This is a genomic window from Vibrio sp. 99-70-13A1, assembly GCF_013114625.1.
Classification (GTDB): domain Bacteria; phylum Pseudomonadota; class Gammaproteobacteria; order Enterobacterales; family Vibrionaceae; genus Vibrio.
Genome location: NZ_VTXD01000002.1, coordinates 1 through 57671, shown reverse-complemented (window position 1 = coordinate 57671; position 57671 = coordinate 1). Strand labels below are relative to the sequence as shown.

Below are 57671 nucleotides of genomic sequence, written 5' to 3'. Positions count from 1 at the left end.
TTAACGAACTAGCAAACTTTAAGAGCTGGGAGTCATAGAATGAGTGAGTATAATCAATTAAGTCATACACTTCTTCCTCCCGCGAATGCAGAAGTAATCACAACAGCTTGTGATTACTGCGTTGTAGCTTGTGGTTATAAAGTTTATCGCTGGCCGGTAAGTGTTCAATCAGGTGGGGCTCTCGCTCACCAAAACGCCTTTGGTGTGGATTTTCCAACAAGCACTTTGCAAGCATGGGTATCGCCTCAGCAGCACAATATTGTCACGCATAATGGCAAACCGCATCATGTGGTGATCATTGCAGATAGAGATGCAAAGGTCGTGAATAAAGGAGGCGACTCTTCAATTCGAGGTGGGCTATTAGCTCAAAAGGTATATAATCCTAAAACACCAACTAAAGATCGATTGAAGCAACCTCTGGTACGAATCAATGGTCAGCTACAGCCGGTAGAGTGGGATTTTGCATTAGATATTGCCGCGCAGGTGGGCCTCCATGTGATTGATACGCACGGCTCAAATAGCTATTGCGTGAAAACATACTCATACCAATATATTGAGAATACCTACGCGATCACTAAGTACGCATTAAGACACGTGAATACGGCTAATTTTTCATTTCATGATACGCCATCTGATGTGACTGCGACACCTGGTTTCCGAGACGCTGGCTTTGATAATTTTGCACCAAGTTATGAAGACTGGGGAGCTGCCGATACGTTAATGATCTGCGGAACTGATCCTTACGAAACGAAGACGATCATCTTTACCCAGTTCATCATGCCTGCGGTTCAGCGAGGAATGAAAACCGTTATATTGAACCCGCGAGAAACAGCGGGTATTGCTTGGATGAAAAAGCAAGGTGGGCTGCATCTTGATATCAACCCGGGATCCGACAACTTGGTGATTGGTGCCATCATTCGCGTGATCTTACAAAACCAGTGGGAAGACAGTGAATGGTTAAAGAACTGGGTAAACAACAAGTGGGAATCTGACTCTGGCTTTGGTCAAGGCACACGTAATACACCATGGCAATGGAGAACAACGTGGGGCAAGTTTCAAACTGATGGGATTGAAAGCTACAAATCATGGAACTTTGAACAAAAAGAATTTGAAGCTGAATACGCGGCAGGCATAGCTGGAATTGATGTAAATAAGATCTATCAAGCAGCAGAAATGTTATCTAAACCTGTGAATGGTCAACGAGTCAAAGCATCGATAGGTATCGAAAAAGGCTTCTATTGGTCAAATAATACGGGGAATACTAATGCGATTTCAGCATTAGCAACGGTGATTGGTACGGGCGGTCGAGAAGGTCGAGTGATCGGACGTTTTGGTGGTCACCAAAGAGGCGGTGTAGCTGGTGGTAAATTGCCTCGCAATAAATCACCAGAGAAAGTCGCAGGCCGTAGACGCCGTTCCATTGATACCGATCGCTATCTTTACTCTGGTCATACTCGAATGGCGCATGTTATTGGCACCACTTGGATTCAATCGATGTGTGGCAGCTATGGGTTGAAAGATAAATTTGTTGAGTTAACAAACGGTAATCCGCATCAAGTTACCTCTCGAGATAAACAGCACATTATTGATACGCTGAAACGCAGAGCTGATTCTGGTGGCATGGTTGTTGTGAATCAAGACATCTATTTGCGAGATCCGATTGGTAAACAGTTTGCCGATATTATTTTCCCCGCAGCCACTTGGGGTGAAGAAGACTTTATGCGCGCGAATGGTGAGCGCCGCTTACGTTTATATCAAAAATTTAATGATGCGCCTGGGCAGTCGAAGCCAGATTGGTGGATCATTGCTAATCTTGCACAAAAGATGGGTTACGATGGCTTTGATTGGCAGAACTCTAATGATGTGGCTGAAGAGTCTTCTCGATTCAGCCGCGGTAGCCGTAAAGATTACAATATGATCAAAGTGGCGGCTCATGCAGAAAACAAAACATTGCATCAAAAATTAGCTGAATTCGGTACAGAAGGCATCCAAGGTCCGGTTTTTTACAATTACGACACCAAAGAATTGATTGGTACTAAACGCCTGCATGACACAGAAATGAGTTGGGATGACTTAGTTAAAAAAGGGCTTCAAGATGGTCCTCAAGGGGCTAACATTATGCGTAAACAGCTTACGCAATTTAATAGCCAAACAGGCAAAGTCAATTTACAAAAACATCCTTGGGATTTATTCAGTGATTTCTATTCATGGTTAACACCAAAAGACGATGAACTTTGGTTCTCCAATGGACGTGTGAATGAAATTTGGCAGTCAGGCTTCGATGATGTGGAGCGCAGAAGTTACATTAAGAATCGATGGCCGGATAATTGGATTGAAATTCACCCTGAAGATGCGGCAAAACGTGGTATTGAAGCGGGTGATGAGGTATTGGTGTATTCAGACCGAGTCGCAAATTTTAAAGATACGATCTTAGGGGTTGAAGCTGATGATTTTCAATTCAGTTCCTTAATGAAAAATGGTCATATTCAATTAGATCGTGTTGAAATTAAAGCGGTAGCCATTGTTAGTAGTTCAACGAAAAAAGGCGTACTTTTCTGTAATATGATGGACATGAAAAACCCAGCAAACGCTTTAACCACAAGAGTTGTCGATCAAATCAGTGGCAATTACAACTTCAAGATGGGTGTTGCTCAACTCAAAAAAATCGGTGAGTCAAAATACAAACACCAATTTACAGGCTTCTCGTTTGCCCCTAGAAATATTGTTTAATGTTATAAAGCCCAGTGAATGTTTCAGATATAAAAACAGCGCTCAATGCGCTGTTTTTATATCTGGAAGAGGGAAGTATTCGTTTTCACTCAACTCCGTATCAATTCGTCTTTTTAAATTTATTGAATCGTCGCTTCTGCTTTATCAAGAAGATCTTGCATTTTCTGTTGTGAGCGACGGCTTACGCGTTTCTTTGCCGCAGCACGAGCTTCAACGATGTTCACGCTCGGATCTCCCACAACCACCAAGGCGACCATGCCATGTCTATGGTGCACTTTGCATTTTATGCCATAAACTCCGGGCTTATCAAAGCTGACTTCCTGAGCATTTGAACCCGAAATCATAATAGGTTTTGCTCCCTCTGGTAGCATTCCTTGAATGCTATGCGCAGTGTGAGAGCCCACAGTTCCTTTAAACAGTACTTTATCGCCTGGCTGTATTTCTACGTAATCTGGAATGAACTGATACATCTTATCGATGTTCTCTACGTTCATGTCCATCACTTGTTCAATGACTTTGGTTTCAGCAAATGTTGGAGCGGAAAGAATCATGGTTACTATCAGGAAAAAAAGTCTCATTGTTTGTATTCTTCTTAGTAATTAGAATTATTCGCAACAATGCTAAATCATTCACCAGCGTGGTAAAAGTGCAAACTTGTATTAGTTTCTATTTTGTTGATGTGGAATACCTATTTAGTCAATAAGGGTATTATTTTTATTTATGTGCGGGCTTTGTTTACTTGCTTGTTAGTTTAATTTTCTGGTTACTCGCTTACTTTGTTGACGGTTTTTCGCTACTTCGCTACTTCGCTTTTTCGTTATTTAGCTATGAGCGCTTTATTCATTAACGCTAGTGATACTTTTGAACTTGGTTGTTTGTTTAAAGCTCGGCAGATATCCCAGCCAGATTGCGCGACTTCCGCTAAGCTGACCCCGGTTTCAATCCCAAGCCCTTGGCATAAATAGAGTACATCTTCCGTCGCAACGTTACCGCTGGCACCTAAAGCGTAAGGGCACCCTCCAAGCCCTGCGACGCTGCTATCTACAACGCTTATACCCATAGTCAAAGCTTGATGTATATTGGTGAGCGCTTGCCCCCAAGTATCATGAAAGTGAACCGCAATTTGTTCTGTGCTGACTTTGTTTTGCACGGCTTCGAGCATGTGGGCGACTCTTATTGGTGTTCCAGTCCCAATTGTGTCGCCCAGAGAGACTTCATAGCACCCTAAATCAATCAGCACTTGTGCTAGGTGAGCGACTTGCTCGGCAGAAGTGCAGCCCTCATAGGGGCAATCAATCACACAAGATAAATAGCCCCTTACTGGAATTTTTTGCTTATGAGCGGCGGATAACACGGGTTCAAATCGTTTAATACTGTCGGCAATGGAGCAGTTGATATTTTTTTTGCTGAAGCTTTCAGATGCCGAAGTGAAAATAGCCACTTGTTTTACTCCAGACTGAAGTGCTTTTTCGAAACCTTGCAGGTTAGGGGTTAGAGCTGAATAGATGATGTTTGGCTGCTGCTTTATGCCTTTAAACACTAAATCTGAATCTGCCATTTGTGGTACCCATTTTGGGGAGACAAAGGAGCCGGATTCAATATGCGTAAGGCCGGTTTCTGAAAGCTGATTGATCAATTCTATTTTTGCATCGGTGCTGACCAAGGTTTCATTTTGCAGCCCATCACGAGCCCCCATTTCAACAATGGTGATCTTATTCGGCATTAATGAGTGAGATAATGAGCTGTGCCGTGGAGATGCTTTCATTGTTCACCTTGCTCACCTAGTTTAAAGTCGACCTTGGCTGTTTTATTATCGAATCTTGCATTATCGAATGTCGCATTAGAAGATTCGGCAGAAAGCTGCTCAGAAGAAAAAGACTCATCCGCCCAACTAGGCTTCCGTTTATCAAAAAAGGCATTAAGCCCTTCTTGACCTTGCTGAGAAACTCGAACCTCTGCGATAAGCTGGCTGGTGTGATCAATCAGTTCGGCTTCAATAGGCGAAGCATCACAGTGCAAACAAAGGGCTTTGGTTTTTGAAAGTGCGTCTGGGCTATTCAATAGAACACTGGCGATGAAGCGATTGGTTAAATCCTCTATTTCATTTTCATGCGCGACACTATGGATTAATCCAATATGCTGCGCTGTGTCGGCATTAAAACGTTCTGCGGTGAGCATGTAACGCCTTGCTTGGCGAGTCCCAATTGCACGACATACATACGGGGCGATAGTGGCAGGGACTAGCCCAATCTTGACTTCACTTAGTCCAAACTGGGCATCGTGAAGGGCAATCGCAAAGTCGCAGCAACAAATCAGCCCGAGCGCTCCTCCTAACGCGAACCCTTGGACTCGTACAAGAGTTGGGTGGGGAAAGGTATCTAACTGACTCATCAACTGCGCGAGCGAAGCTGCATCATCCTGGTTGTCGCTTCGGCTTTTGCTTGCCATGGATTTCATCCAATTTAAATCAGCTCCAGCAGAAAAATGTTTGCCCGTACCTTGTAAAATTAAACAGCGAACTTTCGGGTTCTTTTTGAGGTTGGCAAGGTGGCTGAGTAATTCCTGAATAACTTGAGCATTAAACGCATTATGCTTCTCAGGGCGATTAATAGAGAGCAGTGCCACACCTTGGTGGTTGATATCACAAATCACGTGTCCAGATGTGTTTGGTTTGCTGTCCATAGCCATTCCTCTGAGCTGAGCCATATACAAAATCTGAATTAGTAAAAGATGGATTAGAAAAACTACACTCAAAAAGCCACATTCAGAAAAGCTACATTCGGAAAATACCAAACTTACTGTCTGAAATTGGTGCTATTAACGCTGAATTTAGGGCTTTTCCTACAATGTCACGGGTCTCTTTCGGGTCAATAATGCCATCATCCCATAATCTTGCACTGGCATAATAAGGGCTACCTTGAGTGTCATACTGGTCAAGAATAGGTTGCTTGAAGTCTGCTTCTTGCTGCTCGGTCCATTCTTCATTTTTGCGGGCTTTTATATCTCGCTGTACTTGTGCCATCACTCCTGCAGCTTGAGGTCCGCCCATGACTGATATTCTCGCATTTGGCCACATCCACATCATTGTCGGTTCATAGGCTCTTCCGCACATTCCATAATTTCCTGCACCATACGAGCCCCCGACTACCACAGTGAATTTAGGTACGTCTGCACACGCTACTGCCATCACTAATTTTGCACCATGTTTGGCTATGCCTTCTTCTTCGTATTTTTTCCCAACCATAAAGCCTGTGACATTCTGCAAGAAGAGGAGGGGGATTTTTCTCATGGCGCAAAGCTCAATGAAATGTGCGCCTTTTTGAGAAGATTCGGAAAACAGAATGCCGTTGTTCGCCACAATACCTATTGGGTTTCCATGTAAGTGAGCAAAGCCACACACTAAGGTTTTTCCGTAGAGAGCTTTGAATTCATCAAATTCAGAGCCATCTACAATTCTTGCGATAAGTTCTCTGATGTCGAAAGACAACCTAAGATCGGAATTGACGATGCCATACATCTCCTCTGGGTTGTAGATGGGAGATTGTACTGTTGATGACTGAGCTGTTAATGGTTGAGCTATTGGTGACTGGGCTGCCGAATCTGTACTTTGGTTATTGAATTCATAGCGGTCACTAGGATGATTTATGTTAGCGCTTTTTATAGCTTGTCTCGCCAGTTCTAGAGCGTGTTTTTCATCTTCGGCATAGTAGTCAGCCACACCAGACTTTTTGCAATGAACATCAGCACCTCCCAGTTCTTCTCCTGTCACCACTTCACCGGTCGCAGCTTTGACCAAAGGCGGACCCGCAAGAAAAATAGTCCCTTGTTGTTTTACTATAATAGACACGTCAGCCATGGCTGGAATGTAAGCGCCACCCGCAGTACAGAGACCCAGAACAATGGCAATTTGTGGAATGCCTTGCGCTGACATACGAGCTTGGTTATAGAAAATTCGACCGAAATGATCTTTGTCAGGAAAGACCTCAGCTTGGTAGGGAAGGTTTGCACCACCGGAATCAACCAGATACAAACAGGGCAGATGACATTGCTTAGCAATGGTTTGTGCTCTTAAATGCTTTTTCACTGTAAGCGGGTAATACGTTCCCCCTTTGACCGACGGATCATTGGCGATGATCATGCAATCAATGCCGTGGATCTTACCGATTCCTGCTACGACACCGGCACAAGGAACCTCTTCTTCATAGACCTCCCAGGCTGCAAACTGCCCAATTTCAAGGAAGTCATTACCATCATCAATGAGACTCTCAATGCGCTGCCTGACGGGCAGTTTCCCTTTGCTTTTCTGGCGTGCGATAGCGGCTTCTCCACCGCCCTGTTTTATTTTGCTTATATTGGATTGCAGTTCATTGACCAGCATTTCCATTGCCTGCTGGTTCTTCAAAAACAGAGGTGAGGTTGGCTTAATTTTCGTTTGGATCACTGCCATCATCGCACTCCTTCATTGAATGTAATCATTACCATAGGTGTCCACAAAGTCGGCTTTTCAAGTTCCAGAACTTGTTAGAGTGAAGTTCAAGATCTTGTTCGAGTAAACTCTAGGCTTTGTTAAAGCATAGCTAACCTGCAGTGTTAACTGGATTCTTCGAAAAGCTCTCGACCTATCAACATCCGTCTAATTTCGGATGTACCTGCCCCAATTTCATACAACTTAGCATCTCTTAGCAGGCGACCTGCGGGGAACTCATTGATATAGCCATTGCCACCTAATAATTGGATCGCATCTAACGCGATCTGTGTGGCAAGTTCTGCTGCGTATAAAATAGCACCAGCGGCATCTTTTCTGGTGGTTTCGCCGCGGTCGCACGCAGCAGCAACAGTGTAAACATAGGCTTTAGCGGCATTGGTCCGTGTGTACATATCCGCAACTTTCGCCTGCACGAGTTGAAATTCACCAATTGAGCGACCAAACTGCTTACGGTCATGGATATAAGGGACAACTAAGTCGAGGCAAGCTTGCATAATGCCTAATGGACCGGCGGCTAATACCACACGTTCGTAATCCAGCCCACTCATCAGTACTTCAACGCCATGGTTTACCTTTCCCAGTACATTTTCTACTGGCACTCGACACTGGTTAAACACTAGTTCACAAGTATTCGACCCCCTCATACCTAACTTATCGAGCTTTTGGGCATGGCTAAAACCTTCAAACTCACTTTCAATAATAAACGCAGTAATCCCATGTGACTTCGCATCAGGATCTGTTTTCGCATAGACGACTAAGGTATGCGCATCCGGCCCGTTAGTGATCCACATTTTTGTGCCATTTAGAATGTAATGATCGCCGTGTAATTCCGCTTTCAATTGCATCGCCACCACATCAGAACCAGCATTAGGTTCACTCATTGCAAGCGCACCAATATGACTACCATCGATTAATTTTGGGAGGTATTTTTCGCGTTGCTGCTCTGTACCATTTCGGAAAATTTGATTCACGCATAGATTGGAGTGTGCACCATAACTGAGGGCAATCGATGCAGAAGCTCGGCTGATTTCTTCCATTGCTATTACATGAGCAAGGTAATTCATGCCTGCACCACCGTACTGTTCGTCAACAGTCACACCGAGTAAGCCCATTTCTCCAAATATCGACCACAAATGATTGGGAAATTGATTGTCGATATCGACTTGAGCCGCAATAGGGGCGATGTGCTCGTTAGCAAAAGCCTGAACATGTTCACGTAACATATCTGCAGTTTCGCCAAGGCCAAAATTGAGTGGTTTGAATGTGTCTTGCATAACTCCTCCCGAACATGGATGGAACGTTAAACGCAATTTATTACTGGTGGCGTTAAGTGGTGGTGCTAGTTGATGACGTCACTATTTATCTGACAGTGCTATGTATCTGATGATGCAACTGATTTAGCGCTGCTATTAAGTGACCGATGCCGCCGCTATTCATTAAATGATGCTATTGGTTTGAAATTTCACTTGTTCCTATGTTTATAAATGTTAGTGCTATGCTTGTGGAAACGTCAAGAAATCAGAATCGAATTACCGAAATCAGATATTGCATCTGGAGGGTTAAGTGATGAGCGATGAAATATGGATTGTTTCCGCTAAACGGACACCAATGGGCAGTTTTCAAGGAATGCTGAGTGACTTTAGTGCTCCACAACTAGGCAGTCTAGCCATTGAAGCGGCAATAAAATCGGCGGCTATTCCAATGGAAGATATTGATGAAACAATTATGGGCTGCGTACTGCCGGCTGGGTGTGGGCAAGCCCCGGCAAGGCAAGCTGCGTTAGGCGCTGGGCTTCCAAACTCCGTGGCTTGCACCACCATCAACAAAGTTTGTGGCTCTGGAATGAAATCGGTCATGTTGGCTCATGATTTGATTAAGGCTGGCAGCCTCAGGTGCGTCGTCGCTGGTGGTATGGAAAGCATGACCAATGCTCCTTACCTGCTTAAAGAGTCTCGTAAAGGGATGCGCCTTGGACATAAAACCACGCACGATCATATGTTTCTTGATGGCTTACAAGATGCTTATCAAGGAGAATTAATGGGGGTGTTTGCTCAGAAATCGGCAGATAGGTTTCAATTTAGCAGAACAGAAATGGATGAATGGGCGGAAAAATCGGTGAATTTGGCGGTAACTGCGCAAGAACAAAACCTATTTTCTGATGAAATGATCCATGATTTCTATCTAGGCGAAGATCTAGGCAGGCAACTCATTGATTTTGATGAACACCCACGAGATATCGATCCCACTAAAATTTCGACTTTGCGACCTGCCTTCACTAAAGATGGAACGATCACCGCGGCAAACTCCAGCTCAATAGCGGATGGGGCTGCAGCTGTGATTGTTATCAATGAAACACTAGCACGCCACCATGGGCTAGATCCCCTTGCCATCATTAAAGGTCATGCGACCCATGCCCGTGAACCTGCGGAATTTACTCTTGCTCCTGTCTTTGCAATTCAATCACTGCTTTCTCAATTAGATTGGGATATGGAAGATGTGGACCTTTGGGAAATCAATGAAGCGTTTGCCGTGGTGACTCAAATTGCGGTTAAACAACTTGGTTTAGAGCCTTCAAAAGTGAATGTAAAAGGTGGTGCTTGTGCTTTGGGGCACCCTATAGGAGCAAGTGGAACCAGAATATTAGTCACTCTTATTCACAGCCTCAGACAGCTTGCTTTAGCGTCACAAAAAAGCGCCCCTTCAAAGACTTCTCAGATACTTAGAGGTGTGGCTTCATTATGTATTGGAGGAGGCGAAGCGACAGCCGTTGGAATTGAAGTTTCAGTGGCTAATTCATAAAAGAAAATTGTAGCCGGAGGAATGTATGGACTTTGAATTAAGCGAAGATCAACGAGCATTTTCTGAAATGGCTCGCCAGTTTTCATTGGATCAGTTATCCCCGAATGCAGCTTTATGGGATCAAGATGAAATCTTTCCAAAAGACGTGTTGAAACTAACTGGAGAGCTTGGTTTTTTGAGTTTGTATACTCCTGAAGAGCAGGGTGGTTTAGGGTTAAGTCGGCTCGATTCATCGATTATATTTGAACAACTTTCAATGGGGTGTACGTCCACGACCGCCTATATGACGGTACATAATATGGTGAGTTGGATGATCTCAAGTTTCGCTACTAGCGAAGCGAAAACGGAGTTTTGTTCTAAGTTGATTGCTGGTGAATGGTTGGGTTCGTATTGCCTGACTGAACCGAATTCAGGGTCGGATGCTGCTTCACTGTCAACCTTCGCGAAAAAGCAGGGTGATAGTTATGTACTGACGGGTGAAAAGGCATTTATTTCTGGGGCGGGTGATACAGATATCTTAGTCGTTATGGCGAAAACATCGGAAGAGGAAAGTGGTGCTAAAGCTATTTCTGCCTTTGTTGTACCTGCAAATAGCGCCGGTATAAGTTATGGAAGAAAAGAGCGGAAAATGGGCTGGAAGAGCCAAGCGACTCGGTCGGTAATTTTTAAAGATGTTGAGATCCCCAAACATTATCTATTGGGCAAAGAGGGCGACGGCTTTACCTTCGCAATGAAAGGATTAGACGGAGGGCGAATAAATATTGCTAGTTGTTCTATTGGAACGGCTCAACAAGCGCTGAATGATGCGACCGAGTACATACAGCAGCGTAAGCAGTTTGGAAAGGAAATCGCTCAGTTCCAAGGCATCCAGTTTAAGTTAGCTGATATGGCAACCGAATTAATAGCCGCGAGGCAAATGGTTCGATATGCCGCTAGTAAATTAGATAGACAAGACCCTGAAGCAACCGCTTATTGTGCGATGGCGAAACGGTTCGCGACCGATGTAGGATTCAGAGTATGCGATCAAGCTCTGCAGCTTTATGGCGGCTATGGCTATATTAAAGAGTACCCGGTAGAAAGGTATTTTAGAGATGTGCGAGTACATCAAATACTGGAAGGAACGAATGAGATCATGCGCGTCATTATTGCCCGACATGTTTTAACTCAAGGTTCTAATTTACTGTGAGTTTTAATTCGCTTCAAAGCTATAACGGAAAGAAAAGCTATAAAGGAAAGTTTTCATCAAGAGCAATCACGGACTGCTTTCACTTAGAACAACAACTGAAAATAAGGAGTTAGAATGGAACTAAAAGGGAGCGTGCTCGCTATTACAGGCGCGGGGCAAGGGCTTGGGCAAATGATGGCGATAGTATTAGCTCAGTCTGGGGCTGAACTTGCCTTATTGGATATGAATGAACAAGCCTTGCTGGATACTCAAAAACAGTGCCATATGCTTGGAACCAAAACCTTTGTTTATAACGTCGATGTCACGAGTGAACTTCAAGTCGAGCAAACTTTTAACCGTATTGTGGATGATTTTGGTCAGCTAGATGGGCTAATCAATAATGCGGGTATTTTACGTGACGGTCTGCTGGTTAAATCCAAAAATGGAAAAGTGACGAAAATGCCATTAGAGCAGTTTAATTCTGTCATTGATGTCAATCTGACAGGCACATTTTTGTGTGGCAGAGAAGCCGCCGTAAAAATGATAGAGACGCAGAGAAAAGGCGTGATCATTAATATCTCAAGTGTTGCTCGTTCTGGAAATATCGGTCAGTCCAATTACTCTGCGTCAAAGGCGGCTGTTGCGGCACTGGCAACGTGTTGGGCTAAGGAGTTAGCGCGATATGGGATTCGAGCGGCGGCGATTGCCCCAGGTATTGTTCAAACATCGATGGCTGAAAGCTTAAAGGCGGAAGCGATAGAAAGGTTGAATAGCATGGTGCCTGTCGGGCGTATTGGAGAACCCGCTGAAATTGCGCACGCAGCGAAATATATTTTTGAAAATGATTACTTTACCGGCCGTATATTAGAAGTAGACGGCGGGTTAAGAATGTAATGCTTAGTTAGGAATATGAACAGAGAAAGACGGCATTAAGATCAAAGTGGAGGGGAGTTCAGAGGAGAAATTTTCGGGCTTCTTAAAATGAAAACGCCCTGGTATTTTTACCTAGAGCGTTTATTGAAACCAATGCAGAAAAAATGAACGCAATCTCTTCGCGTAACTGTTTATATGCTTAACGGCTTTTTATGCAATGATTATTTCTTCATCAATTTAGCAAGATCAGCAAATGGGTTGTGCGTCGCTTGTTGGTGATCATCTAAGCTTGCTTTTGCATCCACGCCGTAGCGATCATGATCCGTGTATTTTGAATGTTCATGATCGTGGCAATACAGGCACAACAGCTCCCAGTTGCTGCCGTCTTGAGGGTTGTTAGTGTGGTCGTGATCAACGTGGTGAACCGTTAGCTCACGTAGGTTTGAATACACAAATTCACGTGCACATTTACCACAAACCCAAGGGTAAAGTTTCAGTGCTTTTTCACGGTAGCCGCTTTCCTGGCGAGCATAGGCTGCACTAGAGCCTGTGTAATCTGATGACATTTGTTCGTCCTACTTCATGAATCTATATCAATACAAAGTACTTTATCATAACTCTAAAAGCAGGAGGATGGTTTAACGAAGGTAGATGCTTGTCATCAGATCTAGATCATTTAAACCTTACGCTTTGAGCTACTCTTTAGATTCACAAAAGAACACCCAGTAACAAAATGTAAGTGAAATAGAGTGATTGGGGTTTTAATTACTAGAAACGCCCCGATATCAGTTTATGAAACACCCACATTACTAAGGAATAATAATGACAAATGAATATACTCCACCGAAAGTTTGGGTAAATGACACCAATGGTGGCAATAAATGGGCAAACATAAATAGCCCAGAGTCTGGAGCAAGACACGAACAAGATTTACCGGTCGGTGAGCATTCTTTGCAACTTTATTCTCTTGGTACGCCAAACGGTCAAAAAGTAACGATTCTTCTAGAAGAGTTATTGGCTTTGGGCATTAAAGAAGCGGAATATGATGCTTTCCTTATTAAAATTGGTGAAGGTGATCAGTTTTCATCAGGCTTTGTAGGCGTAAACCCAAATTCGAAAATTCCGGCTTTAGTTGATAAATCGGGTACTGAAGACAGCCACGTATTTGAATCGGCTTCTATTTTGGTTCACTTGGCTGAAAAATTTGGTCAATTCTTACCAAAAGAAGGCAGTGCGAGAACTCAAACATTCAATTGGCTGTTCTGGGCTCAAGGTTCTGCACCATTTTTAGGTGGTGGTTTTGGGCATTTTTACGCATACGCTGATAACAAATATGAATACCCAATTAATCGCTTTGCAATGGAAGCAAAGCGCCAACTGTCTGTATTAGATAAGCAACTGGCTAACAATACATTCGTAGCGGGTGAAGAGTACAGCATTGCCGATATGGCTATTTGGCCGTGGTATGGCAATTTAGTTTTAGGCAACCTTTACGACGCGGCAGAGTTTCTGCAAGTTGAGTCTTACACGAATGTGGTTCGCTGGGCTAAATTGCTTGAAAGCCGTGAAGCGGTTCAACGTGGTCGTATTGTGAACCGTCCATTTGGCGAAGAATGGGAGCAAGTTCATGAGCGCCATAGTGCAGCTGACATTGATGCAGTTCTAGCGAAGAAGCCTCAATAGATAGCTTTATTTAACCTATAAAAATTTACTTAATCTTAAAGTGAGAGTGTTTTTGCACGCTCACTTTTTTGTCCTCTTTTTAGTCTCATCTGCACTTTCATATAGATTCGTCATATCCTAATAATTTCAGATTTCAGCTAATAGACTACATGTTTTGATAATTAGGACCGCCACCGCCTTCTGGTGGTTGCCATTTGATATTTTGAGAGGGGTCTTTAATGTCGCAGGTTTTACAGTGTAGGCAATTAGCCGCATTAATCTGAAAATTGGTGACTTGTCTGTCTTCTTCCCCTTTTATTTCTTCCCGAATAAATTCGTAGACACCAGCTGGGCAATACCTTTGGCTTGGTTCATCGTAAAGATCTAAATGCAGTTCGATTGGAATATTTTGATCGATTAATTGAAGATGACAAGGTTGGTTCTCTTCATGTTGAGTACCAGACAAAAACAGTGACGACGCTTTATCAAAACTTAATATGCCATCAGGCTTTGGGTAATCGATCTTATAAGATTGGTTAGTTTGGTGAAGTGTATCATGGTCATACTTTTGATCTTTTATTGTCCATGGCACTGGTTTTTTTGTCATAGAAGACCAGATGTTATGCTCGAAACTGGCAAGTAATCCCCCGAGAACATGGCCAAATTTATGAATTCCAGAACCGAAGTTACGAGTGTCTTTCAATTCATCATAAAGCCATGATTGCTTAAAATGTTTTTGATAGTTTGGCTCGCTTTGAGGTCCATTCGAATTAAGCTCATCAAAAACAGCTTGAGCAGCAAGCATGCCTGATTTCATTGCGGTGTGGCTGCCTTTAATTTTGGCTACGTTTAATGTTCCAGCATCGCACCCAATTAAAATACCACCAGGAAACTCTTGCTTAGGAAGTGATGATAATCCCCCTTTAGCAATGGCTCTTGCGCCATAAGCGATTCGTTGACCGCTTTTTAAGTAACGCGAGAAAGAAGGGTGATGTTTCAAGCGCTGGAACTCATCGTATGGGCTTAGATATGGGTTTTGGTAATTGAGATCGGTAATTAACCCTATCGCGATTTGGTTATCAGCTAAGTGATATAAAAAACTTCCCCCACAAGTATTGGTTTCACTCAAAGGCCAACCTGTGGCATGTATGACTTTTCCTTCTTCATGATATTCGCTGGGTATTTCCCATATCTCTTTTATGCCTAATGCGTAATGTTGCGGCTGAGTTTCATGGTCTAATTGGAAACGATTTATGAGCTCCTTGCCTAAATGACCGCGAGCACCTTCAGCAAAGAGCGTGTATTTAGCTTTTAGTTCTATACCAGCTTCGAAAGAAGGCTTTTGCTGATTGGCTTTATCTAATCCCATATCAGAGGTAATCACCCCACTAACCCGATCCTCTTGGTCATAGCTAATGGATGAAGCGGCAAAGCCTGGGAAAATTTCTACTCCAAGTTCTTCTGCTTGAATGGCAAGCCAGCGGCATAAATCGGCAAGACTGATGACATAGTTTTTATGATCGTTTTTATCGTTAAGCATTGGGTTTGGAGTGAGAACGTGCGGAATAACAACATGATTCTGATGTGTTGTTAAATACAGGAACTGATCTTTGGTTACTTGCGAACTTACAGGCGCAGACATCTGAGGCCATTCGGGGAAAAGCTCATCAAGCGCTGTGGTTTCGAAGACCGCGCCGGAGAGGATATGTGCACCTACCTCGGCTCCTTTGTCTATGACACAAATGGATAATGGCGCATTTTCGTGAGGGTTTTCGGTCGATTGATCTTCATCTTTAAGTGGAGGTGTTTGTTTATTTAATAATGCCAATTGGCATGCCGCTGCTAAGCCTGCGGGACCTGCACCTACAATAACCACATCAAATTCCATGCATTCTCTATCCATGATTCTTACCTGTTTTTTTGCTGAAGCCAGAGGTGTATAGAAAGCTATGACGTACCGAAAATATGAATAATTGAAGCCAAGGTGATGATGAATTGGAAGTTAAACCGCTGCGTTGTGTGCACCTTATCTTTTAGCCATTACCCACTTAGTGTCTTATAAATATAGGCCAGTTGACGGAAACGTAAACTTTACTAAGCTCAAGTGAAGAACTGTTTTATATGGTTTTTCTGTCAGGCGAACGATAAGTTTGAATCCTGCCTCTATGTGGATTACATACTTTGGATTTGCATATTGGTGGAAGAGGGAGGAGTTATGAAAATACTCGTTGCAATCAAAAGAGTCATTGACCCCTATGCCAAAATTAGAGTGAAACCTGATGGCTCAGGAGTCGAAGTTAATAACGTCAAAATGAGCATGAACCCATTCTGTGAAATTGCAGTTGAAGAGGCGATTAGATTAAAAGAGGCTGGTCATGCTTCTGAAGTGATTGCAGTGTCAATTGGTGAGCAATCTAGTCAAGAGCAACTAAGAAACGCCTTGGCGTTAGGGGCTGACAGAGCGATTCACATTGAAATCCGAAACCAAAACCAAGTAGAACCATTGAATGTTGCCAAGTTGCTTCGAGCAGTAATGACGCGAGATGAGGTTGATCTTGTGTTACTTGGAAAGCAGTCGATTGATACGGATAATAACCAGGTTGCTCAGATGCTTGCTGCCTTATCTAGCTGTGCTCAGGGGACTTTCATTTCTTCAATTGTTCCTCAGTCTCACCCTATGGGCGCAGATGTCCCTTCAACAGATACTTATGAATTGCCGATGGGTGACGTTGTCACTAGTGGTGGCTCGAAAATAGCGTCTCTTCAAGTTACCCGAGAAACTGATGCGGGTTTGGAAACTTTAAATCTGAACTTACCAGCGATTCTCAGTACCGACCTACGCTTAAATGAACCAAGATATGCGTCATTACCCAACATTATGAAAGCGAAGAAAAAGCCATTAGATGTGGTTACGCCAGAGCAGTTAGGTGTTGCTATAGAAAGCTCTCAACAAATATTAGAAATTTATGAACCTCAAGAAAGACAAGCTGGTGTAATAGTCAGTGGGATCAGTGAACTGGTTGATAAATTAAAAAACGAAGCGAAGGTTTTGCCTTCATGAATAAAAATTGTCAGTGAATTATGGTTTGACGGTACCGTAAGTGATTAAAACTAGAGCTCTGAAGCCAGTACTTTGAAGCCAGTAACCTGTAGCTAATAACCTAAAGCTAGTGATCTAAATTTATGGTTCTGCAGCTAGCCCTTAAAGGCAGAGACTAAAGGAAGAGATAGGTGTTCAACCGACTAAAAAGGAGCAAATTATGGATAATAATGTTTGTTCAATCCTGATCATAGCTGAGCACGACAATGTTAATTTAGCGCCAGAAACCCTAAAAACATTAAGCGCAGCCAATCACCTTGTACAACTGGCAAAACTGGACCCGTTGACTGATGAAGTTGAAGTTAGTGTGGCAGTGATAGGGCATAACTTGTCTAGTATTGTGGATGTTTTAAAGGGTATTGAGGGCATTGATAATCTGCTGGTGGCTGATAACGAAATGTATCAAACCCCTTTAGCTGAGAGAGTGGCAAGTTTGATTGTATCTTTGGAGCAAAAATTTACTCATATTCTGGCTCCGGCATCTACATTTGGTAAAAACCTATTGCCCCGAATAGCGGCATTACTCGATGTTGGTCAGCTATCTGATGTGATAGAAATTCAAGGTCTTGATACAGTAATAAGACCAATTTATGCAGGTAACGCCCTCGCTAAAGTAAAAAGCCTCGATTCAACGAAGGTCATGACAATCCGTAGCTCTGCATTTGATCCTGTGGCAATCACTGAAAATTTAGACGGGACTAATCTAAATCAAACCACCAGCGAATTATCCATCGTCCCAATAACGGATAGCACCGTTGATAATAACAACATCTATGCTGTTTCTGAGTTTGTCTCTCAGCATAAAGAAGAGAGCGTTCGCCCAGATTTACCCGCCGCTCGAATTGTTGTATCAGGAGGACGAGGGTTAGGCAGCAAAGAGAATTTCGCTATGGTTGAAAAGCTTGCAGATAAACTTGGTGGTGCAATAGGTGCATCAAGAGCGGCGGTAGACGCAGGGTATGTGGCTAATGACTTACAAGTAGGGCAAACCGGTAAAATTGTTGCCCCTGATCTTTATATTGCGATAGGTATTTCGGGTGCGATTCAGCATTTGGCAGGAATGAAAGATTCAAAAGTGATTGTCGCGATTAATAATGATTCAGAAGCGGCGATTTTTGATGTGGCAGACTATGGGGTGGTTGGGGATTTATTTGAGCTGTTACCTGAACTCATTGATTCGGTATGAGGTCCATGTTTCATAAAGAGCAAGTTTTAAAAAGAGTACGTTTCAAAAAAGGGTAAGTATCAAAATGAGCAAGCTTAAATAGGAGCAAGTATTTATAGGTTTGAGCTTTAGACCATCGTAGTACATCAATATTTTAGAAAGCACTCTAAACTGACTCTATTAATGTGCCGTAGGAGATTAAAATGGAAGTTGGTTTATTTTGGGCAGAAAAAGGGATGTTGCTTCTCGGTGTGCTTTTTGTTTTAACCGGTATTATGCAATATGGTAAACGGAGCCAAGACTGGAAAGGTGTCGTGACTATGTTTTATAAACGAATCCCTATGAGTATTGCTGAATATAAGTGGTACCGATTAGGCATCGCACTTCTTGTATTTGCCGTAATTATGCGTTTTGCGCTGCTAATTTTATGGCCAACGCATCAGCTTTAAGAGCCAATGATTTAAGTAATGCTATTAAACCAATACTTTATAAAGAGAACTTTAACAGTTAACGAACCTCGCGCTAGAATTTTAGCTAGCGCAATAGTTTAATTCTGAGTTCTAAATTTAACTTGTAAAACCCCCGCAACTCCGTACCTGATACTATAACAATCTGTTACACTGATGTTTATAAGTTAAAAATATCAATGGTGGATGAATGTCGTTTCCTATTCTCATTTGTGATGATTCTGCGCTCGCTAGAAAGCAGATGGCACGCTCTCTGCCTGCCTCTTTAAATGCAGATATAACATTTGCAGTGCACGGCGTGAATGCGCTGGAAGAGCTAGAAAAGAATAAATTTAAACTTATGTTCCTTGATCTAACCATGCCAGAGTTAGATGGTTACGGAACATTAGAAGAAATGCAGCGTCTGGGTGATGACACGCCAGTCGTGGTTGTATCTGGTGATATACAACCGAAAGCCAGAGAGAAAGTGTTGTCTCTTGGGGCAAAAGCCTTCCTTAAAAAGCCGATCGATAAAGAAGCGCTGAAAGAAATACTGCGCGAGTTAGTTGATCCACCCAAGCAGCCGCAAATCATTACGCCAACCATTCTCGACTTGCCTATATTGCGTCGTCGCGATATCTATATGGAAGTGGCGAACGTGGCGATTGGTCGCGCTGCAGATGCATTAGCAAGGCATTTTGATGTGTTTGTGCACTTGCCGTTACCAAACGTCAATATTTTTGAGGTAAGTGAACTGCACATGGCACTGCGTGACTTGGCAGATAATGACCAAGTTTCAGGTGTATGCCAAGGTTTTAGCGGTGAAGGTATCGCCGGTGAAGCGCTGGTTTTGTTAAGTGACTCAAGTGTGAGTGACTTGAAGAAGCTGATGAAAGTACCAACTGAAAGTGAAGAGTTAGAAGAACTCGAACTGCTAATGGATGTGTCTAATATACTTGTTGGATCGTTCTTAAATGGCTTAGGTGAACAGTCAGAAGTTCGTTTCTTCCAAAGTTCCCCTGTGCTATTAGGTCAGCATATTTCGATTGATTCTATTATCGAAAATACCAGCGGATCATTTCAGAAAACAATGACATTCGAAGTGAGCTACAACATAGACGGCACTTCAATTCGTTGTGATTTACTATTTATGTTTGTTGATGAATCTTTGCCTTTATTAGACAACAAGCTTGCGTACCTAATGGAGGAGTTTTAAGTATGCTCAATCTCCCTGCAGAATTTGAACAATTCCACTGGATGGTGGATATGGTACAAAACGTTGATATGGGTTTAGTGGTTATGGACCGAGATTATAACGTTCAAGTTTGGAATGGTTTTATGACTCACCATAGTGGCTTACAGTCACATGACGCGATCGGTAAATCTATTTTTGAATTGTTCCCTGAAATACCTGAAGATTGGTTTCGAATAAAAACCAAGCCAGTTTACGATCTAGGCTGTCGAAGCTTCATTACGTGGCAGCAACGTCCATACTTATTCAAGTGTCGTAATGTAAGGCCAATTACGCAGCAAGCAGACTTCATGTATCAAAATGTGACGTTAAATCCGATGAGAACACCTACGGGTAAGATCAACTCACTATTTTTGTCTATCCAAGATGCAACAGCAGAAGCTTTGGTTTCACTGAATAAAACGAGCTAGTGTTTTGATAACAGATAACAGATAACAGATAACTGAAAGTTTCTACTTCCAATGGCGCCACTGAAAAGTGTCGCCATTTTTAGTTTCTGTATACGATTTTGAACTGATATTCGTATGTGGCTAACTATTTAAAATAACTAGCCATTTTCATATATGGTTAGTTGCGTATTTGACCGCTTGAGCATGTCTAGCCATTTGAATAGCTAACACTTCGGATAAAGCGGTCTTTAAACTGCTCTAAAGGCAATGGGTGAGAAAGGAAGTTCCCTTGTACAAGTTGGCAGCCTTGGGTAACTAAATAGTTTAGTTGAATCTTATTTTCAATGCCTTCTGCCACCACTTCAAGATCATATAATTGAGCTAAAGTGATAATAATTTCGACCATCTTTTTGTGGTGGTCAATTTCAATTGAACAAACAAAGCTGCGGTCGATCTTAAGGCAATCGACAGGGTAGTGAACGAGTTGATTAAAAGCGGTATAGCCAGTACCAAAATCATCCAATACCAGCTTTACGCCGATATCACGGAGTCGGTTAAGAATATAAACAGAATCTGCGTCTGGGGCTGACAGTTTAGTTTCTGTGATTTCTAGGTGTATCAAACTTGGTTCGATACCCGACTGTTTCACCTTGAGTGCAACTTGTGGAGCAAAATCTTTGTTCTTAAGTTCGACTGATGAAATATTCAAAGATAGATACCCTGTAAATCCTTCGCTTCTTAATTGCTTAAATTCAAAAAGCGAACGGTCGAGAACCCAAAGGTCAATCTTTTTGATTAAACTGGATGATTCAGCAATTGGAATGAAAGTTTCAGGTCCAATATCTTCAGCCATTAATTTGGGACTTCTAAGTAGTGTCTCGTAGCCGACAAGCGCTAAAGAACAAGACTCAAAAATAGGCATGTAATAGAGCTCAAGCTGGTCCTCAAGTAGTTCATCGATGAGCGTGCTTTCAATAGTTTCGGTCAGCTTTAACTTATTGGCGAGTTCTTCAGTGAACACTTCATATCGGTTACGACCATTCGCTTTTGCTTGATACATGGCTGTATCGGCACACCTAAGAAGGTGGGATGCAGAACTAATGCTTTCTGTGTACATCGCAATGCCTATGCTGGCTTTTACATCGTGACTGATACCATCAACCTCGAACCCTCCATCAAACATGGCAATGATTTGTTGAGCATTAAATTCAGCTTCATCGAGCCCGCTAATTTTAGGGAGAGCGACAGCAAATTCATCTCCCGCTAATCGAGCAATGCTTGAAAATTCAATGCCTGAACCTCCTAGGGTTTCGGATGACATAGCAGCTTTGACTACATCAGTTAAACGCTTACTGAATATTTGTAATAGTTTATCGCCTGTTTCATGACCGTGATGATCATTCACCTGTTTAAACTTGTCTAAATCGATAAATAATAAGGCAAAGGCTTGCTGTTTCTTATTCTTACCTTCTTTTGTGTATACAAATTTTAGTCGGTCTTCTAGCCAAGTTTCAAATTGCCGCCTGTTTGCCAAATCAGTGAGCACATCGCGAGACGCAAGGTGCTCTAAATTACTTACTAGGTTGTAATAAGCGTTATTTAGCTTAGAAACTTCGTCATTTTTATCGAGTAAAATCAGTTTATTCTCGCCGCTGAATGTTGTTTCACGGACATTGGATTCTAAAGAAAGGATAGGGTTGATTATCTGATTTTTTATAACCCAAAGTAAAAACACATAGGTAATGCCAGACATGCAAATGGCACTTATTAGAGCGAAATAGAAAGAGGAAGTGGTTTCCCTTTCTACTAAATGTTTGGGAACTTTAAGAGAATAAAAAAACGCCCCGCCATCCATTGATCCTGTTAGAGAGTTATCTTCATTAAGAATGACATTGATATTGGTCTTGATTTCTTGTGAATGCCCTGGAAAAAATTCAGGCTGAAGGGAGAAAGTAACTTCAGAACCAAACTCTTGACGCATACGATTTTGAAAAGTGGCAAAACTATCTAGGCTCGCGACCTGAATTGCAATTAAGTATTCATTAGTTTTGTTTCGGGTGTCGCGTTGTAACAGCCTTGGAGAAAAAGATCGAGCGTATACTGTTTTTAGCCTTCCATCGGAACCTCTAAATAAGGTTCTGGCTGTCGTAAAGGATGAAGTGAGCAAGAAAATTTGGAGAGCATGTTTAACAAAGTCATCAGTATGTAAAGGCAACTGCACTTCACTGAAAGGATCATTATCATCAAAGGCGAGTAATATTTGCCCACGACTATCTGTGATATGTAGGCTCTGCGTTGAACTGTTTTCAACAGAGCGCGCAATCATTGAATAAATAGAAGGGTTTAAAGAGTAATCAAGATAGTCCCAATTTACTTCATGGGAAACTCGAATAAATTCAGGATTGTTTAGAATGGTTGATAGCTGAGAGTGGTTTGAACGGTCTTCCAGCCTTAAAGATTCGTACAAATTAGATAAGCTATAATTAATGAACTGTTTATGGTGTTCAATTTGATGCTGTTTGAATACCTTAAATGACAAATATCCCGCCGTTGTAAAGGTGAGAATGATGATGGGTAAAAGAAAAAATTTTACACGTTGGGTTAAATTCATAGCTCACTACCTTTTGACAGCTTGAATCATTTTCTCGCGAATTAATTGAGCGTCCCCATTAAGAGGTTGATATGGAATACTTCGTGACAGTACGTCTGCACTTGGAAATATACTTTGATCTTGCTGATACTCTTCTGTGGTAAGGGGTAAAGCAGCCTGATTTGGGGTCGCAAACCAGATAGATTCAGCATTACGAGCCGCTATTTCTGGTTTATTTAAATATCTAAGAAATTCAAGAGCTGCAGAATTGATTTTCTCAGATTTCGGAACAGCAAAACACTCAGTCCAAATCAAAGAACCTTCATCAGGCACCACATATTGCCAATCATCTTGTTCTGTATATTCGGCAATGTAGTAATGTTCGCCAGTGAAAGCCAAGGTCATGGACATTTGGCTGGCTGAACCATAAATCAGCCCGTAGCTCTCTCCAAACTCATATGACAAGACATGAGGTTTTTGTTGTTGCAGTAAGGTATAAGCTGTTTTTAAATCATTTTCATTTGAACTGAAAGGCGGCAAGTTGGAGGCGAGCAGGGCACTTGCCACGGCATCAACCAAATCTTCACTGAACACAACACGTTGATGATGCTCACTGGGTGGGTTAAATAGCTGCTTCCAGCTTGTAATAGGCGTTCTTGCAACAGATTTGCGATAGGCTATCCCCATCGTTCCCCATGTATAAGGTAGCCCAAACTGACCACAATCATTTTGGCGGGATACATCAATGACATTAGAAAGCTCATTTGTTAATGGTGAAAGGTCATACAACAGACCTTTAGCTCCCATCGATTTAAGTGACCAACTGTCGAGTAATATAAGATCGAAAACAAAAGCCCGACCGCTGTTGATCACTTCATCACGAATTGAATCGTTATCATAAGTATCAATCGTAATAGTGTGACCGGTTTGATTTTCAAAATCCTGTATGACTTTTTGATCGATATAGCCTTCCCAGTTGTAGATGTTTATTTCATTGGCAAGGGCTATGCCATTGACAGTAGATATACCACTAACATATATCGCCGTGAGTATAGTAACTTGGCATGACTTTTTGATTCGCATTTCGATTTTCTTCCTTGAAATCGGTCATGAGTTTTGTGTGTAGGTTATTGTAAAACTGAAGGTCTAATACTAATGTTAAATTTATAAAATACACTTGTTAATACTGTAGGTGTGTTTATGGTTATCGTCCAATTTGTTCGGGCTTTTATAGAATAAATACGCCAATAGCACTAGTTCAATAGATTGTTATGGGATTATTTAGATTGAATGTAACTCCTATCACAAAACTGTATTGAGTTAGAAAGATGAAGTTTGTTTGAATTTTGATCCTATTGACTAGGGTCACTGACTATTGATTAGGGGCACTGACGATTGGATAGCGCAAAGGTTTCAGTCGAAGGTGGGATTTTTGAAATGAAGCCAAGTATTCTGCTAATTTTAAGCGTGTTTCGTCAATAATACAGGCTAGCACTTATGGCTAGCCTTCATATGTTCTTAATGATTACTCGTAATCAGAAGCGTAAGTTTCTTCATAAGTGTGCGAGTAGAATTCAAATAAGTTACCAAACGGGTCTTCTAGATAAACCATTTTTGCAGGTTTGCTGTCGTCTTCTGGATGGTAGCGCATAATATCCATACGAACTTTACCGCCATATTGCTCAGTTCGAGCAATTGCCCCTTCAAAATCATCAGTTTGTAAACAAAAGTGGAAAATACCAAGGCGGTTAAAATCAACCTCGTGACGTTCTTGGCGATTTTTCATTTCAAAAAGCTCAACACCAATGCCATCAGTCGTTACTAGGTGTGCAATGTTGAAGCCTTCAAAACCTTCGCCAAACACAGCAATACACATTTTACCAATCGCAGTTTCTCGCTCTTCTTGTACTTTGGTATTGCCCATTACTACTCTAAGACCTAGTGCTTTCGTATAAAACTCAACAGCTTTATCCATGTCACCAACCATGATGCGTGGTAATCCCAATATAGAAAAGTTGTCAAAAGAAAAAATAAACTTAAATAACAGAAGCTTATAGCCTTCGCTTTCAATTTTTGTAGTTTGACAATTATCAAGTAAAAACTATTCTGACTGCAATATGTAACCCAAAAGGCTAGCCATGAGAACAGGTATATTAAAGGAACTTTCTTTATTAGATTATGCGTTATCGCCTGAATATTACGATTACTTCCTTAACGCAACTCCTGCCAATCTTTCAGACAAAAGAAAAAAGTTAATTGCGAATATCTATTCATCATTCTGCTTATTAATAAAAAAAAGCCAATATACTGCAATTGACATATTTAACAGTGATACCAATTTCAATAAGCACTTTGAGCTACTTGTTGGCTTTTTGTATCACGAAGCCCAAAGCTCGACAAAGACTAAGTATGGCTATCTATGCCTACTAAAAAAGGTTTTCAAAGCGATTGCAATTGATAAACAACGCTACTTCAATAACTTGAAGCTATCCACCTATGAGGTAAGTGATGACGCACAACGTTGCATCGAGAACTTCCAAGAGTTAAATATTGATACAGGTAAACTCAATTATCTTAACGGCTGGCAAGTGTTCTCAAAGGATGGAACAGAATTGGAACTGCACCTTGATTCTATCTATATCGCATACGGGGTGACATTTACACAACAGATTCACGAGGCGTTAATTAACTATACACACACTCAGAAGACAACCACATTACGCGGTCATATTTCTTACATAAAAGCATTCTTCGAAGTAATGACTCAAGTGTGCCCAAACCGCAACGAAATTCGTAAGCGTCTTAGTAGTCTTCACGTCCAAGCCTTCTTTCACGACATAATGAATGTGTGGTTCGCCTTGCACCTCGCTAGAGGTAACAAATCCAAAGCATTTTTTTCCTTATGGAGGAATACTATATGTATATATACCGATTGCTTTATTGACGCTCGTATCTTTGACGCTCCCGTAAAGCCTTTTATTGTTCCAAAGTGGAAATCCCCCCAGAGCACCATTCCAACATTCTCAGTGGGCGGTCAAGCGACAGAAAAGGAAAAGGAACGTTGGTTTGCAGATATACCTATTAAAATCAAAGATAAAGAAGCGATAACAATTATTCAATCAAAGATTGATAAAGATCTGGCGTATATTCGCCATGTGTGCATGACAAAGTTTAAAGAGTTCAAAGAAAGAGATGAACGAAACGCCGTCTTTATCCGAATAGGAGCTATCAAGCCCCTTTCTAACACTCAAAATCACCATAAATATAGAGGTTTTGTAGGCTATAAAAATCTTGCCAATACGGTTGCAACCTTTTATGCGTATGGCTTTTATTCGAAGAAATATGGTAATTACACCGACTTCTTAGGCTTCTATGGGAAAGCTAGCACTTTATCGAAAGAGTTAAACTTACCCACGACATCAACTCTAGCTGTCCTATCAACATTACTTGTAATTGAGCACCCCAGAATCACTCCTGCATGGCTATCTGGGTGGAAGTTGTTTGATAAAAATGGCAAGCAAACTGGCTTTAAGAAATCGAATAACCAATATGTAGCAGTAAGCTACAAAGAGCGAAAAGGAAAAACCATTGCGCAACAGACCGTTGTTTTAAATGAATTTTCAAAAACAGTGGTCGAATTCTTAATTAAACACACATCGTTTGCTCGTGAACACTTAAAGGCAAGTGGTAAACCGGCTTGGAGAAACATGCTTCTCACTGCAAAGGTTGCGAGTGCAAATTCAATCAACAATATTCGTAATCTTGATAGAGCACCACAATATTTAGATTGGCTAGGCAACCCATCACTACTGGAGTCTAACAGTTCGATGGAGCATGGCGATGCGATAAAACTTACTAATTTAATCTCTCTGCGCTCAGTTCGTAAGCATAGAGGCCTTCAAATCTACCTTGAAACCCGTTCAATAGCTGCTGTTGCTGAGGCTTTGGGACATAAGAAAGTAGACTTAGTACTATTAGCTTCGTATCTCCCTGAGCAGCTCATGGACTTTTTCAATGAGCGCTGGATACGTCAATTTCAGAACGCAATTCTTTTGGAAGCGATGAAAGACTCAAAATATCGATTGGATGCTGTCAATATGACGGCTGAAGATATTGAGGAGTTTCTTTCAAATCATGGTCTTGGCCATCTTCCCTCTCACTTTGACCACGGTTTTCAACAGCAAGCTGACGATAACAACCATCGAGTGTCCTCTTTCGACGAAATGACATTCTTGATTTCAACATCGTTATTGCAGTTACTAATAGCAATTAGAACGATTGTAGAAAGCGATAAAAATGAGCATAACTTCTTAGATATCGTAGGCGACTGGTATCAGTCAGCAGTGTTTGTTCTTAATTCTATGTCCTCCGAGCAATATCGTTCTGATGCAGAGCTTACATCAATGCTCAACGAAGCAAGTGAAAATGCACTAGACATTAATTTAATCCGGGGAGTATTAACATGCTAAGACTTGTCGAAAAAATTGTTGTTGGAAACAGAAATTTTGAAAACTTGGGCGTTCAAGGACTAGAACAACTGGTTCAGGAATCGATTGTCAGCGGTGATTATCGTGCGCTACAAAAAATAACCAATATATACACAGGGGTTTATGACTACAGTCACCGCAAACCTTGGTGGCTGCTTTCTGATTTTGATGCTGATGTGTGGTTGGTTGACTTTACAGATGATAAAAAAAAGACCCAGAAGAAATCAAACACTATAACAAAGATGTTAGATTGGAGCGCTGTCTATCTTGATGATGCTGAGCCACTAACAGCCATAAAGCACAGAAAGCTATTGAATAGTTTTAAATACTGGATAACCGCTGTAGATAATCCGTTGGAAAATGGCGGTAATCTGATAAAAGCAAAAACCGCGTACAAAAAATTTAATATTGTCGTTCACTTAATCAACGCAATATTGCTGCACTCAAAGTCACTAAAACTTGCGCAATTACAACTCCACAATGTGAACGATGATTTTTGGCTGAACATCCTTATACAAATTGCCATTCATGGAAGTGTCTCAGGGATTTATGAACCCGATTTTCGCATCAAGCAACTTTTGGACAAAGAAAGCTTGAGCATCACTGATGAACAAGCGGTGCAGTTCGAAAAAAATTATCCGTACCTATCTAAGAGCCTGGCTAGTGATGATATAAAGTTGTCATTGAGTAACAGAGCCAAGGCTTGTGCGTGGCTCTTTGAGCAAGGTTTCTATAGAGACAGCCTTGGATCTCTTCAACTTCAAGGTAATACCGCTGTTTTAAATTCATTGATGTTTGATGGCGAGGTGCTATCTACTGATTCTGCACTTCCTGCATACCTTGAGTTGAGCCTAAAAGCACCTTTACTAACAACTGAGTATCCTGCTGCTGCAAATCAAAACACAAGCGCAGAGACAACACGAAATGTCATCTCTGCCTACATAGCCGCAATACGCCTTATTTGCACCAACCTGGATCGACAGGATGCCGCCTCACCACAACAGGTCGGTCAGCACGTGACGGCAGTTAGCGTGAGTCAAAATGAACTTGTGAAGCTAAGAAAACCTGCACGGACACGCACCCTTCCTCCTGAATTTGTTTTTAATTTAATTCGTCAATGCTATGAGTTTGCGAAAGAGCATTTACCTACAGGGGGGTTAATCAACACTGCTGAGCCATCTCTACTTAGTGAAGTTTTGCATTGCATGACTGAAGGAATATCGAAATCTGTACAATCGGAAACAAACCCGCACAGACCTAGCCGGGACGCTAAAGCCTTTAATAAAGCTCTACATGGTCATGTACCCACAACGGAGCGTGGTCATTGGTTTCAAAATGAAGCAATTAACTGCCTGAGTCCTGATTATATCAACAAAGGCATCACGCAAATCAACACGTTTGCTATTAGCGTTCCAAACCGACACAAAAGAATCAGAGCTAACGAGAGCTTGTTCGATTTGTTTGATGTTCTCCAAGGCTCTATTCAAATTATTATTGGCGCAATCATGGCAAGGCGACAAGATGAACTAGTCAGCCTAAAATCTCATGGCAATTTATCACCCAATATCAACCCTTTCACAGAGAAAGGGGCTGCATCCAACTACAGCTTAAAGTTCGAGGTTAAAAAGACGGGCGTAGGTGGCAAAAAAGGCATGAATGAGAGAATAGAAAGGCCAATACCACTGTCTATCGCGAAATTTATTTGGCAGCTTGAGCAGTTCAATATTGAAGTAACTCAACGACACTTGAACAAAGGAACTCTTTCTTTGTTTAATTGCTTGGCTTCAAAAGCCTGCCGATTGAGTAGTTTGAATTATCATAGTTTCAATAAACACCTTGACGCGGTATGTGACTACTTTGAAACGGATTTAGTGCAATACGATACAGGTGAATATCGCCGTAACTATGTGCGTCAACACCAATTAAGACGATTTTTTGCGATGGCGTTCTTTTGGTCTAAGCGCTTTAAGGGAATGGAAGCATTACGCTGGATGTTAGCTCATTCAGATATAGAGCACTTATATCACTACATCTCAGAATCAGAGCAAGGTACTGTGCTTACAGGCGTAAAAGCCACGACCATTACTCGCAGCATCACTGACCCATCTTCTGAGCTTTACAACACCGAAGAAATTGAAGAATTACGTAAAGTCATTGCAAAGCGTGTGTTAGGTGATGAATCCAAAGCCGTAGAACTCAGCACACTGAGCGATGCCTATGAATACTATGAGGACGAATCCTACCGAACCGTCCCGCACATCAGCCAAATACAGAAAGAACAAGCCATCGAGAATGAAATTATAGATATGCTCGAAGTAGGTTCGATTACATTAGAGCCAGAGTTTTTTACCGTTACAGATGTTAATGGTGACGAAGTGCGAACGTTTAGCTTGATGCTAAGAATCAAAGACCTTGATTAAGGATTGCCTCAATGAAAGTTCTAGAAAAAAACCAAACCAAGGTACTTGAAACCGAAAAGCTGCTACTCGAAATTATTAAAGCGCCGCGCGATTTCAAAGACGATGCAGAACTATACTGGGCACTGAAATCTCAATCGGCTATAGCGAAATATGAAAATCCAAGGCGACAAATCGCTTCGTGTTCTGTAAACACCGTAAAAAGCATCTCAGAAGCCCTCTTGAACCGAGGCTTCTTAGGGCTCGATGAGTTAAGAGTTAACGCTAAAGCTGCTATAGAAGCTGCCCTTTACGCAGAAAAAACAGGAAAGCCAAACAAGCAAACCGCTACAGGTTTAAGACTCAAAGTTGAAGAGTTAGAGAACCAGCTTGATGCGATGCGTTTTGCTTGCTTTAACTTTACGACAGTAATAGATGAGCTTCGCTCTCATACTAAAAAACTAGCAGAGCACAACGGCACTCTTGAGCAACGTGTCGAACTCTATCAGGAAGAAAACGTAAGGCTCGAAGTGAAACTAAGCCATGCACAGCAATCTGATGATTTTGATAAGTTCATAGCTGAATTTAAAAGGTTTGTAGATGCCCGTACATAAGCTAAAAGACCATAAACAATGGACTCATATTGGGTTTGATGGAAAGCTTCAATTTCGTAAGCCCATCGACATTCCTTTTGTGACTTACAGCAACCATCTTCCGTGTGTTGAAGTCAATACGTATATGCGTACCTTGGTTATGACAAACAAGAAGCAAGGCACTCTTCGTAGCAAAGCGCACAACATTAATCACTTGGTTCGCTTCGTTGAGGCTCAACCTATCGTCAGTAAATTCAGTCAACTTAGTGACTCAACTTTTAGATTATTCGTTCAAAACCTACAGGTAGAACGTGAAGCTAATGGTGAGCTAAAAAGATCGAACAACACGGTAATTAGCATCGCTCGTAGTTGTATCGACTTTTTGTGTTTCGTGCAATCTTTCCACGACCTAAGTAACTTCATTGGTACAGATAAAAGTAACTCAATTCAGATAATTGAGAAGCCCTACAAGCACAAGCCAGAGGGATATAAGGGTTTTGTTGAGGGGGTAAGACAAACCCATTCTGCATTTCCAACTCCTGACGCCAAGAAGAAGCGCCACCCTGTATCAGAAGAAGATGCTTTAAAAGTCTGGAACCACATCAAAACTCAACCTTCAAAAGACAGGCGTAAGCGGGACATGGCGCTTTACACTGCTATGGAACAGCTTGGTGCTCGTGTGCAAGAGTTGAGTTTAATAAAGTGGAGTGATTATGAAGATGCTAGACGCACAGGTTCACTCAAGTTAACCACCCTCAAACGAAAAGATGACCAAACCACGCGTCATATCCCAGTGCCAAGCGTTCTGCTAACAAGCATCAGCGACTATGGGAAAGTTAGAAAGAAAGTGATGAAGAAAAAGAAAGTTAAGCATGACTTTCTTTATATCAGCTTAACAACTGGCAAACCACTTACCGCTGATTCGTGGACAACATACATAAATGGATGGCAGAAAGAGTTAGGGATAGAGGGGGCAATCAGTCCTCACCTATGGAGGCACGCTTTTGTAACAGACAAGCTCAAAGAACTGATACTCACTAATGCTGAGATCAACAGCAAAGATGATTTTAGAAAACACCTGTTACACACGGCAACCTTTAAACAGCAATTGCAGCAATGGACAGGCCACACAAACCTAAGCTCACTAGATACTTATATAGACCTGGTGTTTGCTGATTTAAATGGCTACACAACTGTTTACAATGCAGTGTCGCTCTCAAGCAGCGTGAAGTTAGTGGAACGTCAAATTGAAGCGCTAGAAGGACAGATAACCAACAAGGAAATAACAACTACTGCTGCCCTTATAGAGATAAAACATTTGTTAAATGCTTTTCAAGCCGATATTGATAAGTGCATTGAAGACTCTTCCATCAGTCAGCGATCTCGATAACAAAAAATTATTAAAATGAAAATTATTGATAATTTTTATAAATCAATTGCTCCCCCTATACTCATCCACATCGAAACGAAAGACGAAACAAATTACATAGGTATTTGGAGCAGATAATGAAAATGAATCATATTGGCCTAATGGTCGGAGACATGACAAAAGCGGTAGAATTCTACACTAAAGCGCTAGGTCTACGCATTGTAATGGACAACACAAAAGTTATCGAAGAGCGCGAAACTGCAATCGGGCGTATGTGTATCGCCGTATTTGGTGAAGACTTCAAAGGCTTCAACATCGCTCACCTAGTAACAACAGATGGTATCGGTGTAGAGCTGTTTGAAATGAAAGAACGTCAAGAGCGTCACGAAGTTGATTTCTCTCGTCTAGGTATCTTCCACTTCTGTCTACAAACAGATGATTTTGAATCAACCATTGCAAACGTTGAAAAATTTGATGGTAAGGCTCGTATGGACATCATGCGCTACCACCCAGAAGACGATAGCAAGCCGGCACAAATGATCTACATGGAAGACCCGTTTGGTAACCTATTTGAACTTTACTCACACACTTATGAAGAAACTTACGCGTCTGAGTACGAATAATTGAGCTAGAAAATTAATGAAGCAGGATTGGTATTGTTGCCAATCCTGTTTTTATATGGTTTGTCTATTGGAACACGTCTTTAGACAAAGCTAATCCGTATTTTACTAAATTAGTAAAATACGGATTGGCTTTTGTAGAGGTATGCCCCCCCCCTTAAGGAATTAACGTCTAACCTCGTTTCTGAGAAATTTACTTTCTCCTACAGGGTATTTTTCCACAAAGGATTAGTCGGGCTCAAACCCAAACTCGTGGGCTGGCCTATTTAAATCGGTCGTAAAGGCAAATACAGGCCAAGCTTTAGGGTTCTCCTCAACTGCAAGGTTGTATTCAACTTCACTAGCAGGAATCCGATTATCAACTAAGAAATAACCAATTAGCGGCTTGCGAAGTGCGATCCGCTTTAAGACTCCCCCTTGCTCCAACTCATAATCAGTTATGATTAATGTCTGCTGATCTTGGCTAAGATGTGGATTAGGTCTTAACTCAAGTTCGATCATCTGTTCCCAGTCAGTATCATGTTCTGGTGGGATACCTCTACAACGCTCAAAAGCAGGCGCATTATCGCCCCAACCAGTCTCATTCATAGAGGGTTTAACCACCTTTGGGGTACTTTTGAAACGCCCAATAAGGAAATCACGATACGCCATGTTATCCCAACAAAAAGCGCGTACATGGTAACGATTATTAACAAACGCGATCGAAGTCGGAGTTAATCTTCGACCACGCCCTTTGGGTGAGCTCATCGTTGCAACCACCGCTTCGATAGTACGCTGGTGTTCAATTGCCGAGAGTAATCGGGCGAGAACGCGTAGATTATGATGGCGTATCAGCATGGGTAATTCTGTGGTGTGTGAAGCTAAGGGCGGCGCATACTCTTCAATAGCCTGCCATTGCAAGTTCTCTTCGGACAACAGCACTGGCTCAAAACCTTCCGTGGGTTGATGGTAGGGAATACCCAACTGATAGGGCTTGATTGCCTTTGGTGCTAACTGCTGATAAAGCTTTACATCTTTCTGAGCCTGAGGACGTGAGATCCCAAAAGTCTCCATCAGCATGGTCGTTGTTAAGCGTCGCTCCCAGAGCAGTTGTCGCTCGATGTAACACAAGCGTAGCCATTGAGGATGTGAGTATGCCCCAACTTCAAGCCGCTTGCTGGCGAACTCCATTACTGGAATCGCCTGCGTGCCCGATGCGATCGCGGGTTTGATGTACTGTGAATACTGCATATAGCGGCCCTTCTACTCATGCTTAGTTGCTCATACGTTTAAAAGTGTAATCCAGTACTGTATAAATATCTACTATATATATTTAATAAAGGGGTGTATAAAGTATATATGCAAGAGAGTTTACATGGTGTTTTTTAGGTAGACTCAGGACGTACCAAAGGTTCACAGGATGATTCGATGAGCTTTGCCACAGTCAATACCAACCTCTTTAAACCAATCTCGGGCGAGAGTGGGCGATCGATGCTCGCGTTATTAGTTGAGCTCGATATCTTTTTGGACCCAGCACAATTGGTGGATGAACCCGCCCCTCAACAAGTACGAGTTTTTCTACGGGACTATATCGCGAATAAGAATCTGCGCCTTGAAATTGAGTCAGGTGAAGCGATAGCTGGAAACTCATCTCCTGAACAGTACGTATACAACCGCCTGCGTGATACGGGGTGGATCCGGGAAGAGCGAGAGAGTGGATATCGATACGTTGTCTGGATGTCACAAGATGCGCGAAGGCTTTTGCACTTTCTCGGCAGTATGAGTGCAGAGCACCCATCGTTAGGAGTGGTGTGTTTGGCTGTACGCTCAAACCTCGCAGAAGTAGTTAAAGACCCTATTAATGGGTCGTTGGTGCGCAAAGCCGCTGATGACATGGAAAGTTTCTTAAATCGACTCAGAGCACTCGTGGGCAACATCCGCGAAATCCACCATGTGCTTTGCGGAGGTACGACCCAGGGTAGTAACAATTTCACGTTTTACTTCGAAGAATACTTGGGCGAACTCTTTTTGCCCAATATTGAGAAGCTTGCTCTAAAAGGAAACCCTAACCTTCATGCCAGTAAGATCCGTAAACTGGTTAGTGATCTACGTTTCAGTCCAGATCGCCTTGAGGAGTGTGCGAGAGCCTATAAACGAGATGATATTTCGAATCCCTCAGTTCAGCTTGTGGAAGCAGACTTAGATCGCTTAAGCAAAGCATTTGACGGAATTGGTCCACTGTTTAATAAGACGCAGGAGTACGCACGCCGTATCACCAGGCGGGTACACGAAAAGATCAAGTATACCGTCCATACTCCCAGCAATATGGGGCAACAAATTCAAACTTTGCTTGATCGCATTGGGAGTCAAGCTTCCTTAGACGCCTTGCCTAGTCCTTCTATAGGAGAAGAACTTCTCGCTGATTGCCGATTGGCTCAACCGAAATCAAAGCCGGTACCACCTGTGCAGACGGCACGTAGGCAACAAAAACCACTGTGGGAAAAAAGGGCATACAACCAGCTGAAGCAAGAACACATCAGCTTCCAGAAATGTAACCCGGAGCGTGTTGAACACTTCATTGAAACGAATCTTGGAGGTCGAGTGGATATCACCACGAATGACCTTAAGATTAATACTGCCGATGACATGATGGCAGCACTTCATTTGCGCCTTTTGGCACAAGGCGTATCCAAAACACATCCACTTTATCCCCTGCTGTCAAAGTACAGCGTTGAGTTTGATGAAAGAGAGTGGACTGACCTAGAACAGATGGCGGGGCGTCGCTTGACAATCCGCCGAAACACCATCACGGAGAAAAACTCACATGGCCAGTGAAATTATGCTCAGAGAGCTCAAAGAGATCGAGTCGAAAACATCTGCCGATTATGCTGATAGCCTTCGCAATACGGCAGCGTATTTACTGCAGAAGCAGTGGGTATGGAAGGGTAAACGCGGCCAAAAAGAGCACTTCAAGTTGTGTGAGGATAATCAGACCTACTTTCACAAGCTTTTTGATGGATTGAATATGATGTGGTACTACGATCGCAACTTCGGCTATGCGGGGGTTTTACCTCGAGGTTCCGGTAAGCGGTTAGATATAACCTCTACACTATTTCTGCTTATTCTACGAAAAATGTATGATGCTGAAGCTTCAATGGGGCGCACAGAACTTGGACGAGTTAAACCGCCAACGGCAGAGCTTCTAAACCAGTACGAACAGGTAAAGAGGGAGAGGCTTCTCATAACAGAAACCAGTACAGCACTGGATAACTTAAGGAGAAAGGGAATTATTGAGCTCGGAAGCAGAGACCCTGATACCAAACTTCACGAGATAATTGTTCTCCCCAATATAACCCGTGTGGTTAACCCAGCCTACTTAGAGACTCTCAATCGCTTCATAGATAGCGACACACCCGAACCTGTGTCTGATGAGGCTGTATATGAAGAAACCGATAGTACAGAGAATGCAGAGGTGTCTGATGACAGAGCTAAATAACCTTAACTCGGCACATAGCCTTCATAATCTTGTCCTGGCTCAGTGGTACTTATTCGAGTTGGAGACCATTGATCTGAATGCGCCAGCTACACTGTTATCGGGAGAAAACGGGGCGGGGAAAACCACCATTTTTGATGCGATTCAGTTTGTATTAATGGGGGGTGACCAACGCAGAACCCGCTATAATTCAGCCTCTGATGGCAAAACCTCTGGACGATCTGCACGAAGTTATGCTCTGGGGGATTTTAAAGAAAATGATACAAATAGCTGCCAGCGCGAGAATGCTAACACCTACATATTTCTGAATTGGTACGACGATCATCAGCGGCCTTATTCATTTGGGCTGTCTGTTTATGCCAATAGCCAATCGCCAAACGTAGAAACCCGCGGCCATATCATCAAAGGCCGTCACATTATTGAAGCCGATCTTTTGTTAGGGGATGACACGTTTCTGCCGTGGCGTGAGTTTGTCGAGCGTATGAAACTGACCACCAAAGAGCATCACGGTGCAGTGAGCTACGAGATGATCGACAGTGCGAGGATGATACGAGAGAAAATCTCTGAGGTGATGTCGCTCAATCAGACGCGTAGTGCCAAGATCGAGCCTGACTTACTGGTTAAGACATTATCCAATGCGCTGCAATTAAAAATGGACAGCCCGATCGATCTTTTTATCAGAGATTTTATCCTTCCACCGGACCCGATTGAAACCGAGCAGCTGCGTCAAGACCTTATCGTCCACCAACATATTGAAGAAGAGATCGCTCGCGCCGAAAGTCACAAAGTTGAGCGAGAGGCATTGATCGCAGAAGCAAAGAAAGTAACAAAGCACCGTACCACTGCTCATCATGCGCTATGGGTTTCACAGGAGGCTGAGGCTGTTCGACTCGATGAAGAGCTTGGTCACAAACAAGATGCCCAAGATGCTGCACAAGAGCAACTAGGAAAAGCTCAACGCACTATTGGTCGAGAGACACCACGGCAACCGAAACTTAAGCAGTGTCGTGATGATGCACTGATCGCGTGGAAAAACTCTGATGCCGCGAGCCTAAGCAAAACGGTTGAAGCTGCAAAGCAGACTGTCTCACATTCCCGGACCAATCTCACCAAAGCAATACGTTCATTGCAGAAGGCGGTGGGTGAAGTCATCCGTCAACAATTTCCTGATACGCTGGGCATCCAGAGTTTTGAATTACTGGCTAAGCATTGGAACGCGTGTACGCACGCTCTCGGCCACGCTGGTGTCGACAGTTTATCCACATCGGAATCGGTGAACACGTTCAAGGTAACCGAGGAAGTTAAAGGCACAAAAATGCTTTTGACCGAGATGACCGAACGCGTAGAAGCCGCTGATAAGGATGTGAGCCGAGCGTTGGCAGATATCAAAACTCAGGGTGAGGCCTTACAAGGACGTATTGATCGACTAAAGCAAGGGCTGTCGGACATTAATCCGGCAACAAGCATGGCCATAGAACTTCTTAAACGTGAAGGTATCCAGTCCATACCTGTCTGTGATCTTTGTGAAATAACCGATAGAGATTGGCAAGAAGCAGTGGAGTCATATCTAGGATCTAACCGAGAAGCGTTGGTCGTGAGTGTGCATGACTTTGACCACGCGCTTGAGGTGTATGAGACAGCCCAGATGCGAGAGCCTCGAATCAAACGCGCACGTATGATTAACCCTGATCATGCTCTACGTGCCAACAAAGAGCCAACAAAGAGAATGGTTTCAACGCTGATTGATACCAGAGACTCGATCGCACGTGGCTTTATGAACATCGTTCTGGATAGAACTAAGATGGCAACAACGCGCGATGAACTTAGAAAAGAACGTAAAGCTCTAATGGCCTCAGGCCTAACGACCGGCGGTGGTACTGTGGGGGGAACCGCTCGAATCGAAGGCCTGCTGATTGGTAAGCATGCGAAAGCGCAGCAACGTGAGCGCTTGGAAGCCGAACTGGATGTGCTCGCGCAACGTTTGGCTAGTTTTAGTTCACCGGCAACAATGCTCAGTCAGCTCAATCGTCAATGGGCAGGATTATCGGCATCTATCGTGGAAGGTTCGGTGTCCGTTCAGGAACAAAACGTAGGCTTGGTGGCCGACGAAAAAGCACTGTCTATCGCACAAGAGCAGTTGAAACCGCTGACATCCGAGGACGAACGACTCAAGGATGCAAAAGATCAAGCAGAGAAGGATTATGCAGAGTGTAGTAAGGCGATCACTCAAGCCGAAAGCGATCAAACACATGCTTCCGAAATTCTGAAGACATTGAGCGTTGAGATCGAACGTCTCTCAACAATGAGGGACGAGGCCGAGCAGATCCGCAGTGAAACAGAGAAGTTACCCCAGCATGATGCGGCTAAATCAGATGAGTTTTGGCAGACCTATGAGCAGAAGTTTGAGGGCAAAGAAGGGATCTACTCCCTAATTCGAAACGAAGCTCAAGGTAACGCTCAGTCTACACGAGAGAAAGAGCTCAGAGCACGCGGAGAACTGCGAGAGAAAGTCGTTAGATTCACGACACACTTTGCGGAGGATATTGCGAACCGTCAAGAGTTACTAGAGGCAGCAAGGCTCGAAAATGGGAATACAGAAGCGTATCACTTCATTGAGACCGACTGTACGGACTGGGTTGAACGTATCCTCGCAGTACAACTTTTAGAGCATCGTCAAGCGGCCCAAGAAGCGGCTGAACAGATGGAGAAAAACTTCCGAGGCATCATTGTAGGTGAACTACAAAGTCGCTTTGAGCAGATGAAATATACCTTTAATCAGCTTAATAACTTACTTAAGAAGACCCCCTTCCACGATAATATCTACAGCTTCCACTATAAAGCGCTTGAAACAGAGAGCCTGAATACCATCTACGAATACATTACGACCGCAAGCAAGGAAGAGACGGAGTTAATTGGTACAATGTTTGAGACCGCCTCTGATCACCCCGCTATAGATTTGTTGAAAGAGGCACTGATCAGTGGGGATGACCTTATCAATGAGATTAGGGACTATCGCAGTTTCTTCACCTACGATATGAAGATGCGCAACCCAGATATGGGTGGAGAGCGTCGGGTGACAGATATGCAGCACACAGGTTCGGGTGGTGAGCAACAGACACCAGCATATATTGCTCTAGCAGCAAGCTTTATGAATGTTTACAAGATCCGTGACCACTCCTCTAGGGGCGCGTGCTTGGTGCTTCTTGATGAAGCATTCAACAACATGGATGGTGGGAATGCGAGTGCTGCGGTTTCCTTCCTAAAAAAAACCGGACTACAGCTGTTGATTGCAGCCCCGCCTGAAGTAACCTTGAAAATTGGTAAGGAGATGGATCAGATATATACCATCTGTCGTGAAGACCGAGATGTGGTGATTGATCACACAAAGATATTCGAGGGGGGACAGGCGTTAATTGATCAGCGCAACCCAATTTACCATCCAGAGCTTGTCGCTGAACGTGCGGCAGAGTTAAAAGCGAAAGCCGAGGTGGTTGAATAATATGAGCCTTTACGTCGAGAAATTCATCAATCAACTAATTAAGAAGATAGATAAGCCTGAAGGTGTGAAGCACGAGTGTAAGATGCATGTCACCGAACATGCTTATCGCTGGTACTTTGCACTCAACAATAGTACCAAAACGGCGCTGCATCAGACGCTAGGGTCTGTGACACATCTGAAGATCTATTACCAACGTAAAGTGGCTTTGGGGGCATTCAAGCATATTGAGTATGTCCAAATCACCAATGGGCAAGGGTTCATGGAGAGTCAGAAAATCACGCCGCTTTCTGATGAAATCCAAGTTTCATTTCAGCATTTAAGAAACGCCCAATTCAATGTGCCTTGGTGGAGTGATACAAAGTCAGATATTGCCCAAGCATGGTCGAATAATAAAGCGTTTTATGGTGTGAAGCGTAACCAAGCCGACCGACTCTTTGATGCAATGAAGCTTGTGGAGCGTATCGTACAGTCGCCTGATATAGAGCCGATGCCGGACATACGTACCCTCAGTGCGCGACTGTATGGTGATTCCAAGAAGCTTGAGAATAAATCTTTTGCCAACCTCATTCGAAAGCTGATGCTACCACATCTAGACGATGATGTGGTGGCTCTGGTTGAGGATGGAACGAAGCTACTAGAGTACTTAGGGATCAGCAAATACCCAATACCAATGCGTTTCAAAGCCACCGGACGGTTACATTGCCGGGGTGTCATCGAGTTATCAGCACTCCACTATGGGATCGGAGTCTCCCCAGATGAAGTCAAAGACATTGAATGGAACCAAAGGCCAGCGTATGTGCTTTTCATTGAAAACCGAGCCAGCTTTGAACGATATGTACGCGAGATAGATGATTCGGGCGTGATTATTTACACCGCAGGCTTTCCGCCGCGCTCTTGGATGCGTGCAATGGAGATCATCATCACTGAACTTCGCGGTGCGGTACCGATCTATCACTGGGGCGATCGGGATGCGGGTGGCTATAGAATCCTTGCGTTCTTGGTAAAGCAACTTAATACTGATATCCAACCGTACCTTATGGGTGTAGACGCGCTAGTACAGACTCTGGCTGATGACGAAATTAAAGAGAAACCCGTGGTCGAGTTAATGCAGGCGCTTGAATCAGCAAGAGACTATCCCTCTATTTCAGCACTTTACGACGATCTGGCTAAATTCCCACTGGAGAATCTACCATGGATAGAGCAGGAACAGATCACTCCGCTCTGTCCATTGAAACTTTGAATCCTCAGCACAACGCAAAAGCCTTTTTGATGCAAGGATCTTGCACGGCGGTGACTATGAGCCCCGTTACGACAGCTAGAAACTAGCAGATCAAGGTCTATTGCTATTCGCATATGGAGTCCAATTGTTTGGTTGGTATCTGTGTGATGCATGCTGACCTTAAACACATCAGAGACACTGAACGCGAACCTTTCACATATTCAAGGTGAAACAATCTAACTGTCGGAGTAAAATATAGTTTGATCACTTTTAAACTAACTTTTGGACAGAAACCAATTTAAAACCTTAACCTTAAATGCTTTTATTTATTTCCTTCGATAATACTCACACATTTCCGGCGTGTTCCTTAACCCCGGTATTTTGTGATAGTTTTCAACTGCTCGGTCTAAGAGCTGTCTAGCTTGTTTCTTTAAATCTAACTCAACTGTAAGATCATCTTTACCATTGATATGTTTAACAGTATTTTTTGCATTCAACACCGTTTTATCTAACACCGAATTCTTAGGTGTATCTGTATTCAGCACTTGCTGCCACCATGTGTGCATCTGACGAAACAAAGCGTCTTTAGCATTTTCTTTATTAGTAAAACGAACGATCTTACCTAACATCTCTTCAGCAGCCCCAGCTAAGTGAATTACTGAAGCCATGTTTTCATTTTTTACGTATAACGATAGTGCAAGGTTAAGATGATCTATAGCTAAATCTTGCTTGTTGTAAATTTTTAAATTACCACGTATATCTTCCAATTTCCCTCCGTGTAAACATAATGTTTTTTAATTGGAATTTTCCCACATTTGCTTTCCGTCTGTGTTGCAGCCAATCACTATGAAACTCAATAATGGTGCTGTTTAATGGTTGTGAGATATTTTGGGGAGAGTCAGTGAGGAAACCACTGACTCGGTAATGCACATATCCGGTGCTGCCAACGATCTTTAAAAATAGAAAGTCTCATATATCCTTCAAACTCAACCGCTACCTATCAGGCAATTCTTCCTTGAGTTTTTGCAACTTTCTGCATAAATCATCAATATGACAACTAAGGAACTTTGACACTGGTTGCGCTTCACCTGCTTCGAACGACAATTCATTATCAGAACGAAAATTTATTTCTTCATCAGCCCAGGAGACTAAAAAATCATAAATTTCTTGCTCTTCCACAGTTAGTACAGAAGGAGGTACTTGGCTACTTCTAAGAGACTTTAATGAGCTAAATTCAACAAAGTTTAGTGTTCTATACAAGTCAACGATCATCGAAAACGTGTCCGCCGCTAAGGATTCATAATTTCCTAACTTGTTTCTTTCCCATACGTTAGCTTCAGGAGACAGTATACTCAGCGAATCAATAATGCTCCTAAATCGAGCTAATGGATAAGCATTTCCACCAATATTACGTCGATGCCCCCATAACTTTAGGATTAAATCAACAACTTGTTGCTGGTACTTTTCTTTTTCCTCGGGGTTCTCTTCATGCTCAGCCCGCTCCATCATTTCAGCTAGGTAATGCGACATCCATTTACCTAGAGTGTCGCAACTATCTGAAAACCCAAGTTCAGTCGCCAGATGATGTCCAAGTACCAACACGTCCTTCAGCGGTAAAGATTTCTCCAGTTCTTCTGAGAAGGTAGAGTCTTGCGTACCGCGCTTCTTTTTCGGACTTTTCGTTATACTCTGTAATTCCATCTTTAGTCACTCTTCGTGTTATTTCGGCCTCTAGGATTAGATCAAAGCCAACTTTATCTAGATATTGCTTTAGGTGAAGTAGTGATATTTTCAGGCGATGGCCATTGGAGATAACATCTTCACCATATATGTATTCTCTGTGTCGGGAGTCATCTCTTACATCACCCCATGCTTCATAATGAAATGCTCTGTCTCCATTAGAGGGATCAAACCAGCTAACTGGATAGCTATCTGACCGGCATAACCCAAGCATTTCAACAACACTTTCAGACGGCGTCGACTCAATTAAACGGACACTATTATTAAACATGTCCTTTTCATCTAAACGTGCATCACCAGAGTGTTCTCTGAGCCAACCACGTAGTAAAAATGGACCATCATCTATCTCAAATTCATGACCAGCAGGTGGCAACCGGTAGTCATGGGAGTCGTCGGATGTTTGAAGCGCTCTAATCAATGACAACCCGGTATCAGGGCTAACAAGGGAAGAGGATATTCTTACACTGGAGCGATGATTACTGGTGCGAATATCATGATAAGAATCCACAACTAGATTTCCATCTTCAGAGGTTAAACCAAGCTCCAACTCAAAATCATCATTTCTTATTGTTGCCATCCAATCTTCTGCCTTGACAGTAGGTGGTTTGTGAAAACGTAATTCTAGTGGTGTCGGACAGCGAAGATCGCTTGACCAGTGTGGCGGTTGAGTTAACCCCTCCTGAATCAAAAATCCGTTAAGTGTTCCATAGTCGTCATCATCGTATTCAGGTTCAGCTAACGCTTTTTCTCCCAGTAGAGAACCTAGACTACACCACATAGCGTGCCACTCTAAGTAATAGCTATTACGCTCTATGGTCGGCATTGAACCGTGACTGTGGCTGTATAGGGAGTAGTTTGCTCTTTCAAACTTATGTTTTCTTGGTTCATTTCCCCATCTTGATAAATCGGAACCGCTCTTCCAACGATCCATAATCCAGGCTTCTGCCTCATCAAGAAACATTTCTTGGTCTACATCAGAGAAGCACTTTATTGCTCCCGGATACACATAACGTAGAGTATCTAGCGAATCAAAATCAAACCTTCTCTCTTTATTTCCTTCGTGAAATCCTCCACGGGAAACTCTACGCTTCGATTTCTCAGCAGCTAAATTAGAGGTATTAATGCTACGTATCGCTGAGGTTTCCTGCTCATCAAAATCAATAGAACCGTTTGAAAGAAGCTTCATTAAACAGGATTTAGCAAAATGGCGTATCAACACATGTGGGAAGTCTTGGTCAGTAGCTTTACTAAATAACCAGTGTGCGACAGGTGCGATGGCTTCTGGCACCTCAGATGCAATTCGATCAAATGTAACAAAGAGCCACAGACGCGCTGACAACCAATAGAAAGGCAAATTATCTTCGCGATAGCCGGGCATCGATTTTCGATCATATAGAGTGGTTAACGCCACAATTGTCTCAAAATCTCCCATTCTGGCAGAAGCTCTAATACTATGTGCCGCTCGCCACCTCACCCTGGTATCTGCATCACCTAAGAACGAGTATAGTTGGCATGCTAATGCTAAATCGGCTGAACACTTAGACTCTATTTTATTCGCTGGAAGCTTTAATCGTTTAGTTAGTCGGTGAACATAACGAGTTGTGACATCTGCAATTTGCTCCTCAGTGCAATAATCCGTCACCAGTTTGATCACCAAATATAGCTTGGATAAAGGTAGAGATTCGACATTCTTTTCCAAGCCATCCAGCAGCAAGCTAACCTTTTCTTCTTTATTTAAATTAAGGCTATGAATAACATCTTTCAGCGTTCGTTTGTCGTTGCCATAATTTTCATCATAAGCAAATTCGCCCAAATGATTAGCAATTAAGATTGGTATATTTTCCGCTTTCCAAGCTGATATGGCATGCGAGGACTCTATCCAAAAATCAATGCAGTTAACTAACGTTTTAGCCCATGTATAGCCAAGTTCATCAATTACATGCTCATCGGTCAATAAATCCAGAAAGATAATACGAGCTTTCGATTCTAAATGACTGACTACAGATTTCAGTATGTCATCGCTGGTAATATATAAATCTTCGCCCCTTGCATCTCTCCGCTTTACGTGAATTGAATTCAGAAAATCAGAAGGTGATTCAAAGGAAATTTCCACTAGTTTTATGCCTTTAAGGAACTCGCGTTCCTTTAACTTCCTAGTTGTCGAGTCAAGTTTATCAATGCTAGTTTTGACTTTGGGACTTGCTTCGGTTTGTGATTTAAATTCAACCAATTGATTAAGTTTTACATGCCAATATTCACTACTATCACTATATGGAACTAACTCATTTAGGATCTTGCATACTTTGGTTCTACCGCTTCTGTTGAATCTCAATAACTCAGCTTTTGCAATTTCCTCTACCAGTTGACTGGCATCTTGAACGTTTGTAACTGACGCGAGTTTAGCCACAAACTCCTCATTCAAATCATCACAGAAATTGAGCAAAGATGCAGCCTGCGCAGAGCTTATAGTTCCTTCTGAAATACCTGTAAGCATCAACGTATGAAGAGTTTCGCTGGCTTGAACTAAATCACAATCTTCCCAATACCCGATAAGACTAATTGCTTTCTCCATGTCTAATATAGCAACAGCAGAAATTCCATCATTCCAAGGAAAATGATCATAGCCATCAAGAAGAGTGCCGTACTCCGTTATTATTGCAGCCATTTGACTTGCTATTTTCTGTAAGTCTGTAGCCGAAAAGTAGTTTTTAGCGTTTTTGGATAACGATGAAAAAAGAGCCACGTCATGCATAGCATCGACATCAACGTCATTAGCGATATCAACCGCCATTTTAAATACTTCTCTGGCTTCGTCATTATCCACAAACAACAGTATTCTAGATAAATCCAAAAGAATGCTAATTTTTTCGTTTGCTGCTGTTTTTAGATCTTTTACTTCAACTGAGCGATCGTAAATATCCTTGACAACCAGTGGCCTCAGCTCTGGTATTTTTATTAGATGTGCAATAACTTTACGCTGACCAGAAGAAAAAACAGATGGCCATTGTTCAAACGCTCCCTTAGCTAGGGCTAGCACTGTGTTCATATTGACATTGGGCACAATAGACAGTTTGGCTAACGACAAAGAAAGGTGACTGCATATGGATTCAAAATAGTGCTCCCTAGACATCCTCCAGGAATTTGCAAACAAAGACCCCAATGCAGACTTAACTTTCTCTTCAGCATTTTCTGGCAAGATATTGGACAGTAAAACATCTGCTCTAACGGCATAAACAGCCATTAAGCCAGACAGGTTTTCTTTTATCTCTTTATGCTTTTCAGATAATTTTTGCTTCTTCCTATTTGTTTCAGCCTCGCTAAGATCTTCAGATATAGGCGAATCAATCCAATAGGACTCTATGGTGACGTTGAGACCCCGATGACGCATCAACAAAGAGTAAGCTCTAAAAGCGACATCGTTTTTAACAATATCGTGTATGTAAATGTTATTGACCAACCGCCAATTATCAGGGCATAGATATTCAAGGGTTGGCTCAACTGAGGATAGATTCACTCCATTTGCAGCCAAAATTTCACATCCATTGAGTAACATTTCTGCGAAGCTAAAACTGTCTACGTCTTCAGAGGTGTGCCTTTCCAGCCCTTTTAGGTCGCAATATTTTAATACATCCTTGTTGCACAGAGACTTTTCAAGAGAAGCACAATCGATACCATGGCCGACAAGCGCCAAAGGTATTTTGAACAATGATGACCAAGGCTCTGGAATATAACCACTATCCAGAAACTCTTGAATTGTGACTACCTTGCCCGATAACAACAGGCGATCCAATAATCTGATCGCGATTTTGTAATGGATACTTTTCGGCTTCCAACCACAAATGAACTCATATGCAGCCTGATAACCCTCCATATCCAACACTGAATGAGCAACAGCAGTAATATCATCAAGCTCTAATGACCACGCATCGACATGTCGGTACCGATGCTCGCTTTGTTCGGATTTTTGTCGCTCAATATCTTCACTTCTCCGATTCATCCATTCATGAAGAATACGTTTCTTTTCACGGGCAGCGATAAAGTCCCTGTCGGCTGCATCACGGGCAATAATATGCGACAAGAACCTACCATGGCTCTTATATGTTTTTGACGAGTAAAGTATATTTCGGCCTACAGTATCAGACGCAAAATGGACGGATAAATCTGGGTTTTCAGCTATAATTTTGTCTACGGCATCATCTGTTTTTATCGCCTCAGCACCAACCAATAAGGTAAATATCGCATCTGCTGGCTCGCCTGCTGAACGACATACTTTCATTGCGAGTTGTAACCGCTGACGTTGCACTTCTCGGCGAATTATCTGATCTTTTATAGCTATTGGCGCTTCATTTTCCTCAATGATTTTTATGATTTCTTGGCCTTGCCCAGCTGAAAATAGTGCGGAAGCTAAGTGCATGGCCGAATACTCATCACTTTCATGATTAGCGCTGAAATGTGCTGTTGAACGCTTATAAGCTTCCAAAAGCTTTGGTTGCGCCTTTTCTCTGACAAAGAATTCAACATCTTCATCAAGAAACCCCACTTTACCTTCAAGCACTCGCATTCCGGGCAGGTCAGAGACAATATCGTTAACCCTCTCCATCGATATTCCTACAACACTAGCTAAATGTTGCTTTGGAACTGGTGCAGGTAATGCTATTAGCGATGAACAAACAAGAGACAAGACGTCAGAATTACCTTCTTTCAAAATTGCCTCCTCAAAGCGGGTCTCAAAGATTTGATCCAACCCTTTGCCATTTGGCCTTAAAAAGTCAATCGCCTTGCCCGGATCTGAGCCTGCATAATCGAATGCGTAACTTTGTACTCGTGGGTTCCGATTAGATAAATCATGAAAATCCTCTATCCATGCTTCGGTTGCGCCGGGATATTGGTTCAACACATTAAGCGCTGTTTCTTCCAATGAGAAGTTAGAAATTTCTACCGAGTTGTATTTAGATGGAATAGATAAGGAGTCTAAACGCCCAGTTCTTGCAGAGATAATTAACCTTACATTGCTTGGTAAACTACCTATTTTAATCAGCTCATGAACGAAACTGATTTCTTCCGGTTTACACTGCTTGGCACCCGTTACAGAATTATCCGCAGCATCAATAACTACAACCAACAATGCATTATCTTCCTGCGCTTCTAGAACTTTACCTGCACTTGCGATTCTTAATGAAAAAGCCTTAATAAAATCTACAGAACTATCCTGGCTAATCAACAAGGGTAACCGTAATCGGGCTGAGGTTTCATTGATTATTTGCAAGTAGGCATCTTTCGGTCTATGACGATAGGCTTCACTATCCATATAAGTTCCAGCGCCATAACAGTCATATGTAATCATGACTGAACCTTCTGGCAATAGACTTTCAACCTGTTTTAGTACGGTCGTTTTTCCACTACCGCCTTCGCCATGCAGACATATAAATTGCTCACTATTGACCATGGCTGTTTGTATCGCCGCAGCAGCATTTCTGCTAACTGGATTTTCTACTGCCTTGAGTCTTGAAGGGCATGGGAATAGAGCAAAAGGGTCAGATACATTCATCCATGTCAGTACGGTTTCTCTAGTGATATAACTTCCTGTAGCCTCAGGTAGCATCAACTTGTGAACACGATCTTTCAAATCCAACACAAAACCTCGATCGGCACTATGTGTTAGAGTTAAAATTTCATTAATCGCGTTTTCTTCCTGCTCAAAACGAGAACCTGTACCACACTCAGAAAAATCGAAGAGTTTAATAAATTTTTTGAAATTTGTTTTGTTAAGGCCACTGGCAGCTCTCAACGTTTCATGCTTCTTGTTACTGGCATCGGAAAGAGATTTCTGAAGGTCTGTACCAATAGGCCGATTACTGACTAACCTGATTGTTAGCGCACCAACACCAATCAGATCTGGCCTAGTCTTTAATATGGCATTAAATGAATCAGCAAGCCCCTTGATAATGCTGTTATTTGAAGACTTCGACTTGGAGCTTGTTAATTCCGAAACAGTCCAATTCTTTTCAGGCGTTGATGACGAATACTTCAACTGCTCAAAGACAACCCTTTCAGCTTGCTCTACTGTATGACCACCATAAAATAAGCCACAGTCAACAGAATCCCACTCCGTTAACTCCTGAGCATTTTCATCATCAAGATTTACGCCTTCAACTGTAACGGCAGCCAATGATGTGTCAGGTTCGAGCAATTGTAATGCAAGACGAAGTGCCCACCATTCATGAAAATCATCGCCAGTGTTGGAGGCTCTGGCACCTAAATATTCTGGTTTCATATATTAATAATTTCTACAAAATCTCATTTGATCGCTTTGGTTCTGCTGGTTTACTAGCTAATCAACAGGAAAAGTACAACCAAGCACCTAGTCAACCAAGCACATAATGATTCATTAAAAAATTTGAGCAAGCTGAGGCTTCTGAAGGTGTGATAGATGGTGGTTTTAAATGATTTTGTGGCACTTTTGAGATAGAAAGTGCCACAGGTCAAAAATTAGACTGCAACGATTTTGAACAGAAGTTTGTTAGTAACTTTACTAATTTAGCAAATTACGGATAACTACAGGTATGGAAAGTCGCTTAGCTTTATTTCCGGTCATTGTGGTGCAGATAATAAACCTTTTGACCACCTCGTTTTAACTACATCCCAAAACTTTTTATGAAACTCACAATAAACACGCGAATTGAGGCTCGCAAAAAATTTTAGATGGCAAACATCACTTTGATCTCAGGATTTCCGCTAGCAATAATAATTACTTTCTACTCAGCATCTTAAATACATCTAGGGCTTTGGAACAGGTATGATATAAATAAGGTTCTAGGATACAAAGCTTTTTGAGCATTACCTCCATTCTAAATATAGCGTCGTCACTAATTGACAGATACGCCAATTCTGTACACCATTGCCCTATAAATTCAGCCCAGTCATTTTTATCCTCAAAGGCAGCAGCTGAAACTAAACCTAGAGAAAGATAGTTTTCTGGCTCAGAATCTACATCAATATAATCACGATATAGTCGGCTTAAGATCATAACTGATGAAGCAATCTTTTCACTTCGAGTCATACAAGCAACTTGTGCCAAACCATTAAGTACCTGGTAAACTGAGTCCTTGTCGTTTGCTTCGGCTAATTTATGCTGTGCACTTTCTAATAGTGAAACTGTACGTTCTAAATGTTTTTCATCAATTTTCCAGAAAAGTGCAGAGTTCATTAAAACTCTGAACGATGCTAATGAAACCTCACAACTCACTTGCTCAGCCAGCAAATTAGATATTTCACTAGGAACCTCATCTGGAACAAAGTTACCTTCCAATGGTCCAGGTAAAAAACAATTCATATTGAATTTTGAACCACTCATAATCTCTTCTTGTAAAAACTTAATCGCGTCACTTTTAGCTGCATTTTGACATGCTATATTTATCCGACCATATAGCTCATTAATGAATTGTTCTGCTGTTAAATATGTTGGTAGCCATCTTGGTTCTTCCATTAGATCAATAAAACTTTGACAGAAAAAATAATGCCCCCTCTGCTGAGCTGCCCATTGTTCTACTTTGTCAAAGGCAACACTTTCTTCCAATGCAGCTTCAACAATTAAGGCTGACTGGGCAAGAGAAGCGAGGCGCCTGTAGAATGGTGGCTTATTTTTGAATATCTGTAGTCGCGCCAGTTCTCCATCAACAAAAACAGTCATAGAACAAAAAAGGCGTAGATTTTCCAGTGTTTTTACAGATGAAATACTCTCGAAAAGAGCCTTAATAGTATTATCCAATGAATTGGCAAATTTCAAAGCACCGATTTCAAGGCAAGAAACCAAAAGTATTGGATGACAGGTTTCAATGGCTCTCTTTGCGAGAGATTGATACAAAGCTTCGTCAACGATCCCTGTTGAAACAACTCTTGATATTGATTTATGCATACAAATCAATAGCTCATTATCAATCAGTCCATTTTCTATTCTACTGTCGAAATATTTCTTAAACTCATTATTACAAAACTCCTCAATATTTTTACTGCCACGATACTTCCCAACAAGTCGTTCATAATAACGAATATCATTCGGAACCAGTGTCGATGCGCTATTTGACGGTCTTTGAAACTCACTTTTTAGTAACTTCTTAATGCTGATTGGAGATAAATCCAAATCAAGTAACAAGTCAGATACATCATCATCACTAACAGCTTCCGCCGAAAGCTTAGCTTTCCAATATTCAATGTCCTCTTTCGAGAGCCTACGATTTTTCGCAACTGTTTCAAATATGCTTAACCGTCTGTCGATATCTCCCAAAAGTGGCCAAAAACTATCATTAACAATCTGCACATCCCCGTTGGTTAGAGAAAAGCCTGAACGTTCATCGGGAAGATTACGTAACAACCACATATTATGATTAGTATCTTCCAATGAAAATTCCTCCTCGATATTATCAAAAACACTACGAATAACCTTAAAAAGAGCGCTTCTAGCAAAGGCATACTCTTTATCACCAAAACTAATAGTCGCATCTGTTTGTAACCCTAGCTCTTCGCACAATTTAGTATCCGATAGTAGCTCCAACCTAACCGAACTTGGGAATAAATTGAGGGTGTGAGAAACAATATAAGAACGCATAGAGTCCGAGTTATTCATCCTGGGCTATCTCCATTGGATTATTAGCTATACTTTCAATTTGCTGCTTCATCAAATCAATTACATACTTAAAACTCCACGGATCATTGTCCTTCAAGGGCTCCAAAACAAACTCATCCAACCATGCTTTATAGTTATTCTTTTGCTTGTCTGACAAATGCTCCGGCGGCATCAGAACAGAATGAACCTTCAAAGCCTCGCCTATATAGGCCATCCCGTCATTTCCCCTTATTTTATGAGATTGGGCCCACTCCCTATATCCCATAAGATCATACAACCAGCAGGATCTGGCACGACTGACTTCGGGAAGAATATCATCGGACCACTGAGTTCTTATTGCTTTTGCAATCGTCTTCATCGTTTCATGGAGCCACTGGGCATCTCTTGGGAGTTGAACCAAACCACTAACCCTGATCAAAAACAGATTTTCTCTTATCATTCTTAGTTGTTTAGTTGGCTTAAACTCACCATCTGACACTACTGAGTGATTTAGGTGATATTCAAGCTCTTCGTTGGAAATGCCAACAAACGCTAATCCAAACTCCCGGAGTAATGTCCTTGCTTCAAACTTCTGTTCTTGAGATATAAGCCCCTTATAGTGTAGTGTCTCAATAAAATCTAACGATGTATAAATAGGTGCGGTTCTTCCATCAAATGCTATATCTCGATGTTTATTCATAAACCGGTCATCTATCAAAGCTGAGTCGCATATTTTAAGGGCCTCAAAGAGCTCTTCGGTTGGCTTCGCATAATTGTTATTAGAAGCTGCTACTTGGTCTTTATTTAAAGGCATTTCCGCAAGCATGACTTTCCCAGATGTAAGCCCATTCAAAAATAATTTCCTTATATTTTCTATTTTCGAATCTTCCTGTTCGAGAATTGAACTGTGGCTTATCAACGATCTATATCTATCACGCTCTCCCTTAAATACATACACTTCAAACCCGGCATCGCTAAGTCTATCAAGCATATCAACAGTAATCAGATAGGTAATTGACAGTGAATCTAGAAATAACCGTGCGCCACTGGCCACTTCAATTTCGACAGGCCACTCTTTTTCATGTTGGTTAAGATAACTTAAGGCTTTGGAACACTGAGATTCAGTGATTACGGCTAGTTCTTTGAGTTTTTTGACTAATAGAGAGCATGAAGTCAGACAATAATGAAATGAAGAAAGGTCAGCTTCTACCTCCCTAAAAGTGCCTCCGACCTTATACACAGGGTAGGAACACACTACTACTGATTGCACCTCATTCGCAGGATTCTCACGCACCTCCTCAAGCATAAACGCAAGCTCTTCACCTACATCTAGTGCCAGCTCAGGATTATTAATTTTCTTCGGGTGAAAAACAGAAATTTTGCCATCAGAAACCAGCCGTTCAAAATACTTTGCCTTTTCAATTTGACTAGGCTGATGAAAAGCAACCTTCTGCTTCTCTTCAAAAAGCCATCGTATAAAAGAATGCGGGATAATGATTTTATGAAAACAATCAAACAGCTGGTTTAGTATCCCCAAATTCTCCATCACCAAAGTACTGGAAGCATCGACCGCAACTATCTCACCAACAATAACCTGATCCGACCTCGCACCATGAAATATCGGGACTACACTTTTCCGCCTTATATCTTTCGTATTTTTATTCTCTAAGGGCTGGAGCAGATAAAAATCAGACATAGTTCTGTTCAATAGTTCCGCTACTGTAAAAATGGGGGCATCACCTTCAAAATAGGCTTTATAGACCCTTTCATTTTTATCCCTAGACTCGGATATCATATCTTTTAGGTCTTCGAAAGAGGCCTTGTGTAATGGGCCATTTTCATTAGATAGAACTATTGCCTTATTGAGCCATGCCGATGTTTCTTGATTGTCCTCTGAGCCCATTGTCGTAGCAATGAAATATGATGATGCAAACACTTGAGGATCATCCCGATATTTTCCTGTACAGAACTCAAGTATTTGCTTTGCTCGGCCTGGAGAAATTGCTTTTGCTAAATGAGCAGCCTGTAAGAGGGCATTCGCGTTTAGCTCCTCCCTGCTATTCCAACTATCCTCCACAAAAATGCTGAGCGATTCCCAATCACCGCTGAAAATAGACAAGTTAATTTCTAGCGATTTAAGATCAGGTAGTTGTGATTTTGACTGCTTTAACCGTGCAATCTGTTCATGAGTACCGCTTAAGTCCCCCTTTCTAAATAGACACCAAGCCCAGTGAGCTTGTAGCACCTCGCTTCTCTTTACGAGCTCCGTCCTATCTGACAGAAATTGATGAAGCTCAGAAAACTTCCCAAGCGAAGAAGCGGTATTACAGACTCTGATAGCATCAGATTCCTGACCAGTGCGGTCAAAAAGCTCCTGGCAATATAAGTAGTATCTGTCCCCTCGATTGTTCTTTTCTAACAAATTAACCAAATGAGCAAGATCACTTGTAGCTTTACTTTGTTGATATTGATTTATTGCTAATGCGACAAGGTCTGCGCCCTTGGCTGACTCTACGATGTTTTGCAAATGCCTGATTTCGACATCAGGTGCGCCTGAATCCTCAACCTTCTGTAAAAGTTGTTGTGCATCATCGACCAGCCCAGACTTAGCTAATGCCTCTATTTCTAGCATACTAATTGCAATGGAGTTAACGCTCCTTTCCATTTGATTTCTATGGCACCTGATATAATCCACTGCTGCCGATATTGGCTTTTGTGTCTGCGCCAATACAAACCGGGCTAAACCAAGAGTTGCGTTATTCTCGGCACTTAAAGCGGTCTGTCTATTTACCTCATTTTCAATAGACTCAAAATCGATATCAACTCCAAAAGAAAATGCCAATGGCAAATACTCAAGCGTTTTTTGATTGTAATTAACGAAGTAGCTCTTAAGTTCAGTAATTGCCTGTTCGTGAGTTTCACGGTTTCTAAGTTGTAACCACAGCACATACTTATCTGAGATATTTTTTACATCTTCAGCTCCCAGGTGTCGTGCATGAACCGAGCAAACTTTGAATAGCTCGACAGCTTGATTTCTAAGTAGTATAGATTCAGAATCATCTGCCAACGGAAAGCGATCTGCTGCTAAGGGGATATAAGTCAAGACACTCTCACGGAGCTCAACTGCCTTAATTGCATTTACCAAGAACGTAAACGCAGAAAGCTGCGCCAGTGCTGGTGAAATAGATAAAGATTCGCCATCTATCTTTTGAACTACATCTAAAGCCTTTTCCCATTGATGCTCTGTCAACAAAACCGAGAGCAAAACGACTTTTCCATCATTATCTATATCGTGAAGGCTTAATCCTGCACTTTCAAACCAGCTCAAAGCAGCTTCATTTCCTTCCACTGTTTTTTTAATCATAAAAAAAGCAGCATAATTTGAAGGACTGTTGACCATAAGCAAACCAGATGCCGCATCAATTTTGTTAGACCCTGTAGCATCAACAAAGGCCTGTGCTATGGCCGCCTCCTCTGTTTGACACAATTTTTTAGAGTGTGATAACCATTTTTTTGCTAGATCGGCTTTTTCTCCTATGCACAAGTATCTTGCAACTATCGCTAACGCCCTAGCTTTTACTTGGGGAGTGCCACCGGACAACTCTCCATCAATAATGCTTTCTGCTAAAGCAGTCGCTTTTTCTTCCTTAGGAAAAGAACCGAAAAATCGCAGAAAGGTAATTTCGCTTGAAAGCTCTTCTATCCTTTCATCTTGAAGATGCTGAGCTCCAAAACCGGACCCCCTCATTTTATCAACTATCAAATCTGCTGTTTGTTTGGGGTGATCTTTAACGGTATCCAGTAGCTTCTTTTCACTGTCTTGGCGCATTGATTTAATTTGAAGCCACACCTCAATCAAATAAATCAATAGGCTTAACCCAATTAAAACCCACCCGGTTATAAACATTGGAGTTGATATTGGCCCACTATATTCTGGAAGAACTTTCTGGTGACTCAAAAACCAATTTAAAATATCTAGCCATAAAGGAGGATTCAGGATACCAATACCAGCCAACAACAACGGTAGACTCAGCGCTTTCGCCAATGAAGGTCTGAACAGCACAACTAAAAACTTTATGTTTTTCCGCACAACACCCCAATTAATATTCATGGTGTTCTAAACTCTCTCTGAAGATGGAATTTCTTTGTCAAACGACCGGAGGATTCTCAGACAGACTGTGTCTGCCAGAAGTTGTCTGTCTCATTTCACTTTGCTTAATTTTTCAATCAGTTAAACCGATAACCTAACGTTAGGCAAACAACTTTGATAATCAAACCCACAAAATACAGGCACTTTCTACCTAACACACCATAGTAAACTAGAGACATACTTAACCATTACTAAAAGTAGGTCAACTAATGACAACAGTAACGAGTCTAGATTTTTGCACTAAGCAGGTTTGGGGCAGAAATAATTCACGAAACAAGTTGTTTCGCAATAAGGCAAGAACCTCTTGCACAATTGAGTCTGAGAGTTTGTCCAACAGGCTGTTGGACAATTGGGCAACAACTTGTTGCCTAAATAAATCTCATGATGGTTTCATGCGTTCTAAACACGTCTTGGGACAATAACGAGTCAGTCCAGCTAGAGTTAAGGGATACTGTCATAACTCAGTTGTTGCAAAATTTACAACAACTGCCGTGGATTCCTCGGTAGTTGGTAGAAAAGAAAGTGACAATGTGAACGGCTGAAGCATAGTTAATAGTTATCGATGTTTTTCAAAGTGATTATCGTAGAAAAACATATTGGAACAACGGGAAAATATCACGGTTTTTAACCGTAGTCTCCTCGGAGCCCCTTGCAGTTTAATATTACCCCAAACTGCTCTACTTCATGATACAGCCTAGACATAACACTCACGGACCAGATACCAAACGACGCTATTAGTCATATGACAATAGACATAGAATCGACATTTTGCTGATTCTATGTCGCTCCATTAACCTTGATTTGATAGACATAAGATCGACAATGTGTCGATTCTACGTCGCAGTTCTGTTGATAATAAAACCATATATTAGATATATACCCTCTCAGATATAAACTAAAGCATGCTACCAGTAATGCTTTGCGCATTAAGATTTAATATAACGATAATAGATTAGGGAGAAATTTTGATGAATAAAAGGCTAGCCACCGGGCTGAAATCCGCCGAAGCATTGTTGTTAAAATGGGGAGCTACCCATGAACAGATACAAGTTATTCTACCAACTGAAGAGGATAACCTTGAAGTTAGAATCAGCCACATTTTAAATATCCATGCTACTTTAAGGACAATATTTAGCAATGAAGACAATGTATATGGCTTTATGAGTCATACAAACAATAACACCTTCTTCAATGGGCGAAGCCCAACTAGTATCATCGCTTCAGGACGCTTATCTGATTTGAAAGAAGTCAGAGAAAAGGTTGAGAGCTTAGTATTGAGTTGACAAAGGGTGTTCGACACTTACATTCGACAGGTTCATAAGCTCATAATTTGGCTCATCCCGTCGATTTCCCTTCCATAATACAGAGGAAACACATTCCACATTTAGCATCGATTTTTTCAGCTCTTCTACTATGTTTTTTTGAGATTCTACAGACGAATCACAGTCAATATTGACGCTTAGATATGTATGGCGAGCCAATTCTGCAGCATTCATGACATCTTTATAGTCTACTCCAGAGCTCCCCCCTTGAGTTAGAATTACGCTCGTAAATGATGATTTGAATAGAGCCTGAGCCAGCTGATGGTTGCTGTGGCACTCGCTCCAACCCCACATGATAGAACCCGTCAATTCCTCAGAACTCTCTAGTCGAGCCAATGAGTTAAAGTATGGCCCATATTCGTCCTTGCGAGTTCCAAAGATTCTTACAACGAGAGGACGCTCTCCACACCGCATTAATTCTTTCTGTAGAACTCGTACAGTATGACGCTCACCGCTCCCACCTTTCGTTCGTAAAACGGCATATACTTTTAATTCAGAACAGCACTCCTGCCAAAAACTAATATCAATATCTTGCCGCGAAAAATCGGAAATAATGTTGAGCCCACCGCCTAAACTGCGCAGTCTAGTTTTCTGGTTTATTCTGCCACTACACATAGCAAGCTCCTAAGGTTGCGTTGAGTCTCGTTTATCATTTAGAACAACAAAGAGTCACCTAAATATTGATGCATGACTTTGATTCATGCTACGTAACATAATAGCCTAACAAAAGGAAAGGAGAACTCTATGACAACAAACAAATCAACGTTACACCCAACACTAAACCCTTTTAATTTGCCCAATGTTCCATTCAAAGTCATTGACCCAAATGAACTACCTACCACCTATAGATTGGCTTTCGAAGAGTTTTTAGCTGGCTCGTCTGCACCACACCCAGTTTATGCCTATCAGCATGATTATGAACGCTTCATTTTACTGATAGAACAGGGACGTATTAAGATAAAGGAATGCTAAGCTGTATGAAAATAGAAACAAAAAGAAGCAGGTAATGCCACTTAAAGGCTTAAATTACAATAAATTAGTCTTACAGGAGGCTACGGTGCAAAATAGGTCAAACCGTACCAACCTGATATGTTGCACGTTGAGAGACATTTCTGAGTTAAAAGTTGGTGGTAGTTTCAGTTCATCACGGAACTTGCGTGATGGGTGTCCATTGAGTTTGGGAGCAGAAGTAAGTCCACCCTAGCATTCAAATCTACTCAGTAGAATCACTATTGGTGCAGATCTAACTGATCCAAATGAATATTTATTGAGCATAATGAATATGGCAGCGCCAGTAGTTTGCTGGTTTATGTGTGCATTGATATAGCTTTAGTAGAGAGAAAAGTCACATCGGCTGATAATTGCGCACGGAATCCACTTTTCATGTCGGCATGTTCTAGTTTGGGGTTAGAAACAACATTGACAAGATCTGGAGTTAAGAAACTGATATTAGGAAAACCCAACGTGATTCATTTTCATAACTCTTCCTCTAGGCTTTAATAATTATCGTGTTTTGTTTCGATGGAGAGAGTATATGAGAAATAT

At 42.0% G+C, this 57671-nt stretch carries 38 protein-coding genes; 21 read left to right on the top strand and 17 right to left on the bottom strand.

Annotated elements, in window-relative coordinates:
* Window positions 1-39 precede the first annotated feature (39 nt).
* Window positions 40-2730: an arsenate reductase (azurin) large subunit gene (locus tag F0226_RS01990; RefSeq protein ID WP_171734054.1), complete on the top strand. Its 2691-nt coding sequence runs from the start codon at window positions 40-42 to the stop codon at window positions 2728-2730.
* Window positions 2731-2849: 119 nt separating this feature from the next.
* On the opposite strand, the gene F0226_RS01985 is transcribed toward F0226_RS01990, so the two are convergent.
* The 5 genes from F0226_RS01985 to F0226_RS01965 form a co-directional block, all read right to left on the bottom strand.
* Entirely contained in the window at window positions 2850-3308 is a 459-nt protein-coding gene (locus F0226_RS01985; protein ID WP_171734053.1) for a plastocyanin/azurin family copper-binding protein, read from the bottom strand.
* Window positions 3309-3547: 239 nt separating this feature from the next.
* The gene (locus F0226_RS01980; protein WP_301338141.1) at window positions 3548-4495 is read right to left on the bottom strand and encodes a hydroxymethylglutaryl-CoA lyase; all 948 of its coding nucleotides are present in this window, start codon (window positions 4493-4495) and stop codon (window positions 3548-3550) included.
* Entirely contained in the window at window positions 4492-5412 is a 921-nt protein-coding gene (locus tag F0226_RS01975; protein ID WP_171734052.1) for an enoyl-CoA hydratase-related protein, read from the bottom strand. The genes F0226_RS01980 and F0226_RS01975 overlap by 4 nt, the downstream gene beginning before the upstream one ends.
* A 91-nt stretch (window positions 5413-5503) precedes the next feature.
* On the bottom strand, window positions 5504-7177 hold the full coding sequence (locus F0226_RS01970) for a carboxyl transferase domain-containing protein (RefSeq protein ID WP_171734297.1): 1674 nt from the start codon (window positions 7175-7177) through the stop codon (window positions 5504-5506).
* Between the two features lie 143 nt (window positions 7178-7320).
* Entirely contained in the window at window positions 7321-8490 is a 1170-nt protein-coding gene (locus F0226_RS01965) for an isovaleryl-CoA dehydrogenase (RefSeq protein ID WP_171734051.1), read from the bottom strand.
* A 292-nt stretch (window positions 8491-8782) separates the two neighbouring features.
* Here F0226_RS01965 and F0226_RS01960 point away from each other — a divergent pair, with 292 nt between their 5' ends.
* From F0226_RS01960 to F0226_RS01950, 3 genes are all read left to right on the top strand, one after another.
* Entirely contained in the window at window positions 8783-10015 is a 1233-nt protein-coding gene (locus F0226_RS01960) for a thiolase family protein (RefSeq protein WP_171734050.1), read from the top strand.
* A 25-nt stretch (window positions 10016-10040) separates the two neighbouring features.
* Entirely contained in the window at window positions 10041-11201 is a 1161-nt protein-coding gene (locus F0226_RS01955) for an acyl-CoA dehydrogenase family protein (RefSeq protein ID WP_171734049.1), read from the top strand.
* Window positions 11202-11315: 114 nt separating this feature from the next.
* Complete coding sequence (locus F0226_RS01950) at window positions 11316-12074, top strand: SDR family oxidoreductase (protein WP_171734048.1); 759 nt, start codon at window positions 11316-11318, stop codon at window positions 12072-12074.
* Window positions 12075-12274: 200 nt separating this feature from the next.
* Here F0226_RS01950 and F0226_RS01945 read toward each other — a convergent pair whose 3' ends face one another.
* Window positions 12275-12619: a YajD family HNH nuclease gene (locus F0226_RS01945; RefSeq protein ID WP_137373818.1), complete on the bottom strand. Its 345-nt coding sequence runs from the start codon at window positions 12617-12619 to the stop codon at window positions 12275-12277.
* Window positions 12620-12875: 256 nt separating this feature from the next.
* Between F0226_RS01945 and yghU the strand changes: the two genes are divergently transcribed.
* Window positions 12876-13736: a glutathione-dependent disulfide-bond oxidoreductase gene (yghU, locus tag F0226_RS01940; protein ID WP_171734047.1), complete on the top strand. Its 861-nt coding sequence runs from the start codon at window positions 12876-12878 to the stop codon at window positions 13734-13736.
* A gap of 145 nt (window positions 13737-13881) precedes the next feature.
* On the opposite strand, the gene F0226_RS01935 is transcribed toward yghU, so the two are convergent.
* Window positions 13882-15618, bottom strand: coding sequence for an electron transfer flavoprotein-ubiquinone oxidoreductase (locus F0226_RS01935; RefSeq protein ID WP_171734046.1), 1737 nt, complete (start codon window positions 15616-15618; stop codon window positions 13882-13884).
* A gap of 312 nt (window positions 15619-15930) precedes the next feature.
* Between F0226_RS01935 and F0226_RS01930 the strand changes: the two genes are divergently transcribed.
* The 5 genes from F0226_RS01930 to F0226_RS01910 all read left to right on the top strand — a co-directional run bounded on the left by F0226_RS01930 (window position 15931) and on the right by F0226_RS01910 (window position 20088).
* Window positions 15931-16776, top strand: a complete 846-nt coding sequence (locus F0226_RS01930) for an electron transfer flavoprotein subunit beta/FixA family protein (protein ID WP_171734045.1) — start codon at window positions 15931-15933, stop codon at window positions 16774-16776.
* 199 nt (window positions 16777-16975) lie between these two features.
* A complete protein-coding gene (locus F0226_RS01925) occupies window positions 16976-18001 on the top strand; it encodes an FAD-binding protein (RefSeq protein ID WP_171734044.1) in 1026 nt (341 codons plus the stop codon).
* Between the two features lie 182 nt (window positions 18002-18183).
* Entirely contained in the window at window positions 18184-18429 is a 246-nt protein-coding gene (locus tag F0226_RS01920; RefSeq protein WP_171734043.1) for a hypothetical protein, read from the top strand.
* A 208-nt stretch (window positions 18430-18637) separates the two neighbouring features.
* Window positions 18638-19642 carry a response regulator gene (locus F0226_RS01915; protein ID WP_171734042.1) on the top strand — a complete coding sequence of 335 codons (1005 nt, stop codon included), beginning with the start codon at window positions 18638-18640 and terminating at the stop codon, window positions 19640-19642.
* A 2-nt stretch (window positions 19643-19644) separates the two neighbouring features.
* Window positions 19645-20088 (top strand): PAS domain-containing protein, encoded by a 444-nt coding sequence (locus F0226_RS01910; RefSeq protein ID WP_137373825.1) that lies wholly within the window; start codon window positions 19645-19647, stop codon window positions 20086-20088.
* Between the two features lie 187 nt (window positions 20089-20275).
* Here F0226_RS01910 and F0226_RS01905 read toward each other — a convergent pair whose 3' ends face one another.
* From F0226_RS01905 to F0226_RS01895, 3 genes are all read right to left on the bottom strand, one after another.
* A complete protein-coding gene (locus tag F0226_RS01905; protein WP_171734041.1) occupies window positions 20276-22678 on the bottom strand; it encodes a GGDEF domain-containing phosphodiesterase in 2403 nt (800 codons plus the stop codon).
* Between the two features lie 6 nt (window positions 22679-22684).
* A complete protein-coding gene (locus F0226_RS01900) occupies window positions 22685-23740 on the bottom strand; it encodes a spermidine/putrescine ABC transporter substrate-binding protein (protein ID WP_171734040.1) in 1056 nt (351 codons plus the stop codon).
* Window positions 23741-24182: 442 nt separating this feature from the next.
* On the bottom strand, window positions 24183-24644 hold the full coding sequence (locus F0226_RS01895) for a VOC family protein (protein WP_171734039.1): 462 nt from the start codon (window positions 24642-24644) through the stop codon (window positions 24183-24185).
* Window positions 24645-24795: 151 nt separating this feature from the next.
* Here F0226_RS01895 and F0226_RS01890 point away from each other — a divergent pair, with 151 nt between their 5' ends.
* From F0226_RS01890 to F0226_RS01870, 5 genes are all read left to right on the top strand, one after another.
* Window positions 24796-27126: a hypothetical protein gene (locus F0226_RS01890; RefSeq protein WP_171734038.1), complete on the top strand. Its 2331-nt coding sequence runs from the start codon at window positions 24796-24798 to the stop codon at window positions 27124-27126.
* Complete coding sequence (locus F0226_RS01885; RefSeq protein WP_171734037.1) at window positions 27120-29564, top strand: integrase; 2445 nt, start codon at window positions 27120-27122, stop codon at window positions 29562-29564. The genes F0226_RS01890 and F0226_RS01885 overlap by 7 nt, the downstream gene beginning before the upstream one ends.
* An 11-nt stretch (window positions 29565-29575) precedes the next feature.
* Entirely contained in the window at window positions 29576-30154 is a 579-nt protein-coding gene (locus tag F0226_RS01880; protein WP_253820724.1) for a hypothetical protein, read from the top strand.
* Window positions 30141-31523 (top strand): site-specific integrase, encoded by a 1383-nt coding sequence (locus tag F0226_RS01875; protein WP_171734036.1) that lies wholly within the window; start codon window positions 30141-30143, stop codon window positions 31521-31523. The genes F0226_RS01880 and F0226_RS01875 overlap by 14 nt, the downstream gene beginning before the upstream one ends.
* 116 nt (window positions 31524-31639) lie before the next feature.
* Window positions 31640-32125, top strand: coding sequence for a VOC family protein (locus F0226_RS01870; protein ID WP_171734035.1), 486 nt, complete (start codon window positions 31640-31642; stop codon window positions 32123-32125).
* Between the two features lie 225 nt (window positions 32126-32350).
* Here the strand turns inward: F0226_RS01870 and F0226_RS01865 are convergent, their stop codons facing one another.
* Complete coding sequence (locus tag F0226_RS01865) at window positions 32351-33292, bottom strand: hypothetical protein (RefSeq protein ID WP_171734034.1); 942 nt, start codon at window positions 33290-33292, stop codon at window positions 32351-32353.
* 237 nt (window positions 33293-33529) lie between these two features.
* On the opposite strand from F0226_RS01865, the gene F0226_RS01860 reads away from it, so the two are divergent.
* The 4 genes from F0226_RS01860 to F0226_RS01845 are packed head-to-tail and all read left to right on the top strand — an operon-like array spanning window position 33530 to window position 40333.
* Entirely contained in the window at window positions 33530-34936 is a 1407-nt protein-coding gene (locus F0226_RS01860) for a Wadjet anti-phage system protein JetA family protein (protein ID WP_171734033.1), read from the top strand.
* Complete coding sequence (locus tag F0226_RS01855) at window positions 34926-35597, top strand: DUF4194 domain-containing protein (protein WP_171734032.1); 672 nt, start codon at window positions 34926-34928, stop codon at window positions 35595-35597. Before F0226_RS01860 ends, F0226_RS01855 begins: the two co-directional genes overlap by 11 nt.
* Entirely contained in the window at window positions 35581-39093 is a 3513-nt protein-coding gene (locus F0226_RS01850; RefSeq protein WP_171734031.1) for an SbcC/MukB-like Walker B domain-containing protein, read from the top strand. The genes F0226_RS01855 and F0226_RS01850 overlap by 17 nt, the downstream gene beginning before the upstream one ends.
* Window position 39094: 1 nt before the next feature.
* Window positions 39095-40333, top strand: coding sequence for a Wadjet anti-phage system protein JetD domain-containing protein (locus F0226_RS01845; protein ID WP_253820723.1), 1239 nt, complete (start codon window positions 39095-39097; stop codon window positions 40331-40333).
* A gap of 305 nt (window positions 40334-40638) precedes the next feature.
* On the opposite strand, the gene F0226_RS01840 is transcribed toward F0226_RS01845, so the two are convergent.
* The 5 genes from F0226_RS01840 to F0226_RS01820 all read right to left on the bottom strand — a co-directional run bounded on the left by F0226_RS01840 (window position 40639) and on the right by F0226_RS01820 (window position 54765).
* On the bottom strand, window positions 40639-41079 hold the full coding sequence (locus F0226_RS01840; RefSeq protein ID WP_171734029.1) for a hypothetical protein: 441 nt from the start codon (window positions 41077-41079) through the stop codon (window positions 40639-40641).
* Between the two features lie 226 nt (window positions 41080-41305).
* A complete protein-coding gene (locus F0226_RS01835; RefSeq protein WP_246847712.1) occupies window positions 41306-41842 on the bottom strand; it encodes a hypothetical protein in 537 nt (178 codons plus the stop codon).
* A 40-nt stretch (window positions 41843-41882) separates the two neighbouring features.
* Window positions 41883-48326, bottom strand: coding sequence for an ATP-binding protein (locus tag F0226_RS01830; RefSeq protein WP_171734027.1), 6444 nt, complete (start codon window positions 48324-48326; stop codon window positions 41883-41885).
* 474 nt (window positions 48327-48800) lie between these two features.
* Complete coding sequence (locus F0226_RS01825) at window positions 48801-50675, bottom strand: hypothetical protein (protein WP_171734026.1); 1875 nt, start codon at window positions 50673-50675, stop codon at window positions 48801-48803.
* Window positions 50668-54765 (bottom strand): hypothetical protein, encoded by a 4098-nt coding sequence (locus tag F0226_RS01820; RefSeq protein WP_171734025.1) that lies wholly within the window; start codon window positions 54763-54765, stop codon window positions 50668-50670. Before F0226_RS01820 ends, F0226_RS01825 begins: the two co-directional genes overlap by 8 nt.
* Before the next feature lie 1007 nt (window positions 54766-55772).
* Here F0226_RS01820 and F0226_RS01815 point away from each other — a divergent pair.
* Window positions 55773-56087, top strand: coding sequence for a hypothetical protein (locus F0226_RS01815; protein ID WP_171734024.1), 315 nt, complete (start codon window positions 55773-55775; stop codon window positions 56085-56087).
* Here F0226_RS01815 and F0226_RS01810 read toward each other — a convergent pair.
* A complete protein-coding gene (locus F0226_RS01810; RefSeq protein ID WP_216606526.1) occupies window positions 56073-56741 on the bottom strand; it encodes a hypothetical protein in 669 nt (222 codons plus the stop codon). The two genes, F0226_RS01815 and F0226_RS01810, sit on opposite strands and share 15 nt — an antisense overlap.
* A 129-nt stretch (window positions 56742-56870) precedes the next feature.
* Here F0226_RS01810 and F0226_RS01805 point away from each other — a divergent pair, with 129 nt between their 5' ends.
* Window positions 56871-57098 (top strand): hypothetical protein, encoded by a 228-nt coding sequence (locus tag F0226_RS01805; protein ID WP_171734023.1) that lies wholly within the window; start codon window positions 56871-56873, stop codon window positions 57096-57098.
* Window positions 57099-57671 lie beyond the last annotated feature (573 nt).

Excerpts from the sequence above, each read along its gene's own strand:
- F0226_RS01990 (WP_171734054.1), top strand. The coding sequence starts at position 40 with ATGAGTGAGTATAATCAATTAAGTCATACACTTCTTCCTCCCGCGAAT.
- F0226_RS01985 (WP_171734053.1), bottom strand. The coding sequence starts at position 3,308 with ATGAGACTTTTTTTCCTGATAGTAACCATGATTCTTTCCGCTCCAACA.
- F0226_RS01980 (WP_301338141.1), bottom strand. The coding sequence starts at position 4,495 with ATGAAAGCATCTCCACGGCACAGCTCATTATCTCACTCATTAATGCCG.
- F0226_RS01975 (WP_171734052.1), bottom strand. The coding sequence starts at position 5,412 with ATGGACAGCAAACCAAACACATCTGGACACGTGATTTGTGATATCAAC.
- F0226_RS01970 (WP_171734297.1), bottom strand. The coding sequence starts at position 7,177 with ATGGCAGTGATCCAAACGAAAATTAAGCCAACCTCACCTCTGTTTTTG.
- F0226_RS01965 (WP_171734051.1), bottom strand. The coding sequence starts at position 8,490 with ATGCAAGACACATTCAAACCACTCAATTTTGGCCTTGGCGAAACTGCA.
- F0226_RS01960 (WP_171734050.1), top strand. The coding sequence starts at position 8,783 with ATGAGCGATGAAATATGGATTGTTTCCGCTAAACGGACACCAATGGGC.
- F0226_RS01955 (WP_171734049.1), top strand. The coding sequence starts at position 10,041 with ATGGACTTTGAATTAAGCGAAGATCAACGAGCATTTTCTGAAATGGCT.
- F0226_RS01950 (WP_171734048.1), top strand. The coding sequence starts at position 11,316 with ATGGAACTAAAAGGGAGCGTGCTCGCTATTACAGGCGCGGGGCAAGGG.
- F0226_RS01945 (WP_137373818.1), bottom strand. The coding sequence starts at position 12,619 with ATGTCATCAGATTACACAGGCTCTAGTGCAGCCTATGCTCGCCAGGAA.
- yghU (WP_171734047.1), top strand. The coding sequence starts at position 12,876 with ATGACAAATGAATATACTCCACCGAAAGTTTGGGTAAATGACACCAAT.
- F0226_RS01935 (WP_171734046.1), bottom strand. The coding sequence starts at position 15,618 with ATGGATAGAGAATGCATGGAATTTGATGTGGTTATTGTAGGTGCAGGT.
- F0226_RS01930 (WP_171734045.1), top strand. The coding sequence starts at position 15,931 with ATGAAAATACTCGTTGCAATCAAAAGAGTCATTGACCCCTATGCCAAA.
- F0226_RS01925 (WP_171734044.1), top strand. The coding sequence starts at position 16,976 with ATGGATAATAATGTTTGTTCAATCCTGATCATAGCTGAGCACGACAAT.
- F0226_RS01920 (WP_171734043.1), top strand. The coding sequence starts at position 18,184 with ATGGAAGTTGGTTTATTTTGGGCAGAAAAAGGGATGTTGCTTCTCGGT.
- F0226_RS01915 (WP_171734042.1), top strand. The coding sequence starts at position 18,638 with ATGTCGTTTCCTATTCTCATTTGTGATGATTCTGCGCTCGCTAGAAAG.
- F0226_RS01910 (WP_137373825.1), top strand. The coding sequence starts at position 19,645 with ATGCTCAATCTCCCTGCAGAATTTGAACAATTCCACTGGATGGTGGAT.
- F0226_RS01905 (WP_171734041.1), bottom strand. The coding sequence starts at position 22,678 with ATGAATTTAACCCAACGTGTAAAATTTTTTCTTTTACCCATCATCATT.
- F0226_RS01900 (WP_171734040.1), bottom strand. The coding sequence starts at position 23,740 with ATGCGAATCAAAAAGTCATGCCAAGTTACTATACTCACGGCGATATAT.
- F0226_RS01895 (WP_171734039.1), bottom strand. The coding sequence starts at position 24,644 with ATGGTTGGTGACATGGATAAAGCTGTTGAGTTTTATACGAAAGCACTA.
- F0226_RS01890 (WP_171734038.1), top strand. The coding sequence starts at position 24,796 with ATGAGAACAGGTATATTAAAGGAACTTTCTTTATTAGATTATGCGTTA.
- F0226_RS01885 (WP_171734037.1), top strand. The coding sequence starts at position 27,120 with ATGCTAAGACTTGTCGAAAAAATTGTTGTTGGAAACAGAAATTTTGAA.
- F0226_RS01880 (WP_253820724.1), top strand. The coding sequence starts at position 29,576 with ATGAAAGTTCTAGAAAAAAACCAAACCAAGGTACTTGAAACCGAAAAG.
- F0226_RS01875 (WP_171734036.1), top strand. The coding sequence starts at position 30,141 with ATGCCCGTACATAAGCTAAAAGACCATAAACAATGGACTCATATTGGG.
- F0226_RS01870 (WP_171734035.1), top strand. The coding sequence starts at position 31,640 with ATGAAAATGAATCATATTGGCCTAATGGTCGGAGACATGACAAAAGCG.
- F0226_RS01865 (WP_171734034.1), bottom strand. The coding sequence starts at position 33,292 with ATGGAGTTCGCCAGCAAGCGGCTTGAAGTTGGGGCATACTCACATCCT.
- F0226_RS01860 (WP_171734033.1), top strand. The coding sequence starts at position 33,530 with ATGAGCTTTGCCACAGTCAATACCAACCTCTTTAAACCAATCTCGGGC.
- F0226_RS01855 (WP_171734032.1), top strand. The coding sequence starts at position 34,926 with ATGGCCAGTGAAATTATGCTCAGAGAGCTCAAAGAGATCGAGTCGAAA.
- F0226_RS01850 (WP_171734031.1), top strand. The coding sequence starts at position 35,581 with ATGACAGAGCTAAATAACCTTAACTCGGCACATAGCCTTCATAATCTT.
- F0226_RS01845 (WP_253820723.1), top strand. The coding sequence starts at position 39,095 with ATGAGCCTTTACGTCGAGAAATTCATCAATCAACTAATTAAGAAGATA.
- F0226_RS01835 (WP_246847712.1), bottom strand. The coding sequence starts at position 41,842 with ATGTCGCATTACCTAGCTGAAATGATGGAGCGGGCTGAGCATGAAGAG.
- F0226_RS01830 (WP_171734027.1), bottom strand. The coding sequence starts at position 48,326 with ATGAAACCAGAATATTTAGGTGCCAGAGCCTCCAACACTGGCGATGAT.
- F0226_RS01825 (WP_171734026.1), bottom strand. The coding sequence starts at position 50,675 with ATGAATAACTCGGACTCTATGCGTTCTTATATTGTTTCTCACACCCTC.
- F0226_RS01820 (WP_171734025.1), bottom strand. The coding sequence starts at position 54,765 with ATGAATATTAATTGGGGTGTTGTGCGGAAAAACATAAAGTTTTTAGTT.
- F0226_RS01815 (WP_171734024.1), top strand. The coding sequence starts at position 55,773 with ATGAATAAAAGGCTAGCCACCGGGCTGAAATCCGCCGAAGCATTGTTG.
- F0226_RS01810 (WP_216606526.1), bottom strand. The coding sequence starts at position 56,741 with ATGTGTAGTGGCAGAATAAACCAGAAAACTAGACTGCGCAGTTTAGGC.
- F0226_RS01805 (WP_171734023.1), top strand. The coding sequence starts at position 56,871 with ATGACAACAAACAAATCAACGTTACACCCAACACTAAACCCTTTTAAT.